Origin of the sequence: Lepagella muris, assembly GCF_004793975.1 — a bacterium.
Classification (GTDB): Bacteria; Bacteroidota; Bacteroidia; order Bacteroidales; family Muribaculaceae; genus Lepagella; species Lepagella muris.
In genome coordinates, this window is the sequence record NZ_SRYB01000027.1 from 1 (window position 1) to 57671 (window position 57671).

Annotated in this window: 52 protein-coding genes, 1 pseudogene and 1 riboswitch (1 of these 54 running past the window's edge); of the genes and pseudogenes, 20 read left to right on the forward strand and 33 right to left on the reverse strand. The window is 45.9% G+C overall.

The window, feature by feature from the left end:
* Positions 1 to 80 precede the first annotated feature (80 nt).
* Positions 81 to 1037 (forward strand): DUF1848 domain-containing protein, encoded by a 957-nt coding sequence (locus E5331_RS15070; protein WP_275441254.1) that lies wholly within the window; start codon positions 81 to 83, stop codon positions 1035 to 1037.
* An 80-nt stretch (positions 1038 to 1117) separates the two neighbouring features.
* Here E5331_RS15070 and E5331_RS15075 read toward each other — a convergent pair whose 3' ends face one another.
* Together E5331_RS15075 and E5331_RS15080 are read right to left on the reverse strand one after the other, a co-directional pair.
* The gene (locus tag E5331_RS15075) at positions 1118 to 1714 is read right to left on the reverse strand and encodes a GNAT family N-acetyltransferase (RefSeq protein WP_123484123.1); all 597 of its coding nucleotides are present in this window, start codon (positions 1712 to 1714) and stop codon (positions 1118 to 1120) included.
* Complete coding sequence (locus E5331_RS15080) at positions 1707 to 1889, reverse strand: hypothetical protein (protein WP_123484124.1); 183 nt, start codon at positions 1887 to 1889, stop codon at positions 1707 to 1709. The genes E5331_RS15075 and E5331_RS15080 overlap by 8 nt, the downstream gene beginning before the upstream one ends.
* A 366-nt stretch (positions 1890 to 2255) precedes the next feature.
* Between E5331_RS15080 and E5331_RS15085 the strand changes: the two genes are divergently transcribed.
* Positions 2256 to 2642: a hypothetical protein gene (locus tag E5331_RS15085; RefSeq protein WP_123484125.1), complete on the forward strand. Its 387-nt coding sequence runs from the start codon at positions 2256 to 2258 to the stop codon at positions 2640 to 2642.
* Between the two features lie 348 nt (positions 2643 to 2990).
* Here E5331_RS15085 and E5331_RS15090 read toward each other — a convergent pair whose 3' ends face one another.
* The 7 genes and pseudogenes from E5331_RS15090 to E5331_RS15115 form a co-directional block, all read right to left on the reverse strand.
* Positions 2991 to 3335: a DUF8177 domain-containing protein gene (locus tag E5331_RS15090; RefSeq protein WP_123484126.1), complete on the reverse strand. Its 345-nt coding sequence runs from the start codon at positions 3333 to 3335 to the stop codon at positions 2991 to 2993.
* A 17-nt stretch (positions 3336 to 3352) separates the two neighbouring features.
* Positions 3353 to 4105 carry an outer membrane beta-barrel protein gene (locus E5331_RS15095; protein ID WP_123484127.1) on the reverse strand — a complete coding sequence of 251 codons (753 nt, stop codon included), beginning with the start codon at positions 4103 to 4105 and terminating at the stop codon, positions 3353 to 3355.
* A gap of 372 nt (positions 4106 to 4477) precedes the next feature.
* Positions 4478 to 4636, reverse strand: coding sequence for a winged helix-turn-helix transcriptional regulator (locus tag E5331_RS21020; RefSeq protein WP_168355259.1), 159 nt, complete (start codon positions 4634 to 4636; stop codon positions 4478 to 4480).
* Entirely contained in the window at positions 4633 to 4992 is a 360-nt protein-coding gene (locus E5331_RS15105) for an ATP-binding protein (protein ID WP_168355260.1), read from the reverse strand. The genes E5331_RS21020 and E5331_RS15105 overlap by 4 nt, the downstream gene beginning before the upstream one ends.
* 40 nt (positions 4993 to 5032) lie before the next feature.
* Positions 5033 to 5131: pseudogene (locus tag E5331_RS21025) on the reverse strand (AlbA family DNA-binding domain-containing protein); the annotation flags it as partial.
* Positions 5132 to 5232: 101 nt separating this feature from the next.
* Entirely contained in the window at positions 5233 to 7338 is a 2106-nt protein-coding gene (locus E5331_RS15110; protein WP_123484130.1) for an outer membrane beta-barrel protein, read from the reverse strand.
* 145 nt (positions 7339 to 7483) lie between these two features.
* Positions 7484 to 9064, reverse strand: a complete 1581-nt coding sequence (locus E5331_RS15115; RefSeq protein WP_135985669.1) for a tetratricopeptide repeat protein — start codon at positions 9062 to 9064, stop codon at positions 7484 to 7486.
* 241 nt (positions 9065 to 9305) lie between these two features.
* Between E5331_RS15115 and E5331_RS15120 the strand changes: the two genes are divergently transcribed.
* From E5331_RS15120 to E5331_RS15130, 3 genes are read left to right on the forward strand one after another with little or no spacing between them, the layout of a single operon-like run.
* Positions 9306 to 10625, forward strand: a complete 1320-nt coding sequence (locus tag E5331_RS15120; protein ID WP_123484132.1) for an ATP-binding protein — start codon at positions 9306 to 9308, stop codon at positions 10623 to 10625.
* Between the two features lie 44 nt (positions 10626 to 10669).
* The gene (ruvX, locus tag E5331_RS15125) at positions 10670 to 11083 is read left to right on the forward strand and encodes a Holliday junction resolvase RuvX (protein ID WP_123484133.1); all 414 of its coding nucleotides are present in this window, start codon (positions 10670 to 10672) and stop codon (positions 11081 to 11083) included.
* 33 nt (positions 11084 to 11116) lie between these two features.
* Complete coding sequence (locus tag E5331_RS15130) at positions 11117 to 13255, forward strand: protein O-GlcNAcase (protein ID WP_123484134.1); 2139 nt, start codon at positions 11117 to 11119, stop codon at positions 13253 to 13255.
* Between the two features lie 120 nt (positions 13256 to 13375).
* Here the strand turns inward: E5331_RS15130 and E5331_RS15135 are convergent, their stop codons facing one another.
* The 16 genes from E5331_RS15135 to E5331_RS15200 form a co-directional block, all read right to left on the reverse strand.
* On the reverse strand, positions 13376 to 14953 hold the full coding sequence (locus tag E5331_RS15135; protein ID WP_123484135.1) for an ATP-binding protein: 1578 nt from the start codon (positions 14951 to 14953) through the stop codon (positions 13376 to 13378).
* Positions 14954 to 15083: 130 nt separating this feature from the next.
* Positions 15084 to 15833 (reverse strand): nuclease-related domain-containing protein, encoded by a 750-nt coding sequence (locus E5331_RS15140; RefSeq protein WP_123484136.1) that lies wholly within the window; start codon positions 15831 to 15833, stop codon positions 15084 to 15086.
* 2 nt (positions 15834 to 15835) lie between these two features.
* A complete protein-coding gene (locus E5331_RS15145; RefSeq protein ID WP_123484137.1) occupies positions 15836 to 17431 on the reverse strand; it encodes an RluA family pseudouridine synthase in 1596 nt (531 codons plus the stop codon).
* A 6-nt stretch (positions 17432 to 17437) separates the two neighbouring features.
* Positions 17438 to 19153, reverse strand: coding sequence for a phosphomethylpyrimidine synthase ThiC (gene thiC / locus E5331_RS15150; protein WP_123484138.1), 1716 nt, complete (start codon positions 19151 to 19153; stop codon positions 17438 to 17440).
* Positions 19154 to 19253: 100 nt separating this feature from the next.
* A riboswitch (TPP riboswitch) is annotated at positions 19254 to 19347 on the reverse strand.
* Between the two features lie 241 nt (positions 19348 to 19588).
* A complete protein-coding gene (locus E5331_RS15155) occupies positions 19589 to 19993 on the reverse strand; it encodes a hypothetical protein (protein ID WP_123484139.1) in 405 nt (134 codons plus the stop codon).
* 35 nt (positions 19994 to 20028) lie between these two features.
* Positions 20029 to 20553, reverse strand: a complete 525-nt coding sequence (locus tag E5331_RS15160; protein WP_123484140.1) for a hypothetical protein — start codon at positions 20551 to 20553, stop codon at positions 20029 to 20031.
* Positions 20554 to 20948: 395 nt separating this feature from the next.
* Positions 20949 to 21218, reverse strand: a complete 270-nt coding sequence (locus tag E5331_RS15165) for a hypothetical protein (RefSeq protein ID WP_123484141.1) — start codon at positions 21216 to 21218, stop codon at positions 20949 to 20951.
* Positions 21219 to 21756: 538 nt separating this feature from the next.
* Entirely contained in the window at positions 21757 to 22452 is a 696-nt protein-coding gene (locus E5331_RS20785; protein ID WP_275441255.1) for an IS630 family transposase, read from the reverse strand.
* Complete coding sequence (locus E5331_RS15175) at positions 22353 to 22772, reverse strand: helix-turn-helix domain-containing protein (protein WP_123484143.1); 420 nt, start codon at positions 22770 to 22772, stop codon at positions 22353 to 22355. The genes E5331_RS20785 and E5331_RS15175 overlap by 100 nt, the downstream gene beginning before the upstream one ends.
* A gap of 76 nt (positions 22773 to 22848) precedes the next feature.
* Positions 22849 to 24162, reverse strand: a complete 1314-nt coding sequence (locus E5331_RS15180) for a radical SAM/SPASM domain-containing protein (RefSeq protein WP_168355261.1) — start codon at positions 24160 to 24162, stop codon at positions 22849 to 22851.
* Between the two features lie 190 nt (positions 24163 to 24352).
* Positions 24353 to 24496, reverse strand: a complete 144-nt coding sequence (locus tag E5331_RS20455; protein WP_168355262.1) for a hypothetical protein — start codon at positions 24494 to 24496, stop codon at positions 24353 to 24355.
* Positions 24497 to 24716: 220 nt separating this feature from the next.
* Positions 24717 to 24860, reverse strand: coding sequence for a hypothetical protein (locus E5331_RS20460; protein ID WP_168355263.1), 144 nt, complete (start codon positions 24858 to 24860; stop codon positions 24717 to 24719).
* Positions 24861 to 25475: 615 nt separating this feature from the next.
* A complete protein-coding gene (locus tag E5331_RS15185; RefSeq protein WP_123484173.1) occupies positions 25476 to 25769 on the reverse strand; it encodes a nucleotidyltransferase family protein in 294 nt (97 codons plus the stop codon).
* A 188-nt stretch (positions 25770 to 25957) separates the two neighbouring features.
* The gene (locus E5331_RS15190; RefSeq protein ID WP_123484145.1) at positions 25958 to 26212 is read right to left on the reverse strand and encodes a type B 50S ribosomal protein L31; all 255 of its coding nucleotides are present in this window, start codon (positions 26210 to 26212) and stop codon (positions 25958 to 25960) included.
* 129 nt (positions 26213 to 26341) lie between these two features.
* Positions 26342 to 26968, reverse strand: coding sequence for a trimeric intracellular cation channel family protein (locus tag E5331_RS15195; protein ID WP_123484146.1), 627 nt, complete (start codon positions 26966 to 26968; stop codon positions 26342 to 26344).
* 77 nt (positions 26969 to 27045) lie between these two features.
* Complete coding sequence (locus E5331_RS15200; RefSeq protein ID WP_123484147.1) at positions 27046 to 28737, reverse strand: putative transporter; 1692 nt, start codon at positions 28735 to 28737, stop codon at positions 27046 to 27048.
* A gap of 243 nt (positions 28738 to 28980) precedes the next feature.
* Between E5331_RS15200 and E5331_RS15205 the strand changes: the two genes are divergently transcribed.
* Both E5331_RS15205 and E5331_RS15210 read left to right on the forward strand, forming a co-directional pair.
* Positions 28981 to 29874 (forward strand): diaminopimelate dehydrogenase, encoded by an 894-nt coding sequence (locus tag E5331_RS15205; RefSeq protein ID WP_123484148.1) that lies wholly within the window; start codon positions 28981 to 28983, stop codon positions 29872 to 29874.
* Positions 29875 to 29951: 77 nt separating this feature from the next.
* Positions 29952 to 30689: an MgtC/SapB family protein gene (locus E5331_RS15210; RefSeq protein ID WP_123484149.1), complete on the forward strand. Its 738-nt coding sequence runs from the start codon at positions 29952 to 29954 to the stop codon at positions 30687 to 30689.
* A 133-nt stretch (positions 30690 to 30822) separates the two neighbouring features.
* On the opposite strand, the gene ettA is transcribed toward E5331_RS15210, so the two are convergent.
* The 3 genes from ettA to E5331_RS15225 all read right to left on the reverse strand — a co-directional run bounded on the left by ettA (position 30823) and on the right by E5331_RS15225 (position 35526).
* Positions 30823 to 32505: an energy-dependent translational throttle protein EttA gene (gene ettA, locus E5331_RS15215; RefSeq protein ID WP_123484150.1), complete on the reverse strand. Its 1683-nt coding sequence runs from the start codon at positions 32503 to 32505 to the stop codon at positions 30823 to 30825.
* A 62-nt stretch (positions 32506 to 32567) separates the two neighbouring features.
* The gene (def, locus tag E5331_RS15220) at positions 32568 to 33128 is read right to left on the reverse strand and encodes a peptide deformylase (RefSeq protein WP_123484151.1); all 561 of its coding nucleotides are present in this window, start codon (positions 33126 to 33128) and stop codon (positions 32568 to 32570) included.
* A 49-nt stretch (positions 33129 to 33177) separates the two neighbouring features.
* On the reverse strand, positions 33178 to 35526 hold the full coding sequence (locus E5331_RS15225) for a transglycosylase domain-containing protein (protein ID WP_420813832.1): 2349 nt from the start codon (positions 35524 to 35526) through the stop codon (positions 33178 to 33180).
* Positions 35527 to 35939: 413 nt separating this feature from the next.
* Here E5331_RS15225 and E5331_RS15230 point away from each other — a divergent pair, with 413 nt between their 5' ends.
* Positions 35940 to 36734: a M48 family metallopeptidase gene (locus tag E5331_RS15230; RefSeq protein ID WP_123484152.1), complete on the forward strand. Its 795-nt coding sequence runs from the start codon at positions 35940 to 35942 to the stop codon at positions 36732 to 36734.
* Between the two features lie 2 nt (positions 36735 to 36736).
* On the opposite strand, the gene E5331_RS15235 is transcribed toward E5331_RS15230, so the two are convergent.
* From E5331_RS15235 to E5331_RS15245, 3 genes are all read right to left on the reverse strand, one after another.
* A complete protein-coding gene (locus E5331_RS15235; protein ID WP_123484153.1) occupies positions 36737 to 37345 on the reverse strand; it encodes a response regulator transcription factor in 609 nt (202 codons plus the stop codon).
* Between the two features lie 34 nt (positions 37346 to 37379).
* Positions 37380 to 38069 (reverse strand): hemerythrin domain-containing protein, encoded by a 690-nt coding sequence (locus E5331_RS15240; protein ID WP_168355267.1) that lies wholly within the window; start codon positions 38067 to 38069, stop codon positions 37380 to 37382.
* A 323-nt stretch (positions 38070 to 38392) separates the two neighbouring features.
* Entirely contained in the window at positions 38393 to 38965 is a 573-nt protein-coding gene (locus E5331_RS15245; protein ID WP_123484154.1) for a flavin reductase family protein, read from the reverse strand.
* Between the two features lie 316 nt (positions 38966 to 39281).
* Between E5331_RS15245 and E5331_RS15250 the strand changes: the two genes are divergently transcribed.
* Positions 39282 to 40976, forward strand: a complete 1695-nt coding sequence (locus E5331_RS15250; RefSeq protein WP_168355264.1) for a TlpA family protein disulfide reductase — start codon at positions 39282 to 39284, stop codon at positions 40974 to 40976.
* Positions 40977 to 41172: 196 nt separating this feature from the next.
* Here E5331_RS15250 and E5331_RS15255 read toward each other — a convergent pair whose 3' ends face one another.
* Together E5331_RS15255 and E5331_RS15260 are read right to left on the reverse strand one after the other, a co-directional pair.
* Entirely contained in the window at positions 41173 to 42669 is a 1497-nt protein-coding gene (locus E5331_RS15255; RefSeq protein ID WP_275441252.1) for a DUF3943 domain-containing protein, read from the reverse strand.
* A gap of 136 nt (positions 42670 to 42805) precedes the next feature.
* On the reverse strand, positions 42806 to 44557 hold the full coding sequence (locus E5331_RS15260; protein WP_123484156.1) for a phospho-sugar mutase: 1752 nt from the start codon (positions 44555 to 44557) through the stop codon (positions 42806 to 42808).
* A gap of 361 nt (positions 44558 to 44918) precedes the next feature.
* On the opposite strand from E5331_RS15260, the gene E5331_RS15265 reads away from it, so the two are divergent.
* The 11 genes from E5331_RS15265 to E5331_RS15315 form a co-directional block, all read left to right on the forward strand.
* Entirely contained in the window at positions 44919 to 45806 is an 888-nt protein-coding gene (locus tag E5331_RS15265; RefSeq protein ID WP_123484157.1) for a YicC/YloC family endoribonuclease, read from the forward strand.
* Positions 45803 to 46396, forward strand: a complete 594-nt coding sequence (gmk, locus tag E5331_RS15270; protein ID WP_123484158.1) for a guanylate kinase — start codon at positions 45803 to 45805, stop codon at positions 46394 to 46396. Before E5331_RS15265 ends, gmk begins: the two co-directional genes overlap by 4 nt.
* Positions 46393 to 46974, forward strand: a complete 582-nt coding sequence (gene nadD / locus E5331_RS15275; RefSeq protein ID WP_123484159.1) for a nicotinate (nicotinamide) nucleotide adenylyltransferase — start codon at positions 46393 to 46395, stop codon at positions 46972 to 46974. Before gmk ends, nadD begins: the two co-directional genes overlap by 4 nt.
* A gap of 7 nt (positions 46975 to 46981) precedes the next feature.
* Complete coding sequence (locus E5331_RS15280; RefSeq protein WP_123484160.1) at positions 46982 to 47488, forward strand: DUF5063 domain-containing protein; 507 nt, start codon at positions 46982 to 46984, stop codon at positions 47486 to 47488.
* Positions 47489 to 47515: 27 nt separating this feature from the next.
* A complete protein-coding gene (locus tag E5331_RS15285) occupies positions 47516 to 48817 on the forward strand; it encodes a M18 family aminopeptidase (protein WP_123484161.1) in 1302 nt (433 codons plus the stop codon).
* Between the two features lie 230 nt (positions 48818 to 49047).
* Positions 49048 to 50406: a trigger factor gene (locus E5331_RS15290; RefSeq protein ID WP_135985675.1), complete on the forward strand. Its 1359-nt coding sequence runs from the start codon at positions 49048 to 49050 to the stop codon at positions 50404 to 50406.
* Between the two features lie 154 nt (positions 50407 to 50560).
* Positions 50561 to 51280, forward strand: a complete 720-nt coding sequence (clpP, locus tag E5331_RS15295; protein ID WP_123484177.1) for an ATP-dependent Clp endopeptidase proteolytic subunit ClpP — start codon at positions 50561 to 50563, stop codon at positions 51278 to 51280.
* A gap of 20 nt (positions 51281 to 51300) precedes the next feature.
* Positions 51301 to 52560 carry an ATP-dependent Clp protease ATP-binding subunit ClpX gene (clpX, locus tag E5331_RS15300; RefSeq protein ID WP_123484163.1) on the forward strand — a complete coding sequence of 420 codons (1260 nt, stop codon included), beginning with the start codon at positions 51301 to 51303 and terminating at the stop codon, positions 52558 to 52560.
* A 171-nt stretch (positions 52561 to 52731) separates the two neighbouring features.
* Positions 52732 to 54912, forward strand: coding sequence for a DNA helicase RecQ (gene recQ, locus E5331_RS15305; protein WP_135985677.1), 2181 nt, complete (start codon positions 52732 to 52734; stop codon positions 54910 to 54912).
* Positions 54913 to 55067: 155 nt separating this feature from the next.
* Positions 55068 to 56966 (forward strand): peptidylprolyl isomerase, encoded by a 1899-nt coding sequence (locus E5331_RS15310; RefSeq protein WP_123484165.1) that lies wholly within the window; start codon positions 55068 to 55070, stop codon positions 56964 to 56966.
* Between the two features lie 5 nt (positions 56967 to 56971).
* Positions 56972 to 57671 carry the 5' portion of a hypothetical protein gene (locus E5331_RS15315; RefSeq protein WP_123484166.1) on the forward strand. The gene runs 287 nt beyond the window's last position, so the window shows 700 of its 987 coding nt (coding positions 1-700); the start codon lies at positions 56972 to 56974; its stop codon lies off the right edge, out of view.

Here is a 57671-nt window from a genome sequence, read left to right on the forward strand (position 1 = left end):
CTGATTATTTGATTTGGTGCTCTTTTTTATTCACATTTGTTTTTAAACAAGCTCTTAATATTGCAACAGAAATTACCAAAATGGCAAAAAACATTTGGGAAGAGACTGGTATGCAGTGGCAGGACAGTAAAGCACAGTATAATCCTTTCAATCAGCAGAAAATGTATATTTCTTTCAAGAAATGCAAGATTGTAGTTTTCTGGACAAAGAATCCAAAGCCGATTCTCCCATACCTTCATGAACTTGACGAAAGAGGAATATACTATTACTTTCAGGTTACACTCAACGATTATGTAAAAGAAGGTTTAGAGCCTAATGTTTCGTCTGTTGAAGACAGAGTTGAGACATTCAAGAAACTTTCTGATATGATTGGTAAGGAGAAAGTAATCTGGCGTTTTGATCCTTTAATTATTACGCCAAACATTACTCCTCGTGACTTGTTGACCCGTATTTGGCATATTGGAAATAAACTGAAAGGTTATACAAATAAGCTTGTATTCAGCTTCGTTGATGTAAAAGATTATCGCAAGGTTCAAAGCAACCTTATTAAGGAAACTATGTTTTTTACAAAAGAGAATGTGGGAAATGCCGAAGTCAACCTTGCTCAACGCATAGAGATAGTAGAAGGTCTTCAAAAGATTCGTGAAGCTTGGCACAAAGATGGTTGGAATGTTGAAATCGCCACTTGTGCTGAGGACATCGACCTTGAAGCATACGGCATAGAACATAATCGTTGTATCGATGGCGAATTGATGAAACAATTATTTGCGGAGGACGAAGAACTTGTCTATTATCTTCAAACATTGAAATTACCAGAAAGAGACTTGTTTGGTAATTTGCCACCAATACCAGAGAAAGTACGTAATGTAAAGGATAAAGGACAACGTAAGGTCTGTGGATGTATGGTCAGCAAGGATATTGGCATGTATAATACTTGTCGTCATTTCTGTGTCTACTGCTATGCTAATACAAGTAAAGAATGTGTCATCAGAAATGCTGAGAAACATAACGATGAGAGTGAAAGTATAATTGGATAATTAGCTGAGCCATAGTTTTAAAAGTGACTCAAGCACGCGACTACAGCGACCGTATTTTTTTATAAAATTAGGCTCTATCGTTATTTCAAATCGAAGTACATCATTCGGGTGCGTAAGGTTTCTTCTTTGTGAATACCGTAGAAATCTTTTTCCTCTATCTCTGTATGATAAAGGAATTTAAACCCGCAACGTTTGTAGAAATTAAGAACGGCATCACTATTATAGGCATCAACTAAGAGAAAACGGCAGCCGGTTTTATTGTCTTTACTTGTAAACCAAAGTTTAATAAAATCCATAACTTGCATACCTATGTGTCGTTGTCCTCCTTGAAAGGCTTTGTCAACGCCAAACCTACCGATTAAAACAGCCGGATATGTACGTCCTCTCTTATGATTGTCAATCGGTCTATTAATTTTGTTGAGTGTGGCTTTAGTAAGCAACTTGGATTTTATGCTATCATTAGACACAGTAAATGCTGCAACCACACGCTTAGGTTCATGACTGGTCACCCATACGTATGTTTTACCTAACAATTGACGAGCATATAGGATGGCATCGTTGGCAAAGAAATCATTCAAATCACACTCCCCACAATCGATTGGAGAAAGGAGTGATTTTACTTCTTCATCCCACTCGGTAAACGAGCATTCTTCGTATAAATCAAAATTATCAGCCATGCTTTTTGAGAAGTGTTTCTCTAAATTCACGACCTTTGTTCACAATTCGCTGTAATAAGTCTTCCTCTTGCTTAGAAAGAGGTTTGCGGGTAACCGGACGACTTTCGGCTTCTTGAATGAACAGCTCAGCAGTGCGCCCCGTAAGTTCAGGAGATGTATGTATTGCTATTGCCATAATTCTAATTATAAAATATTTAAGTATAAAACGGATGAATATTTCAGTTTGTTGTGCAAAGGATGTAAAATTTTAATGTCATTGCCGATATTAAAGCAAAGTCGCTATATACGCCCAAAAGCGGTATAGAAAGCGAAGAATAAAACAATAGCCGAAACTTTTGTGCAAGCATCTGATTCCTTACTACCTGCACATGCGACAAAGTAATCCTTACGGGAAAGGACAACTGTGGCATACTCGACGACATACGGAAGTGATATCATGAGAGTCGTGTGCCCATATTCAAGAGATTTTCCATGCGATTACGCTGTATTTTAACGTTATGAGTATAGATAGTGTTACAAAATTAGTTTAAATGACTTCTTTATGAAAAACTTGTTGTTTATTATATTTTCTTTTGTATTTGGAAGTTGTACAACCAAAGAACCGGAATGTATTCTTTTCAGTAAACTGAATCAAGATATTCAAGATACTTTGATGAGTATTAATCAAAAGGTGCTAAACGAAGGATATCTGCCTAATTCTCTCATTGATTTTTCAGGAAACTGTCTACTTAAAATATCAGAAATTGGCCCCTGGACTTATTCAAAGCGAGTTTTGAATACAAAAAATATGAATTCAATAAAATTACATCCCAATACCCCTGAGCCATATATTGTATATGACGATTATCTCTACTATCCGGATGAGTATAATTTATTTGTTATGGGGTTTTCTGATACAACTGTTTTTAAAAAGATTCCATTCAAGTAATGTTAGCCCGTGCGGAAGTCTTGACAGTGCGCTCACCGTCAGCGTCATACCAGTAGTTGGACACGACTTTTCGTGCCAGTGAGAGCAAAGAGCAAAACTTGTTTAGTCTTTGGCGAACGCAGCCGAAAATGGGCGAAGCCAAGCCGTTGTTGTCCACTGAAAGCAGGCGGTTCTCCTCGTCCCAGATGAGCTTACGCTCACCGACGCTGTTGTCCTTATGCCGTCGTTCATCATACGGCTTGTGTTTACATCCCTAAAAACAATACCCCTGCCAGCATCGTACTGACAGAGGTATCGTTCATCTATGATGATTCTTGCATGAAATATTAGTTATTGAGATATAGGGTATCATTGCCAAGTACCCTTTAACTTAGCAACTTTGAAATTTGCCTTTTTGCCATTGATGGTTAATTCAACAACAGGATTGGAAAACTTAGTAAGGTGTTGGAATGTAAGAATTACCTTTGCCACGCCATCAGTGACATTAGTGTTAACCGAATTGGCTTCGTACCCTTTTTCACCCTCAACCGGGAAAAGCGTTACACCAGATACGATGTACTCGCCACTTGCGTCGTTATCGGTAAAGACAATGGTTACCTTATTTTCATCATTGTTGAAGTAGCAACAATAAGGCGCGGCGTCCACAGCCAAACATGCAATAGCTAAAACTATTGCGACAACAAATTTTCTCATAGTCGAATATTTTATTTTTAGAATCGATTCTTTTCGTTTGAACCTGCTCCACGCCCTTTGTATCGGTCACGGCTGGAGTTAAATGTGTATTGCAATGTCAGGTAAAATGAACGGCTAAGATTGGTAACGCAAACATAGCGTGTTATATCATGACTGAATGTTGTCACTCCATAATTGCGTTTGTCGAAGATGTCGTTAGCCTCTATGGTGACACTGAAACTGTTGTTGAAGAAAGCCTTGTAAAGTTTTGCATTCATGTATGAGCATGATTTGCGATACATATTCCTGTCATTGCCCGCGCTTTCCCACGCCATATCCACGTTCAGCCATATATCGTAAGGCAGGTGGATTGCGTTCTGCCACTGAATCATTCCTTGTGGATTGTTTAGGTGCTTCCTGCCTTGCCATGTGTCAATGGAGAACCATTGCTTTGTAAGGCCAAGATTTATTCGCGGCTCCCAGACCCCTACGTTGAAACTTGTGCCGATAAAGGCACGGATTGGATGTATCTCGGGAAAGTTGTCAAGAGTCATAAGCTTGACTTCCCCGGTATCTCCGTATGGTTTGGTAGTGGATATAATAGGATCTTTTTTGAGAGTGTATGAAAATTGTGCGAAAATTCTTCTCCATGCCCCTGTGAGTTCAATAGTGTGGGTTTTCTCAGGTTTAAGATATGGATTGTCGCCTTGTAGAGTAAAACGGTTGATGTAGTCTATTGTGCCGTCCAGATCCCCATAATTCGGGCGTTGGGTCTTGCTTGTGTAGCTCATTTAGAGCTGCACCTGTCCTATCTGAGTTGACATAAAATATAAATTAAAATTATCAGCCATGCTTTTTGAGAAGCGTTTCTCTAAATTCACGACCTTTGTTTACAATTCGCTGTAATAAGTCTTCCTATTGCTGAGAAAGTGGTTTGCGGGTAACCGGACGACTTTTGGCTTCTTGAATGAACAGCTCAGCAGTGCGCCCCGTGAGTTCAGGTGATGTATGTATTGCGATTGCCATAATTCTAATTAGAAAATGTTTAAGTAGGGTTTGCTGAATAATATTAAATATTTGATACATTTTAAAATAAACAATCGATTACTTGTATATTTAACAAAAATGTAACTTTGACGTTAAAAGAATGCAATAAAAAACAATTACTCAATCACTTCCCATGAGCCGCCATTAGTTGGTCCAATATGGTGTAATCGACCTTCCCTTACAAGAGCGTCTAACCTTCGTTGTACGCTACTTTCATGCAGTCCTAATTGCTTTGCCAATTCAATTCTTGTAATCAGTACATTTGTTCTAATCAAATCAATAATCTGATTTTTCTGTTCGGTTTTGGTTCGGTTTTGGTTCGGTACGAATCGATTTGTATCGGTTTTCGGTCGCCTCTTATTGACATGAAAATTTCTCGTGGGATAATGGCTGTTACACCACCCTGTTCCACGGTGAATGAAGGATGGAAAAGATTTAATTTGTCAAATTCCCTCATTATTTTCTCGTATCCACGCCCCCAAGCCTCAATAAATCCGGCACGGTAGAACACTTGAGCCATTTTGGGATTACGTGGCTTGGAAGTATGTTTGCTCATAAGGATCTCGACCGTGTAATCTTCTGGTAAGACACCTTCGTTCCACAAACGGATATGATCATCATATATGCTCATCTGATTCCATGTGCCGGTTTGCTGTTTGTGGACTATACTATATCTTACCGCCATGAGCATTGGCAAAGCCGGATACCCATTTCAGATACTCGTCTTTCCAAATACGCTTGTGCTCTATATTCTGATTCTCTTGATTCATATAGCAAAATTAATTCAAAATCCTGACATTCACAATAGAGCAGTTGATTTAAGATTGTCATAATCTGCTGAATTTGGCTCACTTCGCGGTGAGTATGGTTTTTAAAGCCTGTTTCTTTCGCTTATGCCTGCCCCTTTACCTTTATATTTACTCATTGCGGTGTTAAACGAGTATCGTATAATTAGACGGAGAGCTTGCGTATCGCTGTAATTCCATTTGTCAAGCGTCATTTGTGTGCCATGAGTTATCATCGAACTTCTCGCTGTCTTGAATATGTCGGTAGCTTGAAGTTGGAGAAACCAATTCTTTATACTTTTGGCAGCACCGATGTTTAACTGCCAGGAGGGTTTTAACGTGACAACATCCATCTCTCCACGCGTGCGTCCGGAAATCTCACCGGTCATGTTGAATCCCTTTCCCAATGTCACATTGTTGAAGAAGCTGAAAAACAGTATCGGCGTGTTCAGTTTCTTTATGCCATCCGTAGTTTTCATTGAGAAGTGTTGTCCTGATAAGTTCAGTCTGAGACGTGGAGACCACCGTGAAATTCTCGGAGAAAATGAGACTACAATATCATATTTTGACAGATGATTGAAGTTGTCGTAGGTCATTATATTTTGAGGGGTATCCGGCTTATACGGACGAATCACACTGATGATGGCATCTTTGTCGTAAGTATATGTCGCGCTGAAGAATACCCATTTGTATATTCCAGCAAGAGATACATTGTGAATATGTTCCGACGTAAGTGACGGATTGCCTGTCTCGTAGGTAAAGCGGTCGTCATATTGAATGCTGCTGCTCAACTGGCTATATAATGGGCGTTTGGTCTTAGCCTCGTATGACAGTGTAAATTTTGTTTTCCCTATTGGGAATGTGAAGTCCACATTGGGGAAAAATCTGCCGTATCTTCGGCTTTGACCCTTGACAAGCATGTCGTTCTGGTAATAGTCTGATGATGTATGCTCGTACCTGAGTCCGGCGTAAAGCTCTACATTCCTGATGGGTATATTCACCGCAATAAAACCGGCTCCGGTGGTTTCCTTTATCCTGTCATTGGCATCTGGCAGATTGTCGCCGTCATTGATGAAGATATCCTTGCGGTCGGTAGCCGTCACTTCATATCCAAACTCAAGCGAGTAGCCATTGAACAAATATTCCGCCACTCCCTTGGATGCAAACATTGAACTCCTGATACGGTTATCACTCCCGATGATACTTTCTCCTCCGAGCAGACTGTTTTCAACTATTGTCTGCCTGTTACTGTTTCGGCAGGAGTAATAGTCATTATTGATTGTAATGTTGAAGGCATTCACCTTTCCTTGATAATATAGGTTCACAAGATGAACCGGTACTGAGTTTCTTATCCAATTCGTTTCATAATTAATTTTGTCTTCCGTTGCATTATTTACCATGACCGTTTCATCCGTAAGCCATCTTGATTTGGAATCAGGCACTGCGGTGTATTCGCACTTTACGCCAACGTAATGACGGCTGTTTATCTGCCAGTTTGCTCCAATGTTTGCAAGATAGGTGTTTGATTTAGGATATATGCGTATATCTGAATCTAAGAGATAGTGGTCCGGAGTAGAATTGATGGTAGTTTGGTTATGCTGTTTCTGATAACGTCGTGCAAAATCATAATTGAATGTACCGAAGATATCCATCCCCCCGGATCTGTAATTAAGGAAAAGATTGTCTGATTGGGAGAAATAATAAGCTTGCCGCCCCGTAACTGCCATAGACCCGCTCAATCCGTCACCCTGCTTCTTTATTGTCTTTACAAGAATCACGGCTTTTGTTTCTGCACCATATTTTGCACCGGGATTGAAGACAACCTCCACGTTTTGGATCTCTTTTGATGACAATCGATCCAATTCAGATTTGTCGATGAGTTTGCGTCCGTTGATATAAATCTGCGGCGTGCCACGTCCAAGCACCTCAAGATTGCCCTCATTGGAGATTACTCCCGGAAGTTGAGAGATAACGTCTGTACATGTACCGAGATTGCGCAGGGGTGTGCCTTTGACATCCGTTATCAGTCCACCCTTGCTTAGACGTTGCACGTTGCGCGTGCCTGTCACCACCACATCACCAAGCTCTATGGTAAAGGTGGAATCATTTTTAGCGACATTTTTGTTACTCTGGACCTGTGCATGTGTGAGGATCACATTCGAAAACATGAGTGCTAAAATTAAATATTTCATACCTTTTGTTGTTTTTTGACGCAAAGGTATGATGCAATGCTCAGGAGACCAAGAAAATGGCGTTTCACAATCGTTTCACCTTCTTGATAGCATTTCAGAAATGTTGCGCTTGTCGACTCAATATGCCATAGCTCAGTGATTTGTATTACAACTCAAGCAGATTCAGAATTTCAGCAGGGAGCTTTGTTCTAAGTCGGGATTTCCGTGTTCTTATTGCAGTGCCGGTTGCTCCAAGGCAAGCTGCGATAGTTGCATTTGATTCTTTTAGACAAGACATGATGCACGTCACGATATCCTCGGTATTCAATTTGACGCCGGTCATCTTCAAATCAACGATGAAATCGGCGAAGCAACTGATAAGTATTTTCTGAGCTGTCTCGCGTTCCTTAACTGATGGGTAATTTCCGGAATTGCGATATTGTATTGCCATCTTGTCGAGATAAGCCTGCAACTTAGACTCTCTGAACTGCTCGATGCATATATCCATTCTACTACGAACCAAATCAAGTGATTTATCCGACTCATCATCGTTTGCCTCGGCAATGATTTGTTCAACTTTTATGTTGTCGAGACGTTTCTTCAGTTTGAGATATTTTCTTTTTGACTGCCAGACATAGATGCCAACTCCAATGACTATAACCAAAAGTATTCCCAGTCCGATATTTAATAGCAGTTGTCTGTGAGCTTTTGATTGGAGCAATTGAATTTGAAGCCGGGTGTTGTAGTCACGTTGTTCCTCGGATATTTTTTTCTGAATGGATGTGACCTCACTTATTGAATCATTTGTGACAGTGCCTTCGTAAGGTACAACTATTCCCTTATTAAGTAGCCCTATACTTTGGTCTAACAGTCTCAGGTTGTTGTATGTGTTTATTGAATATCGTGTCGGATTCTCGTTATACATACTTCTTGACACCTCCGAATAGTAACGGGCTGAATCAACTTGGGAATTATTCAGATAAATAAATCCTAGTGTAATCCGTTTCCCGAGGCTTTGCGTCTTTATCCGGTTAAGATACTCTACGCTTCTTCTGAAATCTGATGAAGGATTATTGGCATAATTGAGCGCGTATGTTGTAAACAGAGGATCATTCACGTCTGTTTGAGATAATGCTTTTTCCATGTAAATGGCAGTTGAGTCATTATCGCCGATGAAAGAATAGAATAGTCCAACGTCATGCAATGCTCTGGCTCTTTCCTCTTTTGTTTGGGAAACGTTAAGAGCCTCCATAGCATGAGATATTGCCTTTACATAATTTTTCTTTAACGAAGGCATTGCATACATGTTGGATAACTCTATGAGAAGTTCCGATTTTGTAGGGTTTGTGACGTTGGATGCAATATCTATCGCTTTATTTAGAAATATTGAAGCAGAGTCTTGATTGCCAAGCCATCGCATCTTGACAGCAGCAAGTTGATACATGTCGAGCAATGCTGTTGTGTCTTTCTCCGATTCGTAAAATCGGATTGCTTTTTGAAAATAATTGTCTGTAATGAAAGTTTTTCCTTGCTTGACCTTGGCAACAGAAAGTATACGGCATCCCTTTGACATTTGCTCATCAGAAAGATTGTCATCAAGGGAAATCGGAGCCAACATCATCTCCACAGAATCGGGGAAGGTATGCAAAAGAGATTCAGCTTCTGTAAGTTGCCGATCTATTTCATTATTGTGTCTACATCCGGCAAGCAACAGACACAATACAAGTATATTGATAAAAAATTTCATTAGTCTCATCCGGTTCTGACGATCATAAACAAATCTAACATTCCAAATTCGTAAAAATAGACTTATCTCCCAAGATGTTGTGATTCTCAATGGGCAAGGAAGCCATATTTACCAAACGATATATTGAGAAATTTATTGAAGTGTAGATAAATTCATTTGTAATATTCGGTTTAATGGTGTATCTTTGCGAATAGAAACGACAGTTGCGGAAACCACCGTTTCTATTTGAATCTGATAAAGTATGAAATTCTACGATAGAACAGAAGAGATAGCGACGCTACAAAGGATTCGTAAGAACTCCAATGAAAATGCCCAGTTCACCGTCATTACTGGACGCCGGCGGATTGGCAAGACATCGCTTGTGCTTAAAGCATACGAAGATATACCAATTCTGTATTTCTTTGTCAGTCGTAAGTCTGAAAATTTGCTTTGTGAGGAATTTAGGCAAGAGGTTGAAACTAAACTTTCAATAAAGACCGGAGGCTCACCGGCTAATTTTGCCGAGTTGTTTGATTTTCTGATGACGCTCTCAAAGGAACGAAATTTTACGCTGTTTATTGATGAATTCCAAAATTTTGCAAGAGTTAATCCATCCATCTTCAGCGATATGCAGAAGATCTGGGATTTAAATCATTTCGATTCCAAGATAAATCTGATTGTCTGTGGATCTGTATATTCGATGATGACCAAGATTTTTAGGGATTCCAAAGAGCCTCTGTATAATCGTCAGAATCGTTTCATGCATGTCAAGGCTTTCAAGCCGTCTGTGCTGAAAGAGATAATGATGGATAGTGCGCCCGGTTATTCCAATGATGACTTGTTGGCTCTTTACTCTTTTACAGGAGGTGTGGCAAAATATGTGCAGCTTCTGATTGAAGACCATGCTTTTTCCGTTGACTCTATGATTGACAGCATCATTAGTTCGGATTCCGTCTTCATCAATGAAGGGAGGTCTATTCTTGTGGAGGAGTTCGGAAAAGATTATGACACTTATTTTTCAATTCTTTCAGCTATTGCATCAGGGAATACAAGGCGTAATGAGATAGAGTCGATAATAGGTAAGGAGATCGGAGGGTATCTGACTCGTCTTGAAGATGATTACGGTATAATAAAGAAGGCTATTCCGCTTGGTGCAAAACCTCTTTCAAAGAATACCGTATATGAGATACAGGATAATTTCTTCACATTTTGGTTCAGATTCATCTTTAAGTATGGTCATATCCTGGAGATTGGTGCATACAAGCAGATGGGTGACTTAATCAAACGAGATTATCCTACATTTTCCGGAAAGATGCTTGAAAGATATTTTCATGCCAAGGCTGCTGAATCCGGTAAATATACGATTATTGATAGTTGGTGGGATCGTAAAGGGGAAAACGAGATTGATATGATTGCCGCCAATGAGATTGACAGGACTGCTGAAATATATGAGATAAAGCGTCGGCGTAAGAATATAAACATAGCTCAACTTGATGAAAAAGTCAAGGTCATGCTCCCTCAGGTTCCGACTCTGAAAGGTTTTAGCGTGGAGATTAGGGGTCTTGATATGGAGAATATGTAAATCCAAGTTTTTTTATGTACTTTTGTAATTGAAAATCATTCAGAATGGGAAGAATCCTTGCGATAGACTACGGCAGGAAGCGTTGCGGTGTCGCCGTCACCGATATATTACAGATAAGTGCCAACGGGTTGCCAACGGTGCGTGCATGCGACTTGTTGCAATTCGTGAAGGAGTATTGCGGCAGAGAGACGGTCGACAAGATAATCGTAGGCGAACCACGTGACATGCAGGGTAATCCGAGCGAGAGTATGCGCTACATCACTCCATTCCTTGCAAGGTTGAAAAAGGAATTGCCGGATATTCCGGTAGAGATGTTTGACGAACGTTTCACCTCGACCATCGCCCACCGTGAGATGCTTGCGGGAGGATTTTCCAAGAAACAACGTCAGGAGAAGGGGCGAGCCGACGAGATGGCGGCTGTGTTGATCCTTACCGGTTATCTGGAATCGAGATTTTGAAAAATTAGAATGCTTCATTGAAAAATAAAGGAAATGGACGTTGCAAGAATATTATTTGCCGGTGGACTCTCTTGCATGATGTTTCTGCCGATGGGGGCGCAGGTGGATCTTGCTTCCCAGCGTAAGGAGGTGAAGGCGTTTATGTCAGTGCCCGGACATAAAGTAGACCATAAAGGGGTGATAATAAATCCGGTTCCACATGCAATTACCGTGGATTCTGCAAGTAGCCTTTATATCGGCAACGGTTTTAAATTCGATTCCAAGACTCTCTCTGAGTTTTCCGGCGATATTTCAACGGTCGGCATACCGACGGCAGATGATGGCGTCCGTGTCAGGATAAGTTATGGCGATAAGAATGCCCGTAAAAAAGGTGTGCGACAAGTAAGCGGTGCATATTCTCTGACGATCAACAAGAAAGGGGTAGAGGTGACAGCATACGATAAGAGAGGCGTGTTTTATGCGTTGCAGACATTGCGTCAGCTTATCGATAGCCCCGTGGGGAGGGATAAGAATCTTCCATACGTGGATATAAACGACTATCCCGATCTGAAATACCGAGGTGTGGTGGAGGGTTTCTATGGCAATCCGTGGAGCCACAAGGTGCGTCTCTCCCTTATTGATTTCTACGGAAAGAACAAGATGACGGATTATATCTACGGACCGAAGGATGATCCATATCACAGTTCCCCCAACTGGCGCGTGCCTTATCCGGAGGATCAGGCGAATAATATAAGGGAATTGGTGGATGCCTGTAAGCGGAATCATATCAATTTCGTGTGGGCGATACATCCCGGTCAGGATATAAAGTGGGATAAGGATGATTACGAACGACTTCTCTCAAAATTTAATATGATGTATGACCTTGGGGTGCGTTCGTTTGCACTATTCTTTGACGACATTGAGGGTGAGGGTGCCGATTCGCATAAGCAGACGCAACTCATCAACGACCTTACCCGCGATTTTGTGCGTAAGAAGGGTGATGTGTCGAATCTTAGGATATGTCCCACGGATTATACAGAGCTTTGGGCGAATCCGAAACCTACCGGGCAGTTGGCGATATATGGAGAGGAGTTGAATCCGCAGGTGGAGGTGTTCTGGACGGGTAAGGTGGTATGCAGCGACCTGACCCCGCAGACGTTGGAATTTGTAAATTCAAGGATAAAGCGTCCGGCTCTTTTCTGGTGGAATTTCCCGGTGACAGACTATTGCCGTCATATCGTGATGCAGGGTCCGGCGTATGGACTCGACCAGACGTTGACACAAGAGAATGTGGCTGGTATAGTAAGCAATCCGATGGAGCACGGCGAGGCAAGCAAACTTGCACTGTATGGAGTGGCAGACTACACGTGGAATGTAGCCGGATATAATCCGATTGATAATTGGGAGAGGGGTATCGTGAATATTGTTCCTGAGGCACCGGAAGCCTATCGTCTTTTCGCAATACATTCCACTGACACACAGAAGGGATATCGTCGTGATGAATCGTGGGAGACCACTACCTTTGCATTTGACAATTACACACCGGAGCAGTTTGAGGCATTGCGCGATGAGTTCAGTAGAATAGAGGTGGTGCCGCAGAAGATGCAGTCGATTTCCAATAAGGGACTGCTTGAGGAGTTGGCTCCCTGGCTTGAGGAATTTGGTAAGCTCGGCAAACGCGGCAACCGCACGCTGGATCTTATCAAGATATATGAGAAGGGTGATGACCACGAATTCTGGAAGGCATACGTTGCAAACCTTATGAGTGATGATGAGCGCAAGGCGTATGATGCCCATAGGTCAGGCACGATGAAGTTGCAGCCATTCTATGAGGATGCCATGTATGGTATGATGGCAGAGTTCTATAAGAAGGTATCGGGCGTTTATCCGAAGCAATATAGTGCGTCAGACAGTATTGATACTATTCCGGCTTATCAGTTTGCTTTTGACGGTACGCCGGAAACGGTCTATCATTTGGAGGATGCTCTTGAGTTTGACCGTAAGGAGGGTGCTTCGGTAGTGACCATACTTACGGGAGAGCCGACAGGAGAGGTAAGCGTGGTGCAATTTGATAAGAATGGTAAGGAGTTATCCCGTCATAAATTGGAAACTCCCTATACTACATTGCCGTTATCCGTCCCGGCGGTCCGCCTGAGAATAGAAGGTCGTACCGATATCTATGAAATAATTTAGGAAAGGTGTTCCTGGTTTGCGGGATAGACGGATAAGCTATGAAATCGTAAAAATGTTTCTGTGATAGAAACAAAAACGCAAAAATGTTTCTGTGATAGAAACTAAAATAGCTTAATCACATTATTTGTCTGTTTCGATTAGCCAGGAGTCAAGAGATCGGATTGTGCTTGAAAAATTGGCTCCGATTTTTATGATTGCCCGATTGTCATCAGCTTGGAATGGGATCATATAATCGTGCGAATTAATTTGACGGATAGCTTCTAATGCCGATTTATCAATCTTAAATTCAAAGATATAGATATACTTTGAAGTCTTTGCAATCATGTCGATACGACCGGAAGAGGTCTTATACTCCACTTGTGTCATAAAACCGAGCAGTTTCATGATTGTAAATGTGATGTCCTGATAATGCTGTTCAAGCCTAAGCATATTGAAACCATCCTGATTGAAGTCGGCAAACAGACTTTGCAGCCGCTTCATGAATCCTTCAGCATCACCGGATATTACATCATTATAAAATTTCTGTATACTGAACTCTGAATCATAACCAGCATCAGGTATATATACATTCCATAATTGGTTGAGAAAACCTCTTTCTACCTCTTTATTGGGGAATCCGAGTTGGAGCAGTCCGATTTCCGGTTCTGATGCTTTTATTGTGAGGTAGCCGGCTTGATAGAGCACGGGAAGCAGACTTGATTTCATGTCGAACGACACGTTCATGACATCAGACTGGAAAATACTATAATTTTCAAGACGTTGCGGTGAGATTTGATGTGTCTTGATCATCTTCACAAGAAATGTAGGGGTTCCGGTCTGAAACCAATAGTCGCTGATCTTTCTTTTCTGAAGGGCATTCAGCAGACTGAAAGGATTGTAGACGTCAAGTGCATCTTCAGGTGAGAAATTATAGCCGTCATAATTCTCACGTAGTTTCGCGAATGCCTCATCCACTGTAAGATCCCTTTTTTCAGCAAGAGACGCAACCCCTTCATGAAAATATTCGTGTAGCTCGTCCTCAGTTATACCACAGATGCCGCTATATTCCTCATCCATTGATATATCTACGAGATTATTCAGGTCGCTGAATATACTGAGATGCCCGAATTTTGTGACCCCGGTCAGCATGGCAAACCGGATATGTGTATCCTGTTTTTTTAAGTTACTATATATGGAACGAAGATCATTACGATATTCCTCTTGTAAAGATTTATTTCCAACAGTTTCAAGGAGAGGTTTATCATATTCATCAATCAATATCACTACAGGCTGTCCTGTCTGACGATGAGCCTCTTCTATAATTTGTCCGAATCGAAGACCGTATAAATCCTTCTCAATGATTGATATATTGTATTTCTTTTCCCAACCGGAAAGTATGGTGTTAAAATGTTTTTTCAGACTATCCGGCGATTCAAAATTGTTTCCGGAAAAGTCCAAATGAAATACGGGATGTGGTTCCCAATCAGAGGTATAGTCAGCAATAGCCAAACCGTCGAAAAGTTCCTTTCGCCCATTGAAATAGGCTTCTATCGTGGAGATCAGCAATGATTTTCCGAAACGTCGCGGACGGCTGAGGAAGATGTACTGCCCGGTTGAGATCAGACTATGGATGTATTCTGTCTTATCGACATATACGTAACCTCCCTCGCGTATCTTCGAGAAAGATTGCAGACCGATTGGATATAATTGCCGTGACATTTCTCTAATCTTTTTAGTTTTATTAAAGCGGTTTGTGCGACTACTTTCTTGCAAAGATAGTCATAAATATTTTAATTCAAGCATTTGCAGCAGATAATTAATTTCATAAATCTGACATGTGACTTGTTTATCACCATCTTCTGAAGCAACGGAAAAGATTGAAAGGATTGAGGAAACGGAGGAATGACCGGTGGGAATCGCGACGGGCAGCACGCTCGGCTGTTTCAACTTGTGCGGCTACAATATCCTTATCTGTGCCATTCTTTACAGCTTGACGAAGCACAGACATTATCTCATGCTTGTCGCCGAAATTAGCCTCTTGTCGGGAGAGTATGCGTGATACGGTGCGTTTGATTCTGTTAGGATATATCACAAACTCATAGTCCGAATCTGTCTTGATATTCTTCAGTTTACAATCGCCATAGAACACCACCACCGAATAAATCGGTATATGAGGATTATGCGGCAGATTCTCTCTCAAAGCCATGATATGCCCCTTGTTCTGCATCAGCGGATTATAGAAACGGTATTTCTCATGTCCGTGAGCGAGCACCTTTGTCCAGTATCTCTGCCAGACATCACCGAAAATCCAGCCGCTGTAATCCTTTATCTCAAAGGCTATCAGTCCGCATTTCGTAGCCACCACCAAGTCAACCTGCGTATATGTGCCGGATCTCCGCCGGATATAGCAGTCATGAAAGATAGCTTTTGGGTTGATTCCCATTCTAAGCAACGTGAGGACAGTCTTCCTTTCCGACCATTCCCCACGTTTTGGGGACGTTACACTACGGAGCAGCCGCCTGTCGTCAATATATCTCCACAGGCGTATGCAGGCTATAGTGATGAATAGGATAAGGATAGATATTGCAATTAGTTCCATTCTTATTTCTTAGGAAAATCGGGATTAGACGTGAAGGAGTAGGGTGTGCCATTGAAGGAGAAACTTATAGCCGATGCGTGCAGCAGCATACGGGAGCAGGGGGTGCGGTTATTACGATAGTATAGTTTGTCGCCAACTATCGGCATACCGAGTCCGAGAGGGGAGGCAGCGTGCAGTCGCAACTGATGAGTGCGTCCTGTAAGAGGATGAAATTCAATATGGGTAAGTCCGTCCTTGACCTGCACCACGCGATAATCCGTCAGCGCATCCTTGCCGCCATTGGTCATGTATATGTCCACCATCTGTCGGGGGCGGTCGTTAAGGTCGGGAGCCAACGGTAGTGAGATTCTTCCTTCAAGTGGGTGAGAGGTGACGGATATATCGCCGTCAAGCACAGCTATATACGTCTTCTTCACCAACCGCATTTCAAACATACGATGAAACCGGCTCTGCGTCCTCACGTCAAAAGCGAGTAGCAACAGTCCGGAAGTGTCGCGGTCGAGTCGGTGTGCCGGAAATACGTCGCGCCCATAATGCTTACGCAATAGGCTTACCACAGATGGCGCGTCGCTTTTACCGGGTACGGAGAGGAGTCCGGAAGGTTTGTTGACCACGCAAAATCTCTCGTTCTCATATATAATTTCCGGCATCAGTTCGCCGGGGAGGGATGAGGAGGGTGATTGATCCACGTCAAGCCCGCGCATCATCCATCCGAGTATAGGCAGGCACTTGCTATGGCAAGCCGGATAGTGCGCTCCATGATAGCGCACTTCCCCCCTTGGAGATTCCCCATGCCAGAACTCAGCGATTTCCAGAGGTTGCAGATCATGAAGATAGGCATATTGCAGCAACTTCGGTGCGCAGCATTCGCCACTTCCGGAGGGTGGCACTATGCCGTTATACTCTACAAAGATAGTGTTGAGGTCTTTTGATTCACCCTCTGCGTTAAGCATACGGAAATTGGAGAATAGCCAGCGCTGCAGATTCTCCGACATTCGTCGTCGTTTCTCTTTCAATCCGGAGATACGCGCCTTACATTCGTCAATACGCTCCAGTATGGGGGCAAGTTGCTGACGTGCTGCGAGTTTGCAACGATGCAGTTCAGCTTTAAGATACTGGCTCTCACGTATCAGCAGAGTCTCTTCCTCCTGAGATACGCCCTCCTTGCGGCGTGCATCGCGTATGGTCTTAGCCTCCGCCATACGTCGGCGTGCAACCTCAATAGCATTATCGGTCTCCGCTTTCAAAGTCTCATATTCGCGTAGGAGAGATGCATATTCATGGTTCTCTATTTCGGATATGACGCGATTGAGAGCAGAGATCTCCCTTTCATGCACCTTGAAATAACCATCCTCATCAAGATAATCGAATATAGGCGGCACAAATCCCTGCCAATGGAAAGAATCGGCAATCTGTCCGGAGAATGCAGCAAGGGAGGATACCACTCCGTCAGCATCCTTCACCAATAAAATACCAAACATCTTCCCCTTCTCGATTTCATCGCGGAAGGGGGGATGGCGCATGATGTCCCATTGAAGCATCTCGCTATAGGCACGGAGCAGATCCGGACTCGGAGAGTAGTGGAACGGGGAATTCATATCTCGTCAGGATTCTGAGCATGAACCGGCGATATCTTGGGAAATCCTCATGGCGCAGAAATTTGGTCCGCACATCGTGCAGAACCTGTCGTCAGCATCAGGGGCGTTGCGTCTTGACTCAAGATAGTAGCGTTTGGCTTTTTCAGGGTCAAGTGACAGATTGAACTGGTCTTTCCATCTGAATTCATAGCGCGCCTTGCTGAGGGCGTCGTCCCTTACGTTGGCACCCGGAAATCCCTTGCAGAGGTCCGCGGCATGGGCGGCAATCTTATAGGCTATTACCCCATCGCGCACATCGTTCAGGTCGGGTAGGGAGAGATGTTCCTTAGGGGTGACGTAGCATATCATGGCGGTTCCGAGACTTGAGATTATTGCCGCTCCGATTGCCGACGTGATATGGTCGTAGGCGGGTGCTATATCGGTGGTGAGCGGACCGAGAGTATAGAACGGCGCGCCGTCGCATGTCTTGACCTGCTTATCCATATTCTCGCGTATCTTGTTCATGGGCACGTGTCCCGGACCCTCGATAATTACCTGCACATCGTGTTGCCACGCCTTGCGTGTAAGCTCGCCGAGCACTTCAAGTTCAAGAAATTGCGCGCGGTCGTTGGCATCGTGTGTCGAGCCGGGACGCATCCCGTCGCCGAGCGAGACAGCCACATCATATTTGTTGAGAATCTCGCATATCTCATCAAAATGAGTGTAGAGGAAGCTTTCCTGATCATGCTCCACACACCATTGCGTCATGATGGAGCCTCCACGCGACACACATCCTGTCAGACGTTTGCCCACGAGTAGGGCATGCTCGCGGAGCACACCGGCATGGATAGTGAAATAGTCCACACCCTGCTCACATTGTTCGATGAGTGTGTCGCGGTAGATCTCCCATGTGAGGTCGCTCACTTTTCCGTTGACTTTCTCAAGAGCCTGATATATAGGCACCGTGCCAACCGGTACCGGACAGTTGCGGATGATCCATTCGCGGGTCTCGTGTATGTTGTTGCCCGTAGACAGATCCATCAGCGTGTCGCCACCCCAATAGCAGCTCCATACCGCCTTTGCCACCTCCTCCTCAATGCCCGAGGAGAGTGCTGAGTTGCCGATATTGGTGTTGAGTTTTACTGAGAAAGCCGGTCCGATGATCATAGGCTCAGCTTCCGGATGGTTGATATTGGCGGCAATGATGGCGCGCCCGGCAGCCACCTCGTCGCGCACGAACTCGGGAGTGATGTAGGTCTTTATGCCTCTCTTCTCATTATCGAGATTCTCGCGGATCGCCACGTATTCCATCTCCGGGGTGATCATCCCCTTGCGGGCATAGTGCATCTGGGTGACACGCCGACCCTCCTTTGCCTTGCGGGGTTTGTGGGTCATCGGGAAACGTATGGCATCGAGAGACTTGTCGTCACGTCGTGCCTTGCCGTATTCGCTTGATATGTCGGGCTGCACCTCTGTGTCGTCTCTGTCAGCAATCCAACTCTCTCGCTTGCGGGGAAGACCCTTATTGATGTCAATCTTGATGTCAGGGTCGGTATACGGACCACTTGTGTCGTACACTGTCACCGGCTCGTTAGGATATTCCACTCGTTTGCCGTTTTCAATAGTGACCGTGGGATATTGGTGTATCTCTCTCATCGCCACTTTTATTGGAAACAGTTTCCCATTCACGTATATCTTGGTTGAGTTAGGATAGACCGAGACATTGATATTTTCTATGTTCATTATGTTGATTGTTATTTAATTGTCGGAGTATGAGTGTTACAGTGACACGTATAAATAAAAAACGGTCCGATCTGTGGACCGCACCGAATGATAGAGGATTCTAATTCCATGGGAAGCTCCCTTCATCGGCATTATCCGCATCAGGTTCACAGGGTATGATCTCAGCTCCTGAAGGGGCACCCCTGCTTCGTCTGCAAAGGTAGTTTAAAAACTCAACACATGCAAATTTAGGCACCGGTTTTATTTTTTATTCCCGAAGAAAGGATAAAGGATCATTAAGTAATCAAAGAAAAGAAAGAAAACTCTGCGTTCTCCGTGAGATTGATGGTTTAAATGGAGCATGGGGAGCATGGTGCCTCCTGATCTTCTGACTTCTATATCCCGCTGCAGGTTGATGAGATACATAAGAAGTGATTGTAGACCAGGGAGGGTGGGTCAATCGTTGAAGGCAAGGGTGAGGGCTATGCCATCATTGGTGAAATTGATTGCCTTGGGGGAGAGAATTTCAAGAGCCTTCTTCAATTGTGGGATATTCTGAAGATGCACCAATATCGTGTGGTTCTCCTTCGGTTCGATAATCTCACCCAGTTTGGATTTCGTCAGATACTGAGTAATGCCGGAAATCACCATATCAAGGGGTGCACCACCATCATATTTGAAAAAGATGTCATTCCCCTGAATCCTCACCACAGTGAGTTTCACGGAGATAGTCATCAGAAGAATCTTCTTGCCATACGCGACATTGACAGAGTCCCTGTCGACGAAAGACAGTTTCACAGGAGCCTTCGCAGCCTTCAAAATCTGCTGCTCCACTTCCGGATAAGAAATCGCTATTTTCATATCAATCAAATTTATATTTATAATTCTAACGTAACTTAACCGTCAAAATTACTATTCTCTTGTGAGATATTTTTCTCCCATTTTTCTATCTCGTTATAAAACCCATAATCCCGTGCAATCGTCTTGAATCTCCGTAATACATTACTCATATAGTTCGGTTCGAACAATCCCTTTTCAGAAGCTTTCTTATAACGATTGAATGCTTCGGTGAAAGCATTGAAAGCTTCCTCCCGTGAAGGGAAATATGTAAGTTTGATTCTACGGAGTCCCGATTTGAAACATCTCATGTAATCATCGCGAGTCCAGTTCTTTTCCGTGACAGTTTTTTTGTCAATACCGTCGTTTGATGCCTTGACTTGATTATTACCTTGATTTGTATTCTGATAGAGCGACTTTTGGAATTTACTGGTATAAGCCTTTTTGTGGGAACTTGTCAGATGCCATGCAGCACATGCAGCGCAGTAATATGTTCGGGTCAGCTTCTTACCCCCGCTTTTCACCACATCTTGACCATTATAGCGTATAAAAGCGAGAGCTTTCTCTTTTGATGGAAAACTCATCTTGGCTCGATTGCAATCTGGACAAAATATATGATTCTTAGTCGGTTTCAAGTCTATTGATTCGTTATGATATTTATATATTGCCCAAAGTTAACGTTTATTCGTGAGGTATGCAACATTTTACCACGCATAACTTCCCATAAAATACCATCTTACCCTGAGATGATTCAACCATTGACGACACAGAAATCTATATCCCTCATAGACAACGGTGTGATTTAACCGCGGAGCATACGGAGCGCACAGAAATTTATATTTTCCCTTTGAGCTCCCAGTAGGTGGTAAGCATTAACTGAAGTAGATCTTGCAGTTGCCACATACAATAACATCGACAATAACTTATTATGGTTGTAGTCGATGTTATTGTATGTTGTATCTTCAGTCTGTACTTCAAGTTAATGCTTACTGTATTTCAGATCTTCAATCATGTTTTGGTATTTTTTTGGTAAATCTGGATACCAGTTCTCAGTAACTGCCTTAGGATAGTTTGCCTTAATGCAGGCTTGTAAGAGATACATAAGATGTTTAGCTTCCGCTATATTTTCTGCTTCAAAACGAATGCTTCCTATCATATTTTTTTCTTCGGCAGCAGCAGTTTTTACTTTAAGACCATCAAAAACACCGTTGGTTTGAAGAGTTAACCAGTGGTATAATTTTTTCTCCATAATCTAAATTTTATGATAGACTCAATATTAAGATAATATACTGAGAATCTAAATCCTTGGTTATAGATTTAGTACTCATCTTGTCCATAACCAATATGGACTACGCAGCAATGATTCCAACATCCTTGACTAAATGCTGCATCTAGATCTCTCAAAACAGGAATTTCAAATTTAATTTTCATATTTTATGGATTTTATTAGAAATAGGAGCCTAATTTAACTAAAATTCAGACGACTCCATTTAATCTGAATATGTAATAATCGGGGATCTAAATCCATGGGTTATTGATTTAGAACTCATCTTGCCCCCAACCAACATGTACGGCACAGCAGTGAGCCCAACATCCTGCGCTAAATACAGAGTCAAGGTCTTCCAATATTGGAATTTCAAAGTCAATTTTCATATAATCCTATTTTTAGTAATAATTGGAGCCTGATTTAACTAAAATTCAGACGACTCCATTTAATCTGAATATGCTATAATGGACAATAGAAATATGGATTACTAAGTAAGCTTTCAGATTAAATTTAAATTAATTCAAGCCGCATGAGAATATCTAACCTTGTACTCACTTCCAATACCTCCCAAAATATTTTGGACGGCATTAAACAGTGTATCTTTGGAGATATAGTGTTCGGGCTTAATCCATTTCCCTTTGAGAATACGCCAAAGGGTTTCGGCCAAATTCAGATGTGGGGAATATGGCGGGAGATAGAAAATGTAGAGTCCTCTCTTCTTCCAGTCTTCCACGCGTTCTTTGACTTTTTTGCTCTTATGAATGGATGCGTTGTCAAGTACAAGCACAGTAAGTTTCTTGAGAGTCAGAGTGTATTCATCCATATATTCTATGAATCTGTCGCTGTTGATGCTCTCGGTGCTGGTAAATCCATGATACTTGTTGTTACGGCTTATCATACCGAAGATGTTGAGCCTTCCGCATTTCTCGACCCTTATGGATACTTTCTCATCTGGAAATTGCCATCCATAAGGTACATAACCACTCGTGCAGACATGAGACTCATCTCCGAAGACGAGGTCTATATGTCCACTAATTTCAAGTCTGTCAAGTTCTTGCAGTCTCTCTACTGCCGATTCGAGGATCTGCGGCGAGGGTTCTCCCTTGGGCGTAAGTCTTATACGCTTATATCCTGCGCCAAGAGTTCTAAAAAACGTCTCAGCGTGGATCGGGATACCGAAATGCCGGTTTCCTTTTCGAAAGCCGCCTTGGCAGATTTCAGGCTTTCCCGGTTTTCCGAAACTGCCTTGCGAACTGCCTTCTCGTGTTCCTCTTTGTTGAGAATCGGTTTGTGTCTCTGGACGCTTTTTACTTCCAGGGCCTTGATGCCCCCATCCTTGTATGCCTGTTGCCACAGGTATACGGAGACATGGGAACAACCGAGGATTTCTGCTATTTCCTTGTTTGTCTTGCCAGCCGATTTCAACAAAATTCCATGGCAACGACGCCTGAATCTGGGTAACTTCCCAAACTTCTGACCCTGTTCCAATGCAATCTTCTCTGTGTCTGAAAGTTTTATTATATCTGCGTGTCTCATAGTCTGTATATGTGTGTTTAGATTTCACATATATAGACTCAAAAACAAACCTATAGTTTAAATTCAAACTAAACATTTACTTATCAATCATTAATTTATAAAATTTATTTTTATAGTTCTGATTGCAACTCCTTGGTTCTATTGTATCATAATTAATGTCTGCGAATGAAGTTCGATTGACTAAAGAGGGCCATTCATCTATGCGACATCCTCCTCCGCAAATATATTTAAGGTTACATTCCTTACATGGCTTCAAATTGTCAATACATGTAGCTTTTTCTGCTTCTTTTGATAATTGCACGATTTCATCAAAGGGAGTTGTCTTTATATTGCCACATGCTTGTAATCCGGTAATTCTTGCGCAAAAATATACATCCCCATTAGATGTTACAGAGAAAACACCAAACATACAATTGTCCATAATTACATCATTGCTATATGCTCGGATAAATGATAACAATTCATAATGGTCTCCATGCAGTTTTTTATTTAAGAGCATCATCAAATTGTAATATTCATCATTCAGTGATTTAGAGGGGCAAACATCTCTTCCCTCAAGAAGTCCTTCAGAGAATTTTACTAAGAAATTTGTTTTGCCAGTATACTTTGATTTTAAACTTATCGCAAAATTGGCATATTGATTAATGTTATTTTTCAATAAGTTAAATGATGGCGTAACTGCTACAGATGTATTTACACCATGTAATACAAATTGATCAATAGCATGTAGCGATTTTTCAAAGTTGCCACGTCCTCTTATTGCAGAATTCGTTTCTTCAGAGAATCCATCAACGCTAATTTGTATGGAATCAATGTATTTTGAATAATCTTCAATCCATTTATCCGTCATTAAAGTGCCATTAGAAAGTATGCGTACTTTTAAATTATGGTCATACGCAAATTTGATTATATCGTTTATATCTTTATGCATACAAGGTTCTCCTCCGGAGAGAGTTATCTGGTTACCGCCAATTGATGCATAATCTTCTATAAGTTTAAAAATTTCCTGAGTGGATAATTCATTATCCATTGCCTTTCCCGCGAACATATAGCAATGAGGACAAGTCAAATTACACTTATTGGTCAAGTATAGATGTAATGTACGGATTCCTTCGGTTGCACTTATTACGTGTTTTGTACAAAATCTTTTGGCTTCTAATTGAGTAACAACCTCTTGTACGGCATCTTCATCTCCGATGTAATGTGATAATGTTTCCTCTATTGATTTCTCTTGCTGGAATGCTTTAAGGATATCAATATGTAATTCAGAAGGAAAGACCATCCAATTAGCCGTGTTGGGAGAAATGACCAATAACTTATTTTCAAACCTAACAATGGAAAGGTCATCAGGAATAACATATTTCTTTTGAGGATCAATAAAATATTCCATAACCATTTTAATTTTAGAATTAGTACTTTGTTGTTTCAAATGTATATATCCATTAAATCTGATGTTGTGTAATGGTTTTATTCCCTGAGCGATATTAGATTCCTATCTATTATTTTATTTCAAAAGAGTGGAGACAAGTATTTCTCATTACTCTTTTGAAATAAAATAATATCGTAGAGATCCTAATAAATTATTTGTTATCCTTCATTAGAAGACCTCCAATTACGGTCAATGTTGTGCCGAGAAATGCTTTGGCAAATATTTTAGTAGCCTCTTTTGCTGTATTAGTTCGACATTGATTCTCTACAAATTTTTCAATTTTATTTTTAGCCATAATAATATGTATTTTTAAGATGTTTTGGAGTTAAACATGGAATACTCTCTTTTAGTCATCGTTTCCCCAATCTTCAGGGTAATCATTATCATCGTATCCAGATGCTTCAGAAGCATCAAATACGTCTCCACATGAATTACACTTGTAATCATATAGACCGATACGTTCTATATCAGAACTTCTACATTCAGGACAATTCATAATCTTAAATATTTTGTTATTATTTCAACATTTTACTTCCAAGTACAGTCATGATAGTTCCTAAGAGTATTTTTCCCGTGGTTTTAGCAATATCTTTTGCGAGATTATTACCGCATTGATCCTTAATAAATTTATCAAGTTTATCAAATTCATCTTTTGCCATATCAAAAAATTATTTATTGATGTTGGTTAATAATTAAAATACGTTGAAAACAATATAGCGTAAGCTTGTTGTCTTAAACTATCCGCAAATTTATATAAAGATTTTTTATAAATATTTATATAATTTGGTTCAACCTGGTTCACGATTTGTTAAAAAATATAAATTTATAATGGCGGATTTATTTTTCTCTGTGCCCTCTGTGTGCTTGGTGGTTGAATACACTACGGAGAGGGCAGGGAATGTGGAGCTTTTTGAATTATCTCTGTGGTCTTTGTGTGCTTGGCGGTTGAATGTACCGTGGGGAACGAGAAATTTATTTCAAAAAAATAAAAGAAAGGGCTATGGAAAGTGGTTTGGATTAAGTTTTATGCTATAAGGTATTGCAATATAGTGATTTGTATTGAAATGAGTCGATTAAATGTAAGTGAAAAAAGCACGCGTTCAAACCTCAGAAGGCTAAAAAATGCGGTTTGAGGTTTGAACTCGTGCTTTTTTTTATTCCGAAATTCAATTATAATTTGTGAATCAGCTGCTTAAACATGGAGAAATTATTGAAAGTTGTTGAGATATTCTTTAATCTGTTTTCTTAATATCGGGTGCAATAGACGTCCTTTGTCACGCGGTTTCTCTCTCATAGATAAGGATTTTATCGTTATTGACAGTCGGGGCAACCCAAGGGAGTAAGGATGTGTCAGAGACGAGATCTACTGCCTTATGCAATAGCTCCTCAAGATCAGACACCATAGAGGCGTATTTAAAAAGACCTACGGTATCGTCAAAGCTCACAAGAATATCGATATCGCTTTCCGGTGTTGCCTCTTCGCGAGAAAACGATCCGAACACCCATGCTTTCTGTACAGGTTGATTGGAGAAATAATCCCGTAATTTTGATATTATTTTCTGATCCATAGTTATTGACCTTTTATTGAGCAAAGATAACGCTTTGTATCTATAAAACAAAATCATTGGATTAATTTTTCTCTGCGGTCTCTGTGTGCTTTGCGGTTGAATGTACTGCGGGAAGGGGGGAGGGGTAAAAGAGAAGCTGCGCTCCATCGTCATGGGGCGCAGCTTCGTGGTGTTGTGTAGTGCCGAAATTATTTCTTCATGCGGTTGCCGTAGCGGCTGCGGAACTTGTCTACGCGACCAGCGGTGTCGACGAGTTTCTGTTTGCCGGTGAAGAAGGGGTGAGATGCGGAGGTGATCTCAAGTTTTACGAGAGGATACTCCTTGCCATCGATTTCGATGGTCTCACGAGTGGCTACTGTAGAACGAGTGATGAATGTCTCTTCGTTCGACATGTCTTTGAAAACAACCTCACGGTAGTTTTCGGGATGAATTTTAGTTTTCATACTAATTTTTCTGCAGTTTAAGTATTGTTTTAATTGGCTTGACAGGTCGCGATCCCGTCAAATTGGCGTGCAAAATTACAAAAAATCTTTCACACGTGCAAACATCGGGGTCGAAACTTCAGATTGAAGTCATTTCTTGGTGCGGTCTGCGCCTGTGAGTACGGGTAGGGAGAGGTTGTAGCGGAGGGTGAGCACGCGTATCACGATTATGACGGCGGCGCATGCGAGCTGTTGCACCATTACGGAACAGCCCGTGTTGCGGAGTAGCCAGTAGACGAGCGATCCGGCAAGGCACGCCGTGGCATAGATATCCTTACGGAATACGAGTGGCTCCTCGTTGATGAGTATGTCGCGGATGACGCCTCCGAATGCACCGGTGATTATGCCCATTATTACCGCCACCCACATGGGATAGTCGATTGCAAGCGTCTTGGTGATGCCGATGACGCAGAAGAGGGCGAGTCCGATGCTGTCAAATATGAATAGGATCTTGTCTTTGCTTACGAGTATGCTCCGGAAAATGATCACTGTGGCGAGCGAGAGGGCAGTGACGCCGAGATACCACCATGTCTGCATCCAGAACACCGGTATGTCGAGCAGGAGGTCGCGGAGCGTGCCGCCTCCGATAGCTGTGACGAGTCCGACGGTGTATGCGCCGAACCAGTCAAATTTCTTTGTGGCAGCCAGTCGGATGCCGCTTATCGCGCATGCTACCGTGCCGATCACTTCGAGAATAAAAGAAACTGTCTCTTCCATTTCTATTCCAAAATTAAGGCGCGGCCTGGGAGAGAACCGCGCCTTTATTATCTCTTTATTTCTTCAGAGCAATGCTGCTACAGGAAGCAGAGCACTATCACTTGCGCCACAATCACACGCATGAACATCGTGAGCGGATAGACCGTGGAGTAAGCCACGGCGGGAGCGTCGTTGTTGGCAACCTTGTTGGCGTAGGCGAGTGCCGGGGGATCGGTGTAGCTGCCACTCATCATACCGAGTATGGATAGGTAGTTCATCTTGAACTTGCCACGTGCGATGCAGCCAACCACTATCAATGGAATCACAGTGATGAGGAATCCGTATGCCACCCACATTGCGCCCTTGAAGTTGAACACCGTTGCCGCGAAGTCTTTTCCGGCGGCGATACCCACCGAGGCGAGGAAGAGGCAGATGCCTATCTCGCGGAGGAGGAGATTGGCGGCGGAGTTGGTATAGGTGACGAGGTGGAACTTATGTCCGTAGGCACCGATGAGGATAGCCACTACGAGCGGACCGCCGGCAAGACCGAGTTTCATCGGCACTGACATGCCGGGGAACTGGATGGGGAGGCTTCCGAGGATGATACCGAGGAATATGCCTATGAACATTGTGATGAGGTTCGGCTCGTTGAGACGTTTCATGGAGTTGCCGAGCTTACGTGCGAGGTGCTCGATATCGTCGAGTTTACCCACTACAGTCACGCGGTCGCCGATCTGAAGGCGGAGGTTGGGGCTTGCGAGAAGATCCATTCCGGCACGGTTCACGCGGGTCACGTTGAGCTCGTATGTCTCATGAAGATGGAGCGCACCGAGTTTCACACCGTTGTAGTTGGGCTGTGTGACTACGATCCTGCGCGAAACTACCGGACCCTTGTCCATGGGCCAAGTCATCTCCACTTTCTGACCGATGAAGCGGGAGAAGATCTCCTCATCCTGCTTTGCACAGACTATCAGGCAGAGATCGCCGATCTCAATGGTGTCCTGTGCAGTAGGTATCACCACCTTGCCGTCCGGTTTGAGGATACGGGAGCAGGTGTAGTCGCAAGTGATGAGGGTGTGGAGTTTCACCATGGAGAGACCCGACACGAGTTCGTTGGTCACTTTGTAGGTGAGGATTGCGGGAGCCTGAGTTGAATCTTTCTTCTCATCGTCTACCTCTTTGATCTCATCGTCGATATTCACCTTGAATATCACCTTGATAAGAATCATGGTCAGGATGATACCGACTACGCCAAGCGGATATGCTGCGGCATATCCCATTGACATCTGCTGGCTGACGTCGTAGGCGGAGGAGTTGACCTGGAGCACGGTCTGCTGGGCGGCACCGAGCGCAGGGGTGTTGGTGATTGCGCCACACATCACGCCGATCATGTCGGTGATTGATGTTGCACCGTCGGCTCCACCCTGAAGATAGTAGATGGAGAGCATGATGACGACGTTGAGAGCGATGCCGGTCACGGCAAGCATGTTCATGCGTATGCCACCCTCTTTAAACGAAGAGAAAAAGCCGGGACCCACCTGCATACCTATCGAGAAGATAAACAGGATAAGACCGAATTCTCTCAGGAAGTGGAGAGTGTTCCCCTCCACGGCATAACCGAAGTGGCCGAGCAGAATGCCGACAAAGAGCACGAACGTCACTCCAAGCGACACCCCGAGAATCTTCACTTTTCCAAGGAAAATTCCGGCGAATATCACGAAGGAGTAGAGCAGAACCGTGCTGGCGAGCGACATGTTTCCCGGCCGGAGCAGTTCGATAAACCAATCCATAATGTTAAAAATCCGAAATTTAATTATAGTTTGAAGTGCCCCATTAGCTGGGGATGAAAAATCGTCTGCAAAATTAGTGAATTTTTGTGATAATCTTTGTAAATTTGCGGTATTAATTATGCGTGCATACGTCTTAAATATTTTTTGCCCGTGATTCCGACGCGTCGCGTTGTGGCATTGCGTTGTGGCAGAGACGATGCGCGTTTAAATAAAAACATAATAATTACTCTTTTTAGATTCAGTATGAAGAAAATTCGTGCAGCCGTGGTAGGATACGGCAATATCGGGAGATTTACTATCGAGGCGCTTGAGGTGGCTCCAGATTTTGAGATTGCAGGCGTGGTGCGTCGCGACGCATCGAAGCGTGAGGATATTCCGGCAGAGATACCGGTGGTAGGCTCAATCGATGAGCTGACCGACGTAGACGTGGCTATCCTTGCCACCCCGACAAGAAAGGTGGAGGAATTTGCCAAGGAGATCCTTGCCAAGGGTATCAACACTGTCGACAGCTTCGACATTCATGGTCAGATACCGGCTCTCCGCAAGAGTCTCGGTGAGGTGGCGCGTGAGCATGGCAAGGTGAGCGTCATTTCGGCAGGCTGGGATCCGGGAAGCGACTCTGTTGTGCGTGCGCTTCTTGAGGCAGTGGCTCCCAAGGGTATCACCTACACCAACTTCGGTCCGGGCATGAGCATGGGACACACCGTGGCTGTCAAGGCTGTGGAGGGAGTGAAGGCTGCTCTATCGATGACTATCCCCGTCGGCACAGGCATACATCGCCGTATGGTCTACATCGAACTGATGCCGGGCTATGAGTTTGAGAAGGTGGCACACGCCATCAAGACCGACCCCTATTTCGCATCGGACGAAACCCATGTGATGCAGGTGGAGAGCGTGGATGCCCTTAAGGATATGGGTCATGGTGTGAATCTCGTGCGCAAGGGCGTAAGCGGCAAGACGCAGAACCAGCTCTTTGAGTTTGACATGAAGATCAATAATCCTGCGCTTACGGGTCAGGTGCTCGTGTGCGTTGCGAGAGCGTCAATGCGTCTTCAGCCCGGTTGCTACACTATGATCGAGATTCCGGTGGTGGACCTTCTCCCCGGCGACCGTGATGAATGGATAAAGCTTGTCTGATAAATCCTGTCAGATAAATAAGGCGGCTTGGAAACTGTAGCGTAAAAATACGGTAGCTTATAAATGGAGGCTTGAAAATGGTGGAGTGTGTCATAAATTTTCTTACCGAGGTATATGCCGACATCAATTCGCTCGAGGTGAATATGGTCAGCAGCATGTTTCGTCTGTTGCTGAGTATGATTCTCGGTATGGTTGTCGGTGCGGAGCGTAAACGCAAGGGTCAGGTGGCGGGTATCCGCACGTTTGCACTCATCTCTATGGGTGCCTGCCTGGCGATGCTGCTGTCGATCTACGTTCCGCAGGTGTATCTCGGTCTGAAGAACGGAGACCCGGGACGAATCGCCGCACAGGTGATCACGGGTATCGGTTTTATCGGTGGCGGTGCGATGATCCACATGAAAGGAGCTGTGAAGGGTTTGACCACGGCAGCCGGGATATGGATGACCGCCATCATCGGCATGGCAGTCGGCATAGGCATGTATATGTGCTCGATCGGCGCAACGTTGCTGATTCTTATGACGCTTGTCTCCTTCGAGCAGTATGAGAAGAGGAAGAAGATGGGTCAGGAGTCGAAAGTGATCGGTCTGACAGTGGAGGGCGTCCTTGAGAATATCGACGACTATAAGAGGGTGTTTAATGAGGCGGATGTGCATCTCTCCACGTTTTTTGTGGAGTATGACTACGACAGGAACGTCACGGAGCTGAATTTCGTGGTTCTTGCGCATGTCTATACCGATCTGATGCCCCTTTTGTCGAAAATCAGAGGCGTGAATCCCACAAAGAAGCTGACGCTATCAAGCCAGCTTGACATCTGATACGCTTTCAGCTGACAGAAAATGCTAACGAGGAAACGCTACCGGCGAAAAATAGCGGCACCCACGTCAGGATAAGTCCTGAACGTGGGTGCTGCCGTTATGGAGGAGGGGTGTGTTATGATTGTGGATGGAATCACATCAGCTTGCGGTAACGGATACGGTGGGGAGTGTCGTTGCCGTCACGTTTCTTCTTAAACTCCTCATAGTCGGAGTAGGAGCCTTCGTAGAAGGTCACTTTGCTGTCGCCCTCGAAAGCGAGGATATGGGTGGCGATACGGTCGAGGAACCAACGGTCGTGGCTCACTACCACGGCACATCCGGCGAAGTTCTCCAGACCCTCCTCGAGTGCACGGAGAGTGTTGACGTCAATGTCGTTGGTAGGCTCGTCGAGAAGAAGCACATTCCCTTCCTCTTTCAGTGCCATGGCGAGATGCAGTCGGTTGCGCTCGCCGCCCGACAGCACACCGATCTTTTTCTCCTGGTCGGCACCGGTGAAGTTGAATTTAGAGAGATATGCGCGTGCGTTCATGTCGCGTCCACCCATGCGGAATGACTCCACACCCTGAGATATCACCTCATATACGGTCTTGTCGGGGGAGAGATCCTTGTGGTTCTGGTCGACGTAGGCGATCTTAACTGTCTCTCCGACTTCAAACTCACCTTTATCCTGCTTCTCCAATCCCATGATGAGGCGGAAGAGAGTGGTCTTGCCCGCACCGTTGGGACCGATCACGCCTACGATGCCGTTGGGAGGCAGCATGAAGTTGAGGTCGTTGAAGAGTACGCGGTCGTCGTATGCCTTGGCAAGGTCATGCGCTTCGATCACCTTGTTGCCGAGACGCGGACCATTGGGGATGAAGATCTCCAGTTTCTCCTCCCTCTCCTTCTGGTCCTCGTTGAGGAGTCGGTCGTAGCTTGACAGACGTGCCTTCCCCTTTGCCTGACGAGCCTTGGGAGCCATACGCACCCATTCAAGCTCTCTTTCGAGAGTCTTGCGTCGTTTGCTTGCCTGTTTCTCCTCCTGAGCCATACGTTTTGTCTTCTGGTCGAGCCAGGAGCTGTAGTTGCCCTTCCAGGGTATCCCTTCGCCACGGTCGAGCTCAAGAATCCAGCCTGCCACGTGGTCGAGGAAGTAGCGGTCGTGGGTAACGGCGATGACAGTGCCGGGATATTGCTGAAGGTGCTGTTCGAGCCAGTCGATTGATTCTGCATCAAGGTGGTTGGTGGGCTCGTCGAGGAGAAGCACGTCGGGCTGTTGGAGGAGCAGACGGCAGAGAGCCACACGGCGGCGTTCGCCACCGGAGAGCACGGCTATCTTCTTGTCGTCGTCGGGGCAACGCAGTGCGTCCATGGCGCGTTCGAGCTTGTTGTCGATGTTCCATGCGTCGCAAGCGTCGAGCTTGTCCTGAAGTTCTGCCTGACGGTTGATGAGGGCATCCATCTTGTCGGGGTTCTCAAGCACCTCGGGGTCGGCGAATGCGTTGTTGACATCATCATACTCTTTCAGAAGGTCAAGCACCGGTTGCACACCCTCCTGCACCACTTCCTTCACCGTCTTCTCCGGATCAAGTTTCGGGTCCTGCTCAAGATAGCCTACTGTATAGCCGGGGGAGAATACCACGTTGCCCTGATAGCTCTTGTCGATTCCGGCAATGATTTTCATCAAGGTAGACTTGCCTGATCCGTTCAGACCGATTATGCCGATCTTAGCACCGTAGAAGAACGAGAGGTAGATGTTTTTCAGAATCTGTCGCTGAGGGGGGATGATCTTGCTCACTCCCACCATTGAGAATATAATTTTCTTATCGTCTGCCATTTCTGTTTTGCGGTTGTTTTTTTGTTCGGTTGGTTAATCAAGATTGAAGCTGTTTTGTGGCATTATTTCTGCACTGCCTTAGTGCGGTATGCACACTTCACTTTCCCCTTGACGATGTTGTTGAGCTTGGTGCGTATCATCTGCTTACGGATGGGTGACACGCGGTCGGTGTAGACCTTGCCGAGAAGGTGGTCGTATTCATGCTGGATGATTCTCGCTGCGAATCCGTGGAATTCTTTCTCATGCTCCACGAAATCCTCATCGAGCCAGTTGAGCCTTACATGCTCGTGGCGTTTCACTGGCTCTGACAGACCGGGCAGTGAGAGACAACCCTCTTCGCGGCTTACGGGTGCTACGTCGTCAAGAACGTCGAGCACCGGATTTATGAGCGCGAACTTAAGGTCCTTACATTCCGGAAAATCATTGGCGAGCGCTGTGCCGTCGATTACGATCACGCTTATCGGAAGACCGATCTGAGGAGCTGCCAAACCGACGCCCTCGGAATGATACATCGTCTCAAACATGTCGGCAATCAGTTTCTTTACTTCGGGATAGTCGGGCTCGATGTCTTCCGTCTCATTATGAAGCACGGGTTGCCCGTATAGATATATTGGTAGGATCATATTTTTCTGCGGATATGGTCCGCAAGTTTTTAGAGTTATCTGTTAATTCTTAGTCAAAAATTCCTTCGGAAACTTCTTCTACCTCACTCTCTCCCGATGACGTGAACATCTCGCCGCTGCATGCGTTGAAGTCGGCAGGGAAAGTGAATTTGGTATCCTGAGAATAGGGGAGTTTCTTATCGGCATATATCTTCTTCATGTAGAATCCATAGATCGGGAGTGCGGCGCGTGCGCCCTGACCGAGAGCCATGGTGTTGAAGTGGATATATCGTTCCTCACCGCCTACCCATACTCCGGTGACGAGCTCGGGCGTGAATCCCATGAACCATGAGTCGGAGTTGGAGTTGGTCGTACCGGTCTTGCCGCCCATCTGTGCGGATATGCCGTAACGTCCTCTAAGGCTTGCCGCCGTACCGCTGTCAACCACGTTGAGCAGTATGGAGAGTATCTTATAGTAGGCATCCTCGCTCGTCACCTCACTGCGGTGGGGTGTGGTGGAGTATATGAGGTTGCCTTGGTTATCCTCTATGCGGGTCACGAATACGGGGTCAACCCTCATACCCTTGTTGGCGAATGCGGTGTAGGCTGCCACCATCTCCTTGACGGGGACGTCAACCGTGCCGAGTGCGAGTGGGAGAGTGGCGTCGATATGTCCGGTTACGCCGAACATTCTCATCTTGTTGGCAAGGTTCTTCGCACCCAGTTCATAGACGAGTCGGGCGGAAATCCAGTTGTTGGAGTTGGTCAGTGCCCAACGCAGGTCAACCATGTCGCCGATGCGTGCGCTTCCGGAGTTACGTGGCGACCAGTTGCCAAACGTAGGCTGAGTGTTGAGGAATTGTGAGCAAGGGGTGTAGTCCTGCTCCATGGCGAGGGTGTAGAGGAATGGCTTTGCGGTAGATCCGATCTGGCGGCGTCCTCTCGACACCATGTCGTATTGGAAATAGTTGAAATCAGGACCTCCGACGTATGCCTTCACGTATCCGTTGGTCGGATCCATGCTCATCATGCCCGTGCGAAGGATCGACTTCATGTAGAGAAGCGAGTCGTAGGGGGTCATTGTCACGGATTTTGAACCCGGATGATATTTGCCGTTCTCCTTCACGTAGGTGAATATGTCCATCTCGTAAGGCTTGTGGAAAGTCTTCTCAATCTCCGCCTCTGATATGCCGGCATTTTTCTGCACTCTCCATCTCTCGGTCTGCTTCATGGCATTCTTGATGAGGTTCATCACGCCGCTGCGGCTTAGCTCGTCGCTGTTGGTGGTGTACGGACCGGTCACCTGCCCCTGTTTCTCCTTGAAGAATGCAGGCTGGAGAGTCCCGCCGAGATGCTCGTATACGGCTTCCTCGGCATATTGCTGCATTTTGATGTCGATGGTGGTGTAGATCTTAAGACCATCCGTATATATATTGTAGAGGCTTCCGTCCGGCTTGGGATTTTTAAGAATCCAACCGTAGAGGGGATTCTCCTCCCATTGAGTGGAGTCGGTGTTGTATTGCCCCATTGCGAGGATGTAGGCGAGGTTGCTCTTATATTTGTCGCGGGATGGACGCACCGGTTTCTTTGCGCTCATGAGCATCCTTATCTCCTCACGCAGATAAGGCACACCGCCGTCGCGATGATCCACGCGGTGATAGTCAAGTCCCAAGGGGAGTTGCTTGTATGCCTCCGCCTCGTCGCGAGGCAGTTTGCCCGCCTTCACCATCTGCTCCAGCACCACGTTGCGGCGTTCCTTCGTTCGTTCGGGATGGCGTAGTGGGTTGAAATAGCTCGGATTCTTCAGCATGCCGACGAGCATGGCAGATTCCTGCACGTTGAGGTCGGCGGGTTCCTTGTTGAAGTAAACGTTGGCGGCAGTCTTTATGCCGACGGCGTTGTTGAGGAAGTCGAATCGGTTGAGATACATGTTGATTATCTCCTGTTTCGTATAGAATCGTTCGAGCTTTATTGCGATCATCCATTCGATAGGCTTCTGTAGGGCGCGTTTGAGCATGTTGGATGATGGGCGGGAGTATAGTTGCTTTGCGAGCTGCTGTGTGATTGTGGATCCGCCGCCTGACGACTTATCGCCGAGCATGAGAGTCTTTACTCCGGCACGGCCGAGGGCGATGAAGTCGATTCCGGAATGGTCGAAGAATCGTTCATCTTCGGTGGCTATGAGGGCATCGATCACGTGAGGCGACACAGTCTTGTAGTCGGAGTTTACGCGGTTTCCCGCGCCGGCGAAGTATCGCCCGAGTTCGGTTGTGCCGTCGGATGCTATGACTACAGATGCCAGTTTATCATGAGGGTCTTCCAGTTCCTCGATAGGAGGCATGTAGCCGATTACACCGTTATAGATCAGGAGCAGGAAGAGGGCTATCACGGTGCCCAATCCTAAGAACATGATCCACATCCATCTGACAAGAATAGCGTTTCTTGACACTTTGCCGGACTTTTTCTTGCCGTTGAAGGTGTCGTCTTGTTTGTTATTACTTTTTTTACGGATATCAGTCATATCGTTATAACAATAAAAGCTTTTCCAACGACGAACACCGCCGTTGCGGGATAAAAGTCTGTATCAAATGCAAAATTACAAAAAATAATCGAAACCAACGCTATACCGTGGATACATTGAGCATAAATGACATATTGACAAAAAAAGACAGAAGGACAAGATAAGACCGGATGATTTTTAATTTTAGATATTATTTGCCCGGATAATGATATTGGGTTGAATATGATTTTGAAATTATTTTAAAATGATTTAATTTTGTGGAGTTGTATGGAAGTTTAAAATAACTTTACAAAATTAAATTTTTTTATTCTATGAAGCATATTGCATTAAAAGTTATTGCATTGGTCGCACTCGCTGCTCCGGTGGCTCCCGCTTACGGACAGTTTAATCTTAAGAAGGCGATTGGCGCGACAGCAAAGGCTGTGCAGGCGTTTACTCTCACTGATGCGCAGATGGCTGCCTACGTGAAGGAATCGGTAGATTGGATGGATAAGAATAATCCTGTGCTTCCGGAAGATGATGAATATACGAAACGTCTTCGCCGCCTGACAGAAGGTATCACGGAAGCTGACGGTATACCGTTGAACTTCAAGGTGTATAATGTGGTTGACGTGAATGCTTTCGCTTGCCCTGACGGAAGCGTGAGAGTGTTTGCCGCATTGATGGATCTCATGGATGATGATGAACTTCTCGGAGTGATCGGGCATGAGATCGGACATGTGCTGAAGCATCATTCAAAGAATGCATTCAAGAATGAGTTGCTTACCGGAGCATTGAAGGATGCCGTGGCATCTACCGGCGGCAAGGCTGCTGCACTGACAGAATCGCAGCTCGGCACTCTTGCGACGTCGTTGCAAAGCGCAAAGTTCTCACAGAAGCAGGAGAATGAGGCGGATGACTGCGGCTATGATTTCCTCGTGTCGAAAGGTAAGAACCCGTGGGGCATCGTTATGTCGTTTGAGAAGCTTCAGGGTCTCGAGGGGGATGCCGGAGCGAGCCAGAGCTATATCCAGAAGATGTTTTCTTCACATCCCGAAACTCAGAAGCGTATCGACCACATGAAGAAACGCTGCGAGCAGGATGGCATAGCTCGCCCGGAGAAATAAGATTAAACATTCAGACTGATTTCATCTATGTCAACGATTTTATTGACGATGGCATAGATGGTCAGTCCTGTGGCGGAATGTATCTCAAGTTTTCGGGCTATGTTGCGTCGATGCGTGATGACAGTGTGGATCGACAGGAATAATTTGTCGGCGATCTCTTGATTCGTCATGCCTTTCACCACAAGAGATATGATCTCCTTCTCCCGTTGGGACAGGCTCTCTTTCTCTTCTGTGGATTCTGATTGATGGGTGCTAAGGCTTTTGATCTTCCTTGTGATTGTTTCCATATCATCGATTACGGAGATAAGACCGTCGTAAAGGTCGGCAGCCTGATGCGAAAGTTTTCCTACTTCTATGGCGATTATCTTGCAATTCTGACATCCCGTATCAGCACGGAAATGCTCGGGGTTGAAGATACCGCCAAAAGTGGGATTCACCAGAATTATGTCCGGGGTATTTGAACGTACACAGTCGGCAAGAGCTGACGGAGATTTCACTTCCATGATATTTACCTGCATTCCGGGCAATCTGCGCAGGCAATGGGAAAATCCGGCGGAAAGCACCGGGGAGATCTCGGCTATGATGATATGTAGGTTTCCTTCTCTTCGCATTTTATGATGGAATCGGATGGGGTGAGTGTTTCGGTTAGTTGCGGTTGCGTTCCAGACGCAGGATTGCCGGCACGAGCAGGCAGTCCTCAATGTGACAGTGGCTTGACAATTCCTCCTCGCATCTGTAGATGTCGTAGAGCGCATCATTGAGAAGATTGGTGTTGGCGTCTTCCGGACAATATTTCAGGATTATGTTTTTCAGTTCCTTCAGTTTCAGACTGACAAGATCGTGATGCTCGCTGTAGGTGGTGATCTTGTAGTCTTCCGAAGATTTGCCACTTAGCAGATTGTTGACATATTTGAACACGGTCTTCTCCTCATATTCCATGTGTATGCGCACCTCGTGCATGTATTCGTCGAAAAATTTCAGTATGAGAAACGATACGTCGGTGGTGCGTAGCGATATGCCTTCAAGGAGTTTGCGGCGTATTGCCGGCAGGCAATAGTCAAGGAAATACGAATGGCTCCGTTTGAGGTATAGAAGCAGTGATTCCACGGATACGTTATTATCGGTGTCGTAGTTTGAGAAGCCATCCACGATAAAGTTTACTACCGCAAGGAATGTGGCGCAGTCTACGCCATGGTCTGAACAAACTTTCTCGACGGTCTTGTCGCCGAATCCCATCGGTATGCCAAAGCGACTCATCACCTGAATGAGTTGGTAATTGTCGGCAATCAGTGACACCATCTTATCGGCGGGGTTATATTTTGTCTGTATCGGCATAGTGTGTTGTCTGTGATTTGGGTGGGTTATGTATTGAGGTGGAATGTCGTCATGGGTCGGGCTATATACAAGTGGTGCCACCATCAACGGTGGCAACTCACTTTGATACATAGCGCGGATTTCCGGGAGATACCGGATTTTCCGGCGCATAACTCAATACTTATCTAACTCTAAATAACTAATAACTACAGCTTCTTTTTGTGAAGTTTGGATTGCTTCGCTTTTTCACTGTCTTTACGGTTGCAAAGTTAGACATTTATATTTAGTCGGGCAATAACTATCAATAGGTAAATATAGCTGTCGTCATAGCAATATGTAGTGATTTAGTCCTGTTTTTTCTGCACTGAGAATCCGAATTTACCGATAATATCGCCGAGGGAATGGTAGAATCCGTGGGAGTAGGCGAGCAGGTTGGCTTTTTCAAGGGCGAATCGTCCTGTCTCAGGGTCGATGTAGCGAGAGTCGGCACGCACGTTGACTACATCGGCGGTAAACATGTCATGTGATCCAAGATTCATTATGGTCTTCACGCGACATTCGATGCTGATGGGTGATTCTTCGATGGTGGGGGAGGCGACTTTCTCACCGGGAAGAGGTGTCAGTCCGGTCTCTTTCCATTTGTTGTAGTCACGTCCGGATCTTACGCCTGCCCAATCGGTAGCGCGTGCCATTTCCACGGTGGTGAGGTTGATGGTAAATTCCATATTCTCTTTGATAAGAGGGTAGGATGCGCGTTCCGGTCGTACTGATACGTAGCACATTGCCGGATCGGAACAGATTGTGCCGGTCCATGCCACGGTGAGCATGTTCCAATTCTCCGGTTTGTCGCCACAAGTCACCAATACTGCGGGTAGAGGGTATATCTGCGTACCCGGGCGCCATGAGATCTTTGACATAATACGTTTAATGTTTAATTATGGTTATTGTTTATGTGAATGCAAAGATAATAAAAAGTATGAAATCCTCATAAACCACCATGGAGACGAATAACCCACCACGGAGGGAGATTGTAACCCACCACGGAGGGCACGGAGAACTCGGAGTTTTTTTCTGTGCTCTTCATGTTACTTATGGTTGAAATGGTATTGTTTTGGCAGAATAATGTATTGAATGTTGATGTTTTTGTGGAAAATATTAATATTTTTGTTACTTTTGCATAAAATTATATCGTATAACTTAAACTTAGACATCTTCAATTTAATTAGTATCTTTATGAAAAGGATATTTTCAATTTTGGTAGGTGTGGGGTGCACACTCGCTGCTTTCGCGGTAGCTCCGATTTCTGAAAATCAGACACCACGTATGCTCAACACTCCTTCTTGGGATGGTTTTGATGTGGAATGTTATCGGGAAATGGATTTTGTGAAACCCGGTGCAAAGACGCATCTGATTGGTAAACTTGACGGTTATGACCCGTTATTGGAATATTCTGTTGTGGAAATTTATAGTTATGATCACCTTAATGAAAAGAGGAATGTTGAAGTTGCCGAACTTGATTCAGCGGGGAATTTTGTCGTGGATCTACCGCTCCCACATCCTCAGACCGTAACGCTTATTTTTGGCAGACATTACAGAAAAGTTTTTCTGATGCCGGAAGACACATTAAAATATACTACATCCACTACGCTTCGGGATCCGAATGATTATTCTCGGGCAATCTATTCCAAATTTGAGGGAGGGGATGCGGCTGATGTGAATATTGCCTGCGAATTTATGTGTGACAGTCTCAACCGATATAAGAGGAGGTATGCAGTTGTCAATGATCCCGACAGCATGTTGGTGATAAATGCTAAGATCAAGGCAGCCTTTCATGATGCTGTTGACTATCTGAACCGCACAATCCCTACGTTTGATATGTCGCAATGGGCAAAGGATGTGACGTTTAGCAGATGTGCTGCTGACGTGTATCTGCCTATTGTAGATATGGATTATTATTACCGTGAGCTAAAATATAATTTTGAGGATCGTGATGGAATGACGATTCGGATTCCAAATCCAGAATACCGACCCCTTGATTATTCCAAGTATTTTAATGACAGGAAGGATTATCTTGCATATATCTATGACAATCCACTTATATTATGCGGTGATAATTTGATTATCAGCAGGATTGTTAATGGGTCCATGTTTTATCTGCATAGGGCAATCGCAGCCGGTGGAAATGTGTTAGAAATTGTCAATGGAGAATTTAGATTGAAGTCGGAAACAATATTGAAAGATGGGGAAAGCCGATTGCAGAAGCTTATGGAATTGGATGAAAGATGTGAGAGGAATTTTGGCATAGGGAATTGCTTTATGTCGCAGCTTGCCATGACGTATGGAGTAGTGCCGGGTTTTAAAAATATTCCGGAGTTTTCAAAGGAAATGCTTGATTATTGTAAAATGGGAGCGTCTGTCATCTTGTCTGAGATCTCCTATAAAGGTTTGGCGGCAAGTGTCATTGACGGTGTGTCGGATATAGCTGTCGGTTTGGCGTTGAAAGAAGCAAGACAGAAGGCCGATTCGGAATCACGCACAATATCTGATGTGTCGGATGTGCTTGCTGAAATTATCTCGCCTTATAAGGGGAAGGTTATTCTTGTTGATGTATGGAATACCGGATGCGGGCCTTGTCTGTCGGGGATGTTGGATCAAAAGGGGTTTATAAAGGAATATGCTGATTCGCCATTACAGGTGATATACGTAGCGGAAGAGAGATATAAGGAACCGTGTGAACGTTGGATCGAGGAGAATGAGATAGCGGGGGAGCATGTCTATCTTACTCAAGATGCGTATGCGCATTTGAGTGCGGACTTCAATATTACGGGAATACCATTCGGAATAGTCATTAATAAGGATGGGGAGATAGTCTCTAGCGGCCATCCATTTTTCCAGATCGATTTGGTAAAGTCGTTGTTGAATAAGTAGAGACAGTTTGTAGAATATCCCCCCAGAGGTCACGTATAAACTACCGCGGCGGACATGCAGAAAACATGCAAAACCACCACGGAAAACACGGAGAACACGGAGATTTTTTAATTTCTCCGCGTTCTCCGTGCCCTTTGTGGTTTAAAACGAGTGCCCTTTGTGGTATAAAACCGTGTGCTTGGTGGTATGTAGGGAGTCAGAATTTGTAGGAGAGCATGAGTTCGAGGGAGTTGGAGGAGGATTTGACGTCCGGGAAGAATTTATAGTGCGACGACCGGAGGTAGTTGGTGAAGAGCACCGTACCGAACAGTTTTTTCCATATCTTGAAGTCCGCGCGAAACTCGGTCATGTTGAGGGATGCGACGGATGCATCGCCCTGCACATTTAGTATGCGGTAGTCAACCATCCGCAGGTCTGTGCCGAATTTATAGCCAATCCAGGTGAACATGCGGTAGAAATTGTGTGTCAGCGAAAATGCCAGTTTATCTTTGCCAAACACGAGGTTGAATCCCCCCTTTATGGAGAATCCGGATGCCCAGTTGTAGTTGCGTTCATCAGTCTGATAATGGTCGGAGAGTATGGAGCCGAGGGCAATACCATTTACGTGAGCAAATAGGTCGTAGGTCCAGCGGTGGCGTTCCACATCGCGGAACATGAATCCAACTCCCACACTGGCGGGTATACCGAGCTTGAAGGGCACTTTTTCAATATGGTCAATGGTATCGCTGTCGTAGAAATCGAAATGCTGATAAAGACCTATGCTGCCTTTCGAACGGTAACTATCGAAAATCTCGCGTGCGAGGAGTCGCCCTTTGATCTCTATCTGCGATAAGAGGGGTTGCGTCTTCAGCATCTGCAATTGCGCCTTTATTGTGAAGTAGTCATACGGTTTGGTGGATTTAACCTCAAACCGATCGCCATATTCGGCATCAATCTGCACTGCAGCACCTTGATGTAGCTCTTTGAAATGGCTGTTGTATAACAGCATCTTGTAGCCAGTGGATACGCGTATCGCAAAATTCGGCGTACCGAACATCCTGCCTCTCGTGGGTCTCACTTTCCATGCCTCGCCGGTGATGATTCTGTTGAGTCCCCTAAGCGGCGACAGAAGAAACACGGCTGCTTCACGGCTGAATCGTTCGCTGCCCGACAGCCGGTCATCTATCAGCGCGTCAGATGCACGGAAGAGTACCTCGCCTATTGCTGCGCCACCTATGGGGGTGGCGATGATGTCGTTTGTGGAAGGGTATTCCCTTTCCATAAACATTTCCCACATCGCACTGCCTCCGATAGCAAACAACTCGGATTGCCAGAAATTAAATCCGTTGGCACGTGCCGCATTAAAGTATAGGTTTCCGTTGTAGGGGTGGAGGAATGTGTTGGTGCCGAGTTTGTCATTGTCCCATTTGAATCCGTGCTTGAAATTCTCCTTTATGGTGTTGAACGAGATGTAGGCAAAATCCCCTCTCTGCACGTATCTGTCAAATGCCCAAAGACCGATGTTGAATCCCACCACTTCTCCGGCTGTCCGCCAGAAATGCCGTTTGCTCATTCTTGCCACGTCGGTGGAGTCGGGCGGAATTAGTTCGGTCGTGTGGAATTCAATGGGTATCTGTGCGTTGCACAATAGTCGCAGGCTGATGAATGCGACAATAACAAGAATTCGATGGATATTTCGTTTAGTGTGGAACATACAAGTGGTTTCATAATATAATTCTTATCTCATTCAACAAATAAAACCCGACTATGGTTGCACATAGTCGGGTTTGTTGACATTGTCAGACCCTAAATTTTTTATGAATCGGGTCGGGTTTTATTGACGTGTAGGATTATTTTGCACCAAGGTCGGCGATCACACGGTCGATCTTTGCCTCAGCTTTCTTTACAGTCTCCTCATACATCTCTTTTGAGGGGAGATCTTCACGGACTTCCACGTAGAACTTGATCTTGGGTTCTGTGCCGGAAGGTCTTACCGATACCTTGTCGCCTGCCTCAGTGAAGAACTGGAGCACGTTGGATGTGGTCGGGAAGTTCATCTTCTCAACTTCGCCGGTCTTCAGATTGCGGCAGTTGAGGTCGGCGTAATCCTTAATCATGACGATTGGTGAGCCTGCGAGTTCTTTCGGGGGATTCTCACGGAAGTTCTTCATCATGGCTACGATCTCGTCAGCACCGGATTTGCCCGGACGCACTACGCTCACTCCACGCTCGCGAGAGAAACCATACTCCTTATAGATGTCGATCAGCATCTCGTAGAGTGTCATGTTCTTCTCTGCAGCCCAAGCAGCGATCTCACACATGAGAGTGATTGAGGAAACGGCATCCTTATCGCGCACGAAAGTCTCGGGGAGGAATCCGTAGCTCTCCTCTCCGCCACCGAGGTATCTCTCCTTCCCTTCAAGGTTGCGCATCACGTCGGCAATCCATTTGAAGCCGGTGAAGCAGTCGTAGCAGGTTACTCCGTTAGCCTCGGCAATACGTTTGATTGTCTCTGTGGTTACTATGGTCTTCACGCAATATTCCTTGCCGGTGAGCATATTGAGCTCGCGGTTGCGGGTGATGAGATAATATAGGAATATCATCACGATCTGGTTGCCGTTGACGAGCTGGTATTCGCCGTTGCCGTCGCGCACCACAAGACCGATACGGTCAGAATCGGGGTCGGAAGCCACCACGATGCTTGCGCCTGTCTCCTTAGCCTTGGCGATAGCCATTGACATAGCCTCTGCATTCTCCGGGTTGGGGGATACTACTGTGGGGAAGTCGCCGCTCCTTACGTCCTGCTCGGGCACGTGGATTACATTTTCAAAGCCCCATTTCTTGAGGGAGTCGAATATGAGCATACCGCCTGTGCCGTGGATAGGGCTGTAGACGATCTTCATGTCGGCATGTTTCTTGATTGCCTCGGGAGAGAGTGAGAGGGTCTTGATGTCGTCAAGATACTGCTCGTCGATATCCTTGCCGATGATCTGTATGAGGTCTTTATTGGGGGTGAACTTGATCTGGTCGACGGATGTGATGGCATTCACGTATGCGATAGTCTCCACGTCGTGGGGTGCGATCATCTGTGCGCCGTCGCTCCAATATGCCTTGTAGCCGTTGTATTCCTTCGGATTGTGGCTTGCAGTTACCATCACACCGCTGTTGCATCCGAGCTTACGGATAGTGTAGGATACCTCCGGCACGGGACGGCAGTCTTCGAAGAGGTATACCTTAATGCCGTTTGCAGAGAAGATGTTGGCAGCGAGTTCCGCGAATTTACGGGAGTTGTTGCGGACGTCATGACCTACGGCAACCGTGATCTGCGGCTCATCTTTGAAACATTCCTTCAGATAGTTGGCGAGACCCTGTGTAGCTGCGCCTACGGTGTAGATGTTCATACGGTTGGAGCCTGCGCCCATGATACCGCGCAAACCGCCTGTGCCGAATTCCAGATCTTTGTAGAAGGCGTCGATAAGGGGAGTGGTGTCTTCTGAATCGAGCATCGCCTGTACGGCAGCGCGTGTCTCTTCGTCATATTGGGGTCCAAGCCATTTCTCGGCTTTTTCTTTTACACTTTTCAACAATTCTTCGTTGTTCATGTCTTGTATGTTGATTATTGGGTTAATATTATCAGGTTGAACTTGCTGATTCTTCCGTGACGCCACCTGGCAAGTATGGAAGATACAGTTTTTCTGACGTCATTGTCTAATGTCATTGCAAAACTAATGAAAAAAGACGATAAAACAAATAGTAAATAAGAAAAAGCAATAATTTTTGTCGAATTTTATATCTTTTTACACGTTGATGCAACATCATGAAATATAAAACAGAGGTAGCTTTTATTGGTTCCGATTGTCGGGTGGACGCAGGAATGTCGGGAGGAAAATGATGAAAAAGTTATTGAGAAGACACCGATAATCACTTTTTTTATGTATTTTTGCGATTCAAAACTTTTTTTCTATGATTTCATCAATGACGGGCTTCGGTCGTGGCGGAGCCCAAACTCCTACTAAAAGAGTGAAGGTGGAGATAAAGTCGCTCAATAGCAAGCAACTTGACCTCTCATTGAGAGTGCCTGCCTGTTTCCGGGAGATGGAGGTGGCGATGCGTAATCCGATAGCCGAACGTCTGCAACGCGGTAAGGTTGAGGTGTCGGCGATCGTGGAGAATATCGTGGCGGAATCCACTACCACTGTCAATATTGAATTGCTGGCAGCATATAAGGCTCAATTGCAGCAGATGGGCGAGACGCTTGGATTGCCTGAGCCTAATGATTGGTATCAGCTGTTGCTCCGTATGCCCGATGCAATGAAGACCGAGACTGCGGCTCTTGCTCCGGAGGATGCTCAGGCGTTTGTCGATGCCTGCAACGAGGCTATCGACGCTCTTGTGGAGTTCCGACGTCTGGAAGGGGAGAAACTGTACGGATTCTTTGTGGAGAAAATAGATAATATCCGACGTCTGCTTGCGGAGGTCGACAAGTATGAGGAGGAGAGGGTGCCCAAGATCCGCGAGAGACTGGAGGACCAGCTTTCCCGGCTGTCGTCGATTGAGTATGATCGCGGAAGACTTGAACAGGAACTCATATTCTATATAGAGAAGCTCGACGTCACTGAAGAGAAGGTCAGATTGACGGCGCATCTCAACTATTTCATGGATACTCTCGGACCGGTTGATTCTCTCCCCTCTGAAGGGTCAGGCAAGAAACTCGGTTTCATAGCCCAGGAGATGGGTAGGGAGATCAATACTCTCGGCTCGAAATCGAATCATGCCGATATGCAGCAGATAGTGGTGAAGATGAAGGATGAACTGGAACAGATAAAGGAACAGGTGCTAAACGTATTATGAAAGGAAAGATTATAATATTGTCTGCTCCGTCAGGCACGGGGAAATCCACCATAATCACCTCTCTGATGCAGGAGCCGGATCTTCATCTCGGTTTCTCCATATCAGCCACGAGCCGTAAGCCACGTGGCGCGGAAGTGAATGGTAAAGACTATTTCTTCCTCTCGGAGGAGGAATTCCAGAAGAAGATCGACGGCGGAGAGTTTGTGGAATGGGAGGAGGTGTATGCCGGCACCCGCTACGGCACTCTCCAGAGTGAGGTGGAGAGAGTGACCGGCTCCGGTTCTCATCTCATAATGGACGTCGACGTGAAGGGCGCGCTAAATATCAAGAAGCGTTTCGGCAACGATGCCGTGGCGATTTTCGTCATGCCTCCCGATATAGCCACTCTCGAACATCGTCTCCGTTCGCGAGGCACGGATTCTGCCGAGACAATAGAGCGTCGTCTTGCCAAGGCTGAGTTTGAGATGGGATTTGCCCCGCAGTTTGATACTGTTGTGGTCAACGACTCTCTTCCGAGAGCAGTTGCGGAGGTCGCCGATAAGATAAGAGCGTTTGCCACCTGTGGAATAGAAGCTGTATGTAGAAGATGAGGATAGGCGTATACTGTGGAAGTTTCGATCCTATTCACACGGGTCATGCCATGGTCGCAAATTATCTGGCGCAATATGGCGGTCTGGATGAGGTGTGGCTGATGGTAAGCCGACATAATCCGCTTAAGGTAGGACGGGATCCGGCGTCAGAGCCGCATCGTCTTGCGATGGTGAAGCTTGTGGCGGAAGGATGCAGCCGAGTGGTAGCGTCCGACTTTGAATTCTCGCTTCCCGTGCCCTCCTACACCTACGTCACGCTGTGCCGCCTGCGCGAACGTTTCCCACAGCATAAGTTTGTGCTGATTATCGGCAGCGACAACTGGCATAACTTCAACCGCTGGCGCGATTCGGAGAGTATACTCCGGGAGTTTGGACTGATTGTCTATCCGCGTCCCGGCTACGATCTGCCTGTAGAGCTTCCTGCCGGGGTGGAGGTGCCCGCCAAAGCGCCTCAGGCATTGATATCATCCACGTTCATCAGGAAGGCCGTTGCCGACGGCAAGAATCTGAATTATTTCGTGCCGCGTGAGGTGGCTGACTACATCCGGCAAAACCGACTTTATACAAACCTTTTATAATTACGATATGAAAAGCAGACTTCTGGCCATAACATCCCTGGCCGCCGATTATTGCTCCGTGTGCGAACATGCCCACGAGATGGAGCGGGATGAGTTTGTCGACAGGATACTGAATCTCCTGCCACGGATCTACTGGGAATTCTTCGATCTCTCGGCAGACATTGTGTCGATTGATGATTTCGACTATTTCTCGTCATACGTGGATGAGGATTATTATGAGAGCATACGCCGTCATATAGAGGCTGTGATGGGTGAGGAGGATATGTTTCTTGAGACGTTTGAGGAGGATATGAAATACAGCGAGACCCCAATCGCCGCCTCAATCGCAGAATCTCTTGCCGACATATTCCAGCCGCTTTATGATTTCATATCCGTGGTCAAGGATTCGGAAGGGGAGAGGATGACAGAGGCATACATGCACTGCAAGGAGGATTTTGAATCTTACTGGAGCCAGACTTTGTGCAATGTCCTCCGGGCAATAAACCATATAAAATATTCTTCACAAGGGGAATGAATTAAACAAAAAATAAAAAAATCTGACATGATTGAAAAACTTCTCAAATGGCTCGACAACGCCACATGCAACTTTCTCGCAGTAGAGACAATTAAAGATGAGTTGGAGAATGCCGGTTTCACCGAGCTCCGTCAGGAAGACGCCTGGGATATCAAGCCGGGTTCGCGCTACTATGTCGTGAAGAACGACAGCGCAATCTTCCCGTTTATCACGGGCACGGGAGATCCCGAAGAGTCGGCATTCCGCATCATAACTGCCCATTCCGACAGCCCTTGCTTTAAGATCAAGCCTAACGCGGAGATCTATGGCGAAGGGGGAGTGGTGAGCCTCAACGTGGAGAAATATGGAGGTGGTATACTCTATACATGGTTTGACCGTCCGCTCTCAATGTCGGGACGCGTGATGGTGGATTGCGGCGACCTGCTGAATCCGGAGACTATCGTGTTTGACCTCAAACGCCCTGTGGCGACTATCCCTCATCTCGCCATACACTTCAACCGTGGCGTCAACAATGGCAACCCTCTTTCCGTGCAGAAGGATATGAAGCCGGTGATGGGTTACTTCTCGCCGGAAGAGATTGCCGAGGCTAAGTCAAAGGGCGGGGTCGTGAAAAAAATCGTATCAGAATATCTCGGCATACTTCCTGAGGATATCTTGGAATATGAGATCAATCTATATCCATTGGAGCCGGCTGAGCTTTGCGGTATACGCTACGAGTATTTCCAGTCGGCACGTATTGACGATCTCTCGATGGCGTTTGCCGGGCTTGAGGCACTTCTGGCAACTGCCAACGAGCCGTGTGCAGACACGAGAATTCTTGCCGTATTCGATAACGAGGAGACCGGCTCCGGCACCAAGCAGGGGGCGATGGCTCCACTCATCCGCGACCTCATGGAGAGAATCTCTACAGGCATGGGTGCGTCGAGAGAGGGATTCTTCCGCAGCATAGCACGCTCGTTTATGATTTCTGCCGACGATGCACATGCATGGCATCCTAATTATAATGAGAAATATGACCCGACCAACCATCCCGTTATCGGCGGCGGTCCGGTCATCAAGATAAATGCCAACTGCAAATACATGACCGACGCGCAGGGCTCGGCGGTATTCAAGAATCTTTGCCGTGAGGCGGGAGTGAACTATCAGATGTTTGTCAACCACGGCGACGTGGAGGGCGGTTCCACACTCGGCAACAAACTGACCGTGCAGCTCGATATAAGAGGCGTCGACATGGGGGCTGCAATATGGGCGATGCATTCTGCAAGAGAGACCGCGGGAGTGTCTGACCATCTTGACACGGTGAAGGTGTTCACTACTTTTTTCAGTTAAAATTTCTAAATAACCACCCACAAATATAGGATAAATCCACATTTTCTCCGTTCTTGGCATGGTCAGATTTGCTGAGGCGGAGAAAATTTAATACCTTTGCAGTCGGATTTGGCGGAACGGCGGTCAAGCCGCCTTGAGGCAGTATATGCCGACGGGCGTTAAGCCTGCCCCGGATTTGCCGGAAATGCAATGGTAATAAACTAAAATAACTAAATCAAGATAAAGTTAAAATGAACGTAAATTTCGAAAAGCTCGGAAATGTCAGCGGTGAAATCACTGTGACTCTCGAAGAGAAGGATTACGCAGACAAAGTAAAGAAGCAGCTTAAAGAGATCGGCAAGAAACATGCCGAGCCGGGTTTCCGTCCCGGACATGTGCCCGCAGGCCTTATCGCCAAGAAATATGGCACAGCCGTGAAATATGATGTCGTTAACAAAGAGGTGGCAGACGCCGTCTTCAATTATATAAAAGAGAATAACATTCAGGTGCTCGGTCAGCCTGTGCCTGAAAGCGACAATAAATTCGACATTGCAAACGCCGATTTCACCTTCAAGTTTAAGGTGGGCATCGCTCCTGAGATCGACACTCATGTCAACAAGGATATGCACGTGCCTTACTACACTATCGAAGTGAGCGAGGAGATGGTCAACGAGCAGATTGAGGGTCTCCGTCAGCGTTTCGGACGTCAGGTGCCCGGCGAGGAGACAGAACCCAACGCCGTGATCAAAGGCTCTCTCACCGAGCTTAACGAAGATGGTTCAGTGAAAGAGGAGGGTGTGTTTGTGGAGAACGGCATCCTTGCACCCATCCACTTCAAGAACGACGACCAGAAGAAGCTTTTCGAGGCTAAGCATCCCGGCGATAGCGTGGTGTTCAACCCTGCTGTAGCTTGCGACTCAAGCGAGGTGGAGCTTTCTTCAATGCTCAACATTGATAAGGAGGACGTGGAGAACCATAAGGGTGACTTCCGTTTCGATATCAAGGAGATCATCGTGCTCAAGCCGGCTGAGCTTGACCAGGAGTTCTTCGACAACGCTGTCGGCAAAGATAAGGCTCACAATGAGGAGGAGTTCCGCGCAGCTCTCAAAGAGCTTATCGCTCTCAACCTTGAGAATGACTCAAACTACCGCTTCACAATCGACGCTAAGGATGTAGTGACAAAAGCAGTAGGCGAGCTTGAACTTCCCGTAGAGATTCTTAAGGACTTCCTCATCCGTCAGGGCGACGGTATCACTGCCGAGAATGTAGATGAGGAGTTTGTGAAGATGCGGCCGCAGCTTGAATGGGATCTTATCCGCGACAAAGTAGCCGCTCAGTGTGAGGTGAATGTTGAGGAGGAGGATGTCCTCAATGAGGCTCGTGGTGTGGTTGCCCGTCAGCTCGCACAGTTCGGTCCGAACGCACTCACCGACCAGATCATCGACAAGTATGCTCAGGAAGTGCTGAAAGAGTCAAAGAACCGCGAGATGCTCTTCCAGAACGCACTGAACCGCAAGGTGTTTGAAGCTATCAAGGAGAACGTTTCCCTTGACAACAAGGAGGTTTCTGTAGAGGAATTCCAGAAACTCTTTGTTCCGGCTGAGGCATAATCCGGTGAATCCGGCAATATAATAGAAAAAGACCCGGAGTGAGTGCTTATCCGCACTCGCACCGGGTCTTATGATTCACATGCAGATGAATTTGGCATGATATTTGCAGCATAGTTCCGCATATATCATGCAATACATTAGAAATAAAAGCGATATGAACAACGACTTTAGAAAATTTGCTGTCAATCATCTTGGCATCAACTCAAATACTCTCGACGGGTATACCCGCCACATTGAAAAGCAAGGCGCCATTTTCACTTCTACGACTCCCTCTGCCGACTATATGAACCCGTATATCCTCGAAGAGCGTCAGCTCAACGTGACCCAGATGGACGTGTTCTCACGTCTTATGATGGACCGTATCATTTTCCTCGGCACTCAGGTGAGCGACACTTCCGCCAATATCATACAGGCGCAGCTCCTTTATCTTGACTCAATCGATCCGGATAAGGATATTTCAATATATATCAACTCTCCCGGCGGGTCGGTATATGCCGGACTCGGAATATACGACACCATGCAGTATATCTCCAGCGATGTCTCTACAATCTGCACAGGCATGGCAGCCTCTATGGCGGCTGTGTTGCTCGTGGCAGGAGAGAAGGGGAAACGCTATGCCCTCCCTCATTCCCGCGTGATGATTCATCAGCCGATGGGCGGTATACAGGGACAGGCTTCCGACATAGAGATCACGGCACGCGAGATCCTCAAACTCAAAGAGGAGCTCTACCGCATAATTTCCGACCATTCCGGTCAGCCGTTTGAGAAGGTGGAGGCAGACTCCGACCGCGACTACTGGATGATCGCTGCCGAGGCAAAGGAATATGGCATGATCGACAAGGTGCTTGTCAATCAGAAGAAGGATAAGAACTAATCATTGTTTGTTTTTTCAGAATGGCAACTAAGCGAAACGGATTAGTATGTTCGATGTGTGGCGCGACCGACAGCAGCGCGAATCCGGTGGTGAATATCCTCGACGGACTCAATCTCTGCACCGACTGCATCAAATACATAGATGATGCCCGCGACATGCAATTGAAGACCCGCACTACGAAGAAGGATGCCGGGAAAGCTGACTCCAAGGATGCCTCTATCCCGAAGCCAATGGAGATAAAGGAATATCTCGACCAATACATCATCGGTCAGGATGAGGCGAAGAGGTATCTTTCCGTGGCAGTCTACAATCATTACAAGCGCATCAACCAGACTGTCGGTGACGATGATGTCGACATTGAGAAATCAAACATCATCCTTGTCGGACCGACCGGCACCGGCAAGACTTTGCTTGCGAAGACCATTGCACGCCTGCTTGACGTGCCGTTTGCAATCGTCGATGCCACAGTGCTTACCGAGGCGGGTTATGTGGGTGAGGATATTGAGTCCCTGCTCACCCGTCTGCTCCAGAACTGCGACTATGACGTGGAGAGGGCTCAGAAGGGGATCGTGTTTATCGATGAGATTGATAAGATAGCCAGAAAGAGCGACAATCCGTCGATTACGCGCGATGTCAGTGGCGAGGGTGTGCAGCAGGGTCTGTTGAAGCTCCTTGAAGGCTCTACGGTGCTTGTGCCGCCCAACGGAGGCAGAAAGCATCCCGAACAGAAGATGATTGCCGTCGACACAAAGAATATACTCTTCATCTGCGGCGGCGCATTCGACGGGATAGAGCGTAAGATCGCATCACGTCTCAATACCCACGTCGTGGGCTACGGACATGACGAGACCGGCAGGAAGCGTCAGCGTGAGAACCTGATGCGCTACGTGATGCCACAGGACCTGAAGTCGTTCGGTCTCATTCCTGAGATCATCGGGCGTCTGCCGGTGCTGACGAGCCTTGAACCTCTCGACAAGGAGGCACTGCGCCGCATCCTCACCGAGCCGAAGAATGCCATCGTGCGTCAGTACAAGAAGATGTTCCTGCTCGATGGTGTCGAACTTGAGTTTACGGAAGAAGCTCTCGACCTGATAGTGTCGAAAGCCATAGAATATAAGCTCGGGGCACGCGGATTGCGGTCGATTGTGGAGACAATAATGGTGGATGCCATGTTTGAGGTGCCCTCCATGCCCGTGAAGAAATTTACGGTAGACGCGAATTACGTTCAGGAAAAGCTTGAGAAGGCTCATTTCGAGAAGACGAAGATAGAGGAAAAATAATTCTGATATACAGTTGTTTGCGAAATATACGGGGATATGGCAGCAAGCCATGTCCCCGTAATTATGCACGCAATTATGTTTTAGGTTGAAAAATTTTTTGCATTGATATAAGATATTCAGGAAAAATTTTTTAACTTTGTATATCAAGAATATTTATCGAACCTCAAAAACATGGCAGACATCAAAGCGATTCACGAAGCCCTCAAATATAATTTCGGCTTCGACAACTTTAAAGGAAACCAGCTCGAAATCATCGGCAGCCTACTTGACGGAGAAGATGTGTTTGTGCTGATGCCCACGGGCGGTGGAAAATCGTTGTGCTATCAGCTTCCGGCACTAATGTCGGAGGGAACGGCTATAGTGATATCCCCCCTTATAGCTTTGATGAAGAATCAGGTGGATGCGATGCGCCACTATGGAGAGGATGACGGGATAGCTCATTTCCTCAATTCATCGCTCAACAAGGCTATGATTGACAAGGTGAAGTCAGACGTGCTTTCTGGGCGTACCAAATTGCTCTATGTGGCTCCCGAATCCTTCACAAAGGAGGAGAATATGGCGTTTATGAAATCGATAAAGATTTCATTCTATGCCGTCGATGAGGCGCATTGCATATCTGAATGGGGGCATGATTTCCGTCCGGAATACAGGCGTATCCGGTCGATAGTGAATGAGGTGGGGAACCGCCCCCTGATTGCGCTGACGGCTACGGCTACTCCGAAGGTGCAGTATGACATACAGAAGAATCTCGGAATGCTTGACGCCAAGGTGTTCAAGTCGAGTTTCAATCGTGCCAACCTGTATTATGAAGTGCGCGCCAAGACTCAGAATGTTGACCGCGATATAATCCGCTTCATAAAGTCGAACGCCGGGAAATCAGGCATAATATATTGTCTGAGCCGCAAGAGAGTGGAGGAACTTGCCGAGACTCTGAGGCTTAATGATATCCCCGTCTTGCCATATCATGCAGGAATGGATTCTGCCACCCGCTCCGAAAATCAGGATGCCTTCCTTCATGAGAAGGTAGACGTCATAGTGGCTACGATAGCATTCGGAATGGGAATAGATAAGCCTGACGTGAGGTTTGTGATTCATTACGACATACCTAAAAGTCTGGAAGGTTACTATCAGGAGACCGGACGCGCCGGAAGAGACGGTGGCGAGGGTGTCTGTCTGACTTTCTATACTAATAAAGATTTACAGAAACTTGACAAATTGATGCAAAGCAAGACGCCGGCGGAGCAGGAGATAGGACGTCATCTCCTTGCCGAGACGGCAAGCTATGCCGAGTCATCGGTGTGTCGTAGAAAGATTTTGTTGCATTATTTTGGAGAGCAATATGAAGCAGATAACTGCGGCAATTGCGATAATTGTTTAAATCCTAAGACTCAAGTGGAAGCTAAAGAAGAACTTTGTGCCGTCATTGACACGGTGATTGCTCTGAAAGAGAAATTTAATTCGGATTACATCGTCAATATCCTTATCGGACGACCCACTGACGAAGTGAGATCGCATGGTCATGATAATCTTGACGAATTTGGTTGCTTGTCGAATGCTGATGAAAAAATGTTGGCAACCATAATCCGGCAGGCTGTGATAGCCGGATATCTTGAAAAGGATATGGATAATCTTGATACGGTGAAGGTCACCTCAAAAGGAAAGAAGTATTTGAAGAAACCGGAATCTTTCAAAGTGGTGGAAGACAACGATTTCTCGGATATGGAGATGGAGCCTCAGATAAAGGGTGGTGCTGCATGCGTGACGGATCCGGCATTATATTCGATGCTTAAGGATCTTCGTAAGAAAATGGCGAAGAAGCTGAATCTTCCCCCTTACGTGATTTTCCAGGAGCCGTCGCTTGAGGCAATGGCAACCACCTATCCTATTACGCTTGAAGAGCTTGCAAACATCGCCGGAGTGGGTGCCGGAAAGGCAAAAAGATATGGTGAGGAGTTTGTGAAGCTGATAAAGCTCCATGTGGATGAGAATGAGATAGAGCGTCCGGAGGATATCCGGGTGAGATCTGTGGCAAACAAGAGCAAACTGAAGATCTCCATCATACATGGCATTGACAGGAAAATCGATCTTGAGGAATTGGCGGAAAGCAAGGGACTGGAGTTTGACGAGTTTATTGATGAACTTGAGGCTATTGTGGATGCCGGCACCAAGATCAACATCGATTATTTCCTTAATGAAATCATGGATGAGGATCGCCTTCTTGATCTTATAGACTTCTTCAAGGAGGGACAGGAAGATGACATAGAGGCGGTTTTCCAGGAACTCGGTGATGAATACACTGAAGAGGAGATAAGACTGGTGAGAGTAAAATTCCTCTCTGAAATGGGTAACTGACGGAAAGGCTTCATCCGGCAAAAATATTGACATCGGAGATGCAGGATTATAATTTTATTATAATCTGTCCGTTAGAATATATGAGATTGTTTGGGCTTATCATTTAAAAATAGACCCGGACAATCTCAAATAAAAGAAAACAAACGTCAGATATTATGAGATTATTTTTTGTCGCGGGTTTTGCCGTGGCTTCTCTCTGTTCCATAGCCAAAGATCCGGTTGTGATGACCGTGGACGGGAAGGATGTCCTGAAATCGGAATTTGAATACCTTTACCATAAGAACAGTCGTCAGCAGCTTGAACCGCAGACGATCGACGATTATGTGGAGATGTTTAAGCTCTATAAACGTAAGGTGGCGGATGCAAAGGCGTGTGGAATCGACACTACTGCGACATTTCGCGATGAGATGCGGCAATACCGTCGTGAGCTCGCCGCGCCTTATCTCGTGGATTCGACGTTTATCGATGCGCTTGTGCAGGAGGCTTTGCTACATAGTTCCGAGGAGGTGGAGACAAGCCATATAATGCTTCTCAAAACCAAGGATGGCGTCAAGAACAGAAGAAACATACAGCTTCTTGACAGCATACGTGGAGCGATTGCCGGAGGCGCGGATTTCGGTGATCTGGCAGTGAAGTATTCAGCCGATGGGTCGGCTAAGACCAACAGAGGAAATTTGGGCTATATCCCTTACGGCAGATATCCCTACATGTTTGAGACGGCGGCTTATAACCTTCCGGAAGGGGAGGTGTCGGAGATAGTTGAATCTCCCGTGGGCTACCATGTGCTGCTCGGTGGAAAGCATCGTCCGGCGAGAGGGAAAGTGAAGGTGGCGCATATCATGAAGATGGTGCCGCGGGATGCTACCGACGATGCGCGTTACAAATCAGAAATAGACAGTATATATGATGTGGTGACGGCAGATCCTGACAAGTTCCAGACGTTGGCTTCAGAATTGTCTGACGACAAGGGTTCGGCACGTCAGGGGGGCATGTTGCCGGTGTTCGGACCCGGCGAGATGGTGCCTGAGTTTGAGGCGGTGTCCTATCAGTTGAAGCCCGGAGAGACGAGCCATCCCTTCAGAAGCATGTATGGCTGGCACATAGTCAAGAAATATGAGGATGTGGCGGGTCCGGATGCCGATGCTATAAGAAAAGATGTGCTGAAAGCAATATCCAACCCAAGGGACGACCGCTATACACTCATGAAGAGAAACCGGACGGAGCGTCTTGCAGCAAAGCATAATGCCTCATTGAATCTACCCTTTGTGGAGGAATTGAGTGAGACGGTCTATAAGGATGGGGGAGACGGACTCGCTGAAAGATATTCGGGCGATTCCTTCTGGATAGCGGAAATCGACGGCAAGAGGATTCCTGCATCTGAGTTTATCGCAGGATTGAAGCTGTCGGATAATAATGCCGCAGGAGTGGATATCTCTGCCGCAGCCGACTCATTCTTCGCTGACGCTCTCGTCAACGCAGAGGAGGATTGGCTATATGAGAATGAGACGGACTACCGCAACCTGCTTAACGAATATCACGATGGGTCGCTTCTTTACGAGGTCAGTCTGAGAAAAGTGTGGGACAAGGCTTCGAAAGATACTGAAGGACTTGAAAGATATTTCAAGGAGCATCGCAACGATTATAAATGGGATGCCCCAAGAGCAAAGGGTTATCTTGTGCTGGCTTCATCTGATTCGGTGGCGGCACACCTGAAAAAACGACTTGACGGACTGGCTCCGGATTCGGTTATCCCGGTAGTCAGGAAGGAATTTGCCGGATCTGCCAAGATAGAGCGTATGCTTGTCCCGAAGGGCGTCAACGCTACGGTAGACCATCTTATGTTTGGCGCACCGGAGGCAAAACCTCAGGATTCGCGTTATCCAATAAGTTTTGTCTATCAGTCACGATTGATTGACAGCCCGGAGGAGATGACGGATGTGAAGGGACAGGTCACTGCCGACTATCAGACTCAACTCGAGAATGAATGGATTGAGGAGCTGAAGAAAAAGTATCCTGTCAAACTTAATAAGGGAGTACTTAAAAAAGTTAAATAAGTCTGATGGGAAATTCAGCAGCGGCAAACAGACAACCGGAGCGCGACAGGTGGATAATCCGCCTGCCGCGCTTGTCGGTGGCTGACGGGTGGCGATTCGTAATGTCGTGTGCCATCTTCCTGACCTGTTCCTGCGGAGGAGAGAAGCCTGCCGATGATAGCGGAGATGTGTTGCTCTCGATGGGGAGCAAGATCTTGACGCTGCATGAGGTGGAGGATAAGATTCCTGTGGGTATTGATCCTGCTGACAGCGTCGCGCTTTTCCGCGAGATAATAGGCAACTGGGTGACTACCGCTGTGATCTCTGAATTTGCCGAGAGCAAACTTCCCGATATGGAGGAGATAGACCGTAGGGTGGAGGATTATCGTAACCGTCTTATCGTGACGGAGTATCTCCGGCGTATGAAGGAGAGCCGCCAGCCTAAGATCAGCCAGGACTCAATACGGGAATATTATGACATCCATCGGAATGAATTACTCACAGAATCTCCCCTCGTGAAGGGGATATATATAAAGGTGCCGTCGTCGATTAAGGGTATCGATGAGATCCGTCAGCTTGTCTTCAGCGGCACGGAAGAGGATATTGACCGGCTGGAAAATGATTGGATGGAGGCTGCGCTCCAGTATGATTATTTCGGCAATAAATGGATCGACTGGCAGGTGCTTGCCGACCAGATTCCATATCGTTTTCATTCACCGGATTCAT

What these genes read in the sequence shown, in the direction of transcription:
- E5331_RS15070 (WP_275441254.1), top strand. Translation starts at nt 81, where the DNA reads ATGGCAAAAAACATTTGGGAAGAGACTGGTATGCAGTGGCAGGACAGT.
- E5331_RS15075 (WP_123484123.1), bottom strand. Translation starts at nt 1,714, where the DNA reads ATGGCTGATAATTTTGATTTATACGAAGAATGCTCGTTTACCGAGTGG.
- E5331_RS15080 (WP_123484124.1), bottom strand. Translation starts at nt 1,889, where the DNA reads ATGGCAATAGCAATACATACATCTCCTGAACTTACGGGGCGCACTGCT.
- E5331_RS15085 (WP_123484125.1), top strand. Translation starts at nt 2,256, where the DNA reads ATGAAAAACTTGTTGTTTATTATATTTTCTTTTGTATTTGGAAGTTGT.
- E5331_RS15090 (WP_123484126.1), bottom strand. Translation starts at nt 3,335, where the DNA reads ATGAGAAAATTTGTTGTCGCAATAGTTTTAGCTATTGCATGTTTGGCT.
- E5331_RS15095 (WP_123484127.1), bottom strand. Translation starts at nt 4,105, where the DNA reads ATGAGCTACACAAGCAAGACCCAACGCCCGAATTATGGGGATCTGGAC.
- E5331_RS15105 (WP_168355260.1), bottom strand. Translation starts at nt 4,992, where the DNA reads ATGAGCATATATGATGATCATATCCGTTTGTGGAACGAAGGTGTCTTA.
- E5331_RS15110 (WP_123484130.1), bottom strand. Translation starts at nt 7,338, where the DNA reads ATGAAATATTTAATTTTAGCACTCATGTTTTCGAATGTGATCCTCACA.
- E5331_RS15115 (WP_135985669.1), bottom strand. Translation starts at nt 9,064, where the DNA reads ATGAAATTTTTTATCAATATACTTGTATTGTGTCTGTTGCTTGCCGGA.
- E5331_RS15120 (WP_123484132.1), top strand. Translation starts at nt 9,306, where the DNA reads ATGAAATTCTACGATAGAACAGAAGAGATAGCGACGCTACAAAGGATT.
- ruvX (WP_123484133.1), top strand. Translation starts at nt 10,670, where the DNA reads ATGGGAAGAATCCTTGCGATAGACTACGGCAGGAAGCGTTGCGGTGTC.
- E5331_RS15130 (WP_123484134.1), top strand. Translation starts at nt 11,117, where the DNA reads ATGGACGTTGCAAGAATATTATTTGCCGGTGGACTCTCTTGCATGATG.
- E5331_RS15135 (WP_123484135.1), bottom strand. Translation starts at nt 14,953, where the DNA reads ATGTCACGGCAATTATATCCAATCGGTCTGCAATCTTTCTCGAAGATA.
- E5331_RS15140 (WP_123484136.1), bottom strand. Translation starts at nt 15,833, where the DNA reads ATGGAACTAATTGCAATATCTATCCTTATCCTATTCATCACTATAGCC.
- E5331_RS15145 (WP_123484137.1), bottom strand. Translation starts at nt 17,431, where the DNA reads ATGAATTCCCCGTTCCACTACTCTCCGAGTCCGGATCTGCTCCGTGCC.
- thiC (WP_123484138.1), bottom strand. Translation starts at nt 19,153, where the DNA reads ATGAACATAGAAAATATCAATGTCTCGGTCTATCCTAACTCAACCAAG.
- E5331_RS15155 (WP_123484139.1), bottom strand. Translation starts at nt 19,993, where the DNA reads ATGAAAATAGCGATTTCTTATCCGGAAGTGGAGCAGCAGATTTTGAAG.
- E5331_RS15160 (WP_123484140.1), bottom strand. Translation starts at nt 20,553, where the DNA reads ATGAGTTTTCCATCAAAAGAGAAAGCTCTCGCTTTTATACGCTATAAT.
- E5331_RS15165 (WP_123484141.1), bottom strand. Translation starts at nt 21,218, where the DNA reads ATGGAGAAAAAATTATACCACTGGTTAACTCTTCAAACCAACGGTGTT.
- E5331_RS15175 (WP_123484143.1), bottom strand. Translation starts at nt 22,772, where the DNA reads ATGAGACACGCAGATATAATAAAACTTTCAGACACAGAGAAGATTGCA.
- E5331_RS15180 (WP_168355261.1), bottom strand. Translation starts at nt 24,162, where the DNA reads ATGGAATATTTTATTGATCCTCAAAAGAAATATGTTATTCCTGATGAC.
- E5331_RS20455 (WP_168355262.1), bottom strand. Translation starts at nt 24,496, where the DNA reads ATGGCTAAAAATAAAATTGAAAAATTTGTAGAGAATCAATGTCGAACT.
- E5331_RS20460 (WP_168355263.1), bottom strand. Translation starts at nt 24,860, where the DNA reads ATGGCAAAAGATGAATTTGATAAACTTGATAAATTTATTAAGGATCAA.
- E5331_RS15185 (WP_123484173.1), bottom strand. Translation starts at nt 25,769, where the DNA reads ATGGATCAGAAAATAATATCAAAATTACGGGATTATTTCTCCAATCAA.
- E5331_RS15190 (WP_123484145.1), bottom strand. Translation starts at nt 26,212, where the DNA reads ATGAAAACTAAAATTCATCCCGAAAACTACCGTGAGGTTGTTTTCAAA.
- E5331_RS15195 (WP_123484146.1), bottom strand. Translation starts at nt 26,968, where the DNA reads ATGGAAGAGACAGTTTCTTTTATTCTCGAAGTGATCGGCACGGTAGCA.
- E5331_RS15200 (WP_123484147.1), bottom strand. Translation starts at nt 28,737, where the DNA reads ATGGATTGGTTTATCGAACTGCTCCGGCCGGGAAACATGTCGCTCGCC.
- E5331_RS15205 (WP_123484148.1), top strand. Translation starts at nt 28,981, where the DNA reads ATGAAGAAAATTCGTGCAGCCGTGGTAGGATACGGCAATATCGGGAGA.
- E5331_RS15210 (WP_123484149.1), top strand. Translation starts at nt 29,952, where the DNA reads ATGGTGGAGTGTGTCATAAATTTTCTTACCGAGGTATATGCCGACATC.
- ettA (WP_123484150.1), bottom strand. Translation starts at nt 32,505, where the DNA reads ATGGCAGACGATAAGAAAATTATATTCTCAATGGTGGGAGTGAGCAAG.
- def (WP_123484151.1), bottom strand. Translation starts at nt 33,128, where the DNA reads ATGATCCTACCAATATATCTATACGGGCAACCCGTGCTTCATAATGAG.
- E5331_RS15225 (WP_420813832.1), bottom strand. Translation starts at nt 35,526, where the DNA reads ATGTGGATCATGTTCTTAGGATTGGGCACCGTGATAGCCCTCTTCCTG.
- E5331_RS15230 (WP_123484152.1), top strand. Translation starts at nt 35,940, where the DNA reads ATGAAGCATATTGCATTAAAAGTTATTGCATTGGTCGCACTCGCTGCT.
- E5331_RS15235 (WP_123484153.1), bottom strand. Translation starts at nt 37,345, where the DNA reads ATGCGAAGAGAAGGAAACCTACATATCATCATAGCCGAGATCTCCCCG.
- E5331_RS15240 (WP_168355267.1), bottom strand. Translation starts at nt 38,069, where the DNA reads ATGCCGATACAGACAAAATATAACCCCGCCGATAAGATGGTGTCACTG.
- E5331_RS15245 (WP_123484154.1), bottom strand. Translation starts at nt 38,965, where the DNA reads ATGTCAAAGATCTCATGGCGCCCGGGTACGCAGATATACCCTCTACCC.
- E5331_RS15250 (WP_168355264.1), top strand. Translation starts at nt 39,282, where the DNA reads ATGAAAAGGATATTTTCAATTTTGGTAGGTGTGGGGTGCACACTCGCT.
- E5331_RS15255 (WP_275441252.1), bottom strand. Translation starts at nt 42,669, where the DNA reads ATGTTCCACACTAAACGAAATATCCATCGAATTCTTGTTATTGTCGCA.
- E5331_RS15260 (WP_123484156.1), bottom strand. Translation starts at nt 44,557, where the DNA reads ATGAACAACGAAGAATTGTTGAAAAGTGTAAAAGAAAAAGCCGAGAAA.
- E5331_RS15265 (WP_123484157.1), top strand. Translation starts at nt 44,919, where the DNA reads ATGATTTCATCAATGACGGGCTTCGGTCGTGGCGGAGCCCAAACTCCT.
- gmk (WP_123484158.1), top strand. Translation starts at nt 45,803, where the DNA reads ATGAAAGGAAAGATTATAATATTGTCTGCTCCGTCAGGCACGGGGAAA.
- nadD (WP_123484159.1), top strand. Translation starts at nt 46,393, where the DNA reads ATGAGGATAGGCGTATACTGTGGAAGTTTCGATCCTATTCACACGGGT.
- E5331_RS15280 (WP_123484160.1), top strand. Translation starts at nt 46,982, where the DNA reads ATGAAAAGCAGACTTCTGGCCATAACATCCCTGGCCGCCGATTATTGC.
- E5331_RS15285 (WP_123484161.1), top strand. Translation starts at nt 47,516, where the DNA reads ATGATTGAAAAACTTCTCAAATGGCTCGACAACGCCACATGCAACTTT.
- E5331_RS15290 (WP_135985675.1), top strand. Translation starts at nt 49,048, where the DNA reads ATGAACGTAAATTTCGAAAAGCTCGGAAATGTCAGCGGTGAAATCACT.
- clpP (WP_123484177.1), top strand. Translation starts at nt 50,561, where the DNA reads ATGAACAACGACTTTAGAAAATTTGCTGTCAATCATCTTGGCATCAAC.
- clpX (WP_123484163.1), top strand. Translation starts at nt 51,301, where the DNA reads ATGGCAACTAAGCGAAACGGATTAGTATGTTCGATGTGTGGCGCGACC.
- recQ (WP_135985677.1), top strand. Translation starts at nt 52,732, where the DNA reads ATGGCAGACATCAAAGCGATTCACGAAGCCCTCAAATATAATTTCGGC.
- E5331_RS15310 (WP_123484165.1), top strand. Translation starts at nt 55,068, where the DNA reads ATGAGATTATTTTTTGTCGCGGGTTTTGCCGTGGCTTCTCTCTGTTCC.